The organism is Pseudoalteromonas distincta, assembly GCF_000814675.1.
Classification (GTDB): domain Bacteria; phylum Pseudomonadota; class Gammaproteobacteria; order Enterobacterales; family Alteromonadaceae; genus Pseudoalteromonas; species Pseudoalteromonas distincta.
The window spans coordinates 173,014-230,684 of record NZ_JWIG01000016.1; the positions used below are offsets into that span (position 1 = coordinate 173,014).

General features: G+C 38.6%; 47 protein-coding genes and 1 pseudogene (2 of these 48 only partly in view). 25 read left to right on the forward strand and 23 right to left on the reverse strand.

Annotation, left to right across the window (positions count from 1 at the left end; all coding sequences use genetic code 11):
- Positions 1–344 carry the 5' portion of a thiol-disulfide oxidoreductase DCC family protein gene (locus QT16_RS11360; protein WP_024594554.1) on the reverse strand. 55 nt of this gene lie to the left of the window's left edge, so 344 of the gene's 399 nt are visible here — the first part of the coding sequence; it begins with the start codon at positions 342–344; its stop codon lies off the left edge, out of view.
- 120 nt (positions 345–464) lie between these two features.
- Here QT16_RS11360 and ppc point away from each other — a divergent pair, with 120 nt between their 5' ends.
- A complete protein-coding gene (gene ppc, locus QT16_RS11365; RefSeq protein ID WP_039488469.1) occupies positions 465–3,110 on the forward strand; it encodes a phosphoenolpyruvate carboxylase in 2,646 nt (881 codons plus the stop codon).
- A 159-nt stretch (positions 3,111–3,269) separates the two neighbouring features.
- Positions 3,270–4,196, forward strand: coding sequence for a cytidine deaminase (cdd, locus tag QT16_RS11370; protein WP_039488470.1), 927 nt, complete (start codon positions 3,270–3,272; stop codon positions 4,194–4,196).
- Positions 4,197–4,290: 94 nt separating this feature from the next.
- On the opposite strand, the gene udp is transcribed toward cdd, so the two are convergent.
- Positions 4,291–5,046 (reverse strand): uridine phosphorylase, encoded by a 756-nt coding sequence (gene udp / locus QT16_RS11375; RefSeq protein ID WP_007375563.1) that lies wholly within the window; start codon positions 5,044–5,046, stop codon positions 4,291–4,293.
- Positions 5,047–5,510: 464 nt separating this feature from the next.
- Here udp and QT16_RS11380 point away from each other — a divergent pair, with 464 nt between their 5' ends.
- The 7 genes from QT16_RS11380 (at position 5,511) to QT16_RS11410 (ending at position 15,627) form a co-directional block, all read left to right on the forward strand.
- Positions 5,511–6,620: an arginase family protein gene (locus QT16_RS11380; protein WP_039488471.1), complete on the forward strand. Its 1,110-nt coding sequence runs from the start codon at positions 5,511–5,513 to the stop codon at positions 6,618–6,620.
- A 129-nt stretch (positions 6,621–6,749) separates the two neighbouring features.
- The gene (locus QT16_RS11385; protein ID WP_039488472.1) at positions 6,750–7,439 is read left to right on the forward strand and encodes a transporter substrate-binding domain-containing protein; all 690 of its coding nucleotides are present in this window, start codon (positions 6,750–6,752) and stop codon (positions 7,437–7,439) included.
- A 147-nt stretch (positions 7,440–7,586) separates the two neighbouring features.
- Positions 7,587–8,888 (forward strand): polyamine export protein PaeA, encoded by a 1,302-nt coding sequence (paeA, locus tag QT16_RS11390; RefSeq protein ID WP_039488473.1) that lies wholly within the window; start codon positions 7,587–7,589, stop codon positions 8,886–8,888.
- A 284-nt stretch (positions 8,889–9,172) separates the two neighbouring features.
- Positions 9,173–10,342 carry an efflux RND transporter periplasmic adaptor subunit gene (locus tag QT16_RS11395; protein ID WP_024594995.1) on the forward strand — a complete coding sequence of 390 codons (1,170 nt, stop codon included), beginning with the start codon at positions 9,173–9,175 and terminating at the stop codon, positions 10,340–10,342.
- Between the two features lie 12 nt (positions 10,343–10,354).
- A complete protein-coding gene (locus tag QT16_RS11400; RefSeq protein ID WP_002959029.1) occupies positions 10,355–13,489 on the forward strand; it encodes an efflux RND transporter permease subunit in 3,135 nt (1,044 codons plus the stop codon).
- On the forward strand, positions 13,486–14,904 hold the full coding sequence (locus tag QT16_RS11405) for an efflux transporter outer membrane subunit (RefSeq protein ID WP_002959030.1): 1,419 nt from the start codon (positions 13,486–13,488) through the stop codon (positions 14,902–14,904). Before QT16_RS11400 ends, QT16_RS11405 begins: the two co-directional genes overlap by 4 nt.
- A gap of 96 nt (positions 14,905–15,000) precedes the next feature.
- Complete coding sequence (locus QT16_RS11410) at positions 15,001–15,627, forward strand: TetR/AcrR family transcriptional regulator (RefSeq protein ID WP_002959031.1); 627 nt, start codon at positions 15,001–15,003, stop codon at positions 15,625–15,627.
- A gap of 59 nt (positions 15,628–15,686) precedes the next feature.
- On the opposite strand, the gene QT16_RS11415 is transcribed toward QT16_RS11410, so the two are convergent.
- The 6 genes from QT16_RS11415 to QT16_RS11440 all read right to left on the reverse strand — a co-directional run bounded on the left by QT16_RS11415 (position 15,687) and on the right by QT16_RS11440 (position 21,349).
- Complete coding sequence (locus QT16_RS11415) at positions 15,687–16,799, reverse strand: HupE/UreJ family protein (protein ID WP_039488474.1); 1,113 nt, start codon at positions 16,797–16,799, stop codon at positions 15,687–15,689.
- The gene (locus tag QT16_RS11420) at positions 16,796–17,821 is read right to left on the reverse strand and encodes a hypothetical protein (protein WP_039488475.1); all 1,026 of its coding nucleotides are present in this window, start codon (positions 17,819–17,821) and stop codon (positions 16,796–16,798) included. Before QT16_RS11420 ends, QT16_RS11415 begins: the two co-directional genes overlap by 4 nt.
- Positions 17,822–17,874: 53 nt before the next feature.
- Positions 17,875–18,384 carry a cadherin-like domain-containing protein gene (locus QT16_RS11425; RefSeq protein ID WP_002959034.1) on the reverse strand — a complete coding sequence of 170 codons (510 nt, stop codon included), beginning with the start codon at positions 18,382–18,384 and terminating at the stop codon, positions 17,875–17,877.
- A gap of 11 nt (positions 18,385–18,395) precedes the next feature.
- Positions 18,396–19,988 carry a DUF4331 domain-containing protein gene (locus tag QT16_RS11430; RefSeq protein WP_039488476.1) on the reverse strand — a complete coding sequence of 531 codons (1,593 nt, stop codon included), beginning with the start codon at positions 19,986–19,988 and terminating at the stop codon, positions 18,396–18,398.
- Between the two features lie 156 nt (positions 19,989–20,144).
- Positions 20,145–20,828 (reverse strand): anti-sigma factor, encoded by a 684-nt coding sequence (locus QT16_RS11435; protein ID WP_039488477.1) that lies wholly within the window; start codon positions 20,826–20,828, stop codon positions 20,145–20,147.
- Complete coding sequence (locus QT16_RS11440; RefSeq protein WP_024595876.1) at positions 20,825–21,349, reverse strand: sigma-70 family RNA polymerase sigma factor; 525 nt, start codon at positions 21,347–21,349, stop codon at positions 20,825–20,827. The genes QT16_RS11435 and QT16_RS11440 overlap by 4 nt, the downstream gene beginning before the upstream one ends.
- A 348-nt stretch (positions 21,350–21,697) precedes the next feature.
- Here QT16_RS11440 and QT16_RS11445 point away from each other — a divergent pair, with 348 nt between their 5' ends.
- Positions 21,698–23,317 carry a diacylglycerol kinase family protein gene (locus QT16_RS11445; protein WP_039488478.1) on the forward strand — a complete coding sequence of 540 codons (1,620 nt, stop codon included), beginning with the start codon at positions 21,698–21,700 and terminating at the stop codon, positions 23,315–23,317.
- A gap of 50 nt (positions 23,318–23,367) precedes the next feature.
- Here the strand turns inward: QT16_RS11445 and QT16_RS11450 are convergent, their stop codons facing one another.
- Positions 23,368–23,676: a VF530 family protein gene (locus tag QT16_RS11450; protein ID WP_024591820.1), complete on the reverse strand. Its 309-nt coding sequence runs from the start codon at positions 23,674–23,676 to the stop codon at positions 23,368–23,370.
- Positions 23,677–23,730: 54 nt separating this feature from the next.
- The gene (locus QT16_RS11455) at positions 23,731–24,033 is read right to left on the reverse strand and encodes a DUF1496 domain-containing protein (RefSeq protein WP_039488479.1); all 303 of its coding nucleotides are present in this window, start codon (positions 24,031–24,033) and stop codon (positions 23,731–23,733) included.
- 126 nt (positions 24,034–24,159) lie between these two features.
- Here QT16_RS11455 and QT16_RS11460 point away from each other — a divergent pair, with 126 nt between their 5' ends.
- Positions 24,160–24,393 carry a TIGR02647 family protein gene (locus QT16_RS11460; RefSeq protein WP_007375551.1) on the forward strand — a complete coding sequence of 78 codons (234 nt, stop codon included), beginning with the start codon at positions 24,160–24,162 and terminating at the stop codon, positions 24,391–24,393.
- An 11-nt stretch (positions 24,394–24,404) separates the two neighbouring features.
- Here the strand turns inward: QT16_RS11460 and maiA are convergent, their stop codons facing one another.
- Together maiA and hmgA are read right to left on the reverse strand one after the other, a co-directional pair.
- On the reverse strand, positions 24,405–25,034 hold the full coding sequence (maiA, locus tag QT16_RS11465) for a maleylacetoacetate isomerase (RefSeq protein ID WP_039488480.1): 630 nt from the start codon (positions 25,032–25,034) through the stop codon (positions 24,405–24,407).
- A 2-nt stretch (positions 25,035–25,036) separates the two neighbouring features.
- Positions 25,037–26,338: a homogentisate 1,2-dioxygenase gene (gene hmgA, locus QT16_RS11470; RefSeq protein WP_039488481.1), complete on the reverse strand. Its 1,302-nt coding sequence runs from the start codon at positions 26,336–26,338 to the stop codon at positions 25,037–25,039.
- Between the two features lie 151 nt (positions 26,339–26,489).
- Here hmgA and QT16_RS11475 point away from each other — a divergent pair, with 151 nt between their 5' ends.
- The gene (locus QT16_RS11475) at positions 26,490–26,921 is read left to right on the forward strand and encodes a MarR family winged helix-turn-helix transcriptional regulator (protein ID WP_024591817.1); all 432 of its coding nucleotides are present in this window, start codon (positions 26,490–26,492) and stop codon (positions 26,919–26,921) included.
- A 52-nt stretch (positions 26,922–26,973) separates the two neighbouring features.
- On the opposite strand, the gene QT16_RS11480 is transcribed toward QT16_RS11475, so the two are convergent.
- The 3 genes and pseudogenes from QT16_RS11480 to QT16_RS11490 form a co-directional block, all read right to left on the reverse strand.
- A complete protein-coding gene (locus tag QT16_RS11480; RefSeq protein ID WP_039488482.1) occupies positions 26,974–30,138 on the reverse strand; it encodes a TonB-dependent receptor in 3,165 nt (1,054 codons plus the stop codon).
- A 340-nt stretch (positions 30,139–30,478) separates the two neighbouring features.
- Positions 30,479–33,547 (reverse strand): annotated as a pseudogene (locus tag QT16_RS11485) (TonB-dependent receptor); the annotation flags it as partial.
- 27 nt (positions 33,548–33,574) lie between these two features.
- Complete coding sequence (locus QT16_RS11490) at positions 33,575–34,429, reverse strand: S1/P1 nuclease (RefSeq protein WP_039488483.1); 855 nt, start codon at positions 34,427–34,429, stop codon at positions 33,575–33,577.
- A gap of 251 nt (positions 34,430–34,680) precedes the next feature.
- Between QT16_RS11490 and QT16_RS11495 the strand changes: the two genes are divergently transcribed.
- Together QT16_RS11495 and QT16_RS11500 are read left to right on the forward strand one after the other, a co-directional pair.
- Positions 34,681–35,547: a type 2 periplasmic-binding domain-containing protein gene (locus QT16_RS11495; protein ID WP_082007355.1), complete on the forward strand. Its 867-nt coding sequence runs from the start codon at positions 34,681–34,683 to the stop codon at positions 35,545–35,547.
- Positions 35,540–36,484: a hypothetical protein gene (locus tag QT16_RS11500; protein ID WP_039488484.1), complete on the forward strand. Its 945-nt coding sequence runs from the start codon at positions 35,540–35,542 to the stop codon at positions 36,482–36,484. The genes QT16_RS11495 and QT16_RS11500 overlap by 8 nt, the downstream gene beginning before the upstream one ends.
- A 29-nt stretch (positions 36,485–36,513) precedes the next feature.
- Here the strand turns inward: QT16_RS11500 and ushA are convergent, their stop codons facing one another.
- Both ushA and QT16_RS11510 read right to left on the reverse strand, forming a co-directional pair.
- Positions 36,514–38,145: a bifunctional UDP-sugar hydrolase/5'-nucleotidase UshA gene (ushA, locus tag QT16_RS11505; protein WP_039488485.1), complete on the reverse strand. Its 1,632-nt coding sequence runs from the start codon at positions 38,143–38,145 to the stop codon at positions 36,514–36,516.
- Between the two features lie 87 nt (positions 38,146–38,232).
- Positions 38,233–38,418: a hypothetical protein gene (locus QT16_RS11510; RefSeq protein WP_024594581.1), complete on the reverse strand. Its 186-nt coding sequence runs from the start codon at positions 38,416–38,418 to the stop codon at positions 38,233–38,235.
- A gap of 250 nt (positions 38,419–38,668) precedes the next feature.
- Here QT16_RS11510 and QT16_RS11515 point away from each other — a divergent pair, with 250 nt between their 5' ends.
- The gene (locus tag QT16_RS11515) at positions 38,669–39,409 is read left to right on the forward strand and encodes a peptidylprolyl isomerase (protein ID WP_039488486.1); all 741 of its coding nucleotides are present in this window, start codon (positions 38,669–38,671) and stop codon (positions 39,407–39,409) included.
- A 67-nt stretch (positions 39,410–39,476) separates the two neighbouring features.
- Here QT16_RS11515 and QT16_RS11520 read toward each other — a convergent pair whose 3' ends face one another.
- Positions 39,477–39,893, reverse strand: a complete 417-nt coding sequence (locus QT16_RS11520; protein ID WP_002959052.1) for an MAPEG family protein — start codon at positions 39,891–39,893, stop codon at positions 39,477–39,479.
- 239 nt (positions 39,894–40,132) lie between these two features.
- Between QT16_RS11520 and QT16_RS11525 the strand changes: the two genes are divergently transcribed.
- On the forward strand, positions 40,133–43,015 hold the full coding sequence (locus tag QT16_RS11525) for an insulinase family protein (RefSeq protein WP_039488487.1): 2,883 nt from the start codon (positions 40,133–40,135) through the stop codon (positions 43,013–43,015).
- 71 nt (positions 43,016–43,086) lie between these two features.
- Here the strand turns inward: QT16_RS11525 and QT16_RS11530 are convergent, their stop codons facing one another.
- From QT16_RS11530 to QT16_RS11545, 4 genes are all read right to left on the reverse strand, one after another.
- The gene (locus QT16_RS11530) at positions 43,087–44,469 is read right to left on the reverse strand and encodes a Na+/H+ antiporter NhaC family protein (RefSeq protein ID WP_024604188.1); all 1,383 of its coding nucleotides are present in this window, start codon (positions 44,467–44,469) and stop codon (positions 43,087–43,089) included.
- Positions 44,470–44,932: 463 nt separating this feature from the next.
- Positions 44,933–45,541, reverse strand: coding sequence for a PqiC family protein (locus QT16_RS11535; RefSeq protein ID WP_039488488.1), 609 nt, complete (start codon positions 45,539–45,541; stop codon positions 44,933–44,935).
- Positions 45,541–47,196 carry an intermembrane transport protein PqiB gene (pqiB, locus tag QT16_RS11540; protein ID WP_002959056.1) on the reverse strand — a complete coding sequence of 552 codons (1,656 nt, stop codon included), beginning with the start codon at positions 47,194–47,196 and terminating at the stop codon, positions 45,541–45,543. Before pqiB ends, QT16_RS11535 begins: the two co-directional genes overlap by 1 nt.
- Positions 47,193–48,359 carry a paraquat-inducible protein A gene (locus tag QT16_RS11545; protein ID WP_231619691.1) on the reverse strand — a complete coding sequence of 389 codons (1,167 nt, stop codon included), beginning with the start codon at positions 48,357–48,359 and terminating at the stop codon, positions 47,193–47,195. The genes pqiB and QT16_RS11545 overlap by 4 nt, the downstream gene beginning before the upstream one ends.
- A gap of 164 nt (positions 48,360–48,523) precedes the next feature.
- Between QT16_RS11545 and QT16_RS11550 the strand changes: the two genes are divergently transcribed.
- Positions 48,524–49,270, forward strand: a complete 747-nt coding sequence (locus QT16_RS11550) for a substrate-binding periplasmic protein (RefSeq protein ID WP_052201212.1) — start codon at positions 48,524–48,526, stop codon at positions 49,268–49,270.
- Here QT16_RS11550 and QT16_RS11555 read toward each other — a convergent pair.
- Complete coding sequence (locus QT16_RS11555; protein ID WP_039488489.1) at positions 49,259–50,074, reverse strand: thioesterase family protein; 816 nt, start codon at positions 50,072–50,074, stop codon at positions 49,259–49,261. The two genes, QT16_RS11550 and QT16_RS11555, sit on opposite strands and share 12 nt — an antisense overlap.
- Before the next feature lie 241 nt (positions 50,075–50,315).
- Between QT16_RS11555 and dnaK the strand changes: the two genes are divergently transcribed.
- From dnaK to QT16_RS11595, 8 genes are all read left to right on the forward strand, one after another.
- On the forward strand, positions 50,316–52,232 hold the full coding sequence (dnaK, locus tag QT16_RS11560; RefSeq protein WP_002959064.1) for a molecular chaperone DnaK: 1,917 nt from the start codon (positions 50,316–50,318) through the stop codon (positions 52,230–52,232).
- A gap of 202 nt (positions 52,233–52,434) precedes the next feature.
- Positions 52,435–53,574: a molecular chaperone DnaJ gene (gene dnaJ, locus QT16_RS11565; RefSeq protein ID WP_002959065.1), complete on the forward strand. Its 1,140-nt coding sequence runs from the start codon at positions 52,435–52,437 to the stop codon at positions 53,572–53,574.
- A 97-nt stretch (positions 53,575–53,671) separates the two neighbouring features.
- Positions 53,672–54,133, forward strand: coding sequence for a Cys-tRNA(Pro) deacylase (ybaK, locus tag QT16_RS11570; protein ID WP_024595562.1), 462 nt, complete (start codon positions 53,672–53,674; stop codon positions 54,131–54,133).
- Between the two features lie 150 nt (positions 54,134–54,283).
- Positions 54,284–54,688 (forward strand): DUF1761 domain-containing protein, encoded by a 405-nt coding sequence (locus QT16_RS11575; RefSeq protein WP_002959069.1) that lies wholly within the window; start codon positions 54,284–54,286, stop codon positions 54,686–54,688.
- 92 nt (positions 54,689–54,780) lie between these two features.
- Positions 54,781–55,149, forward strand: coding sequence for a response regulator (locus QT16_RS11580; protein WP_039488490.1), 369 nt, complete (start codon positions 54,781–54,783; stop codon positions 55,147–55,149).
- 304 nt (positions 55,150–55,453) lie between these two features.
- Positions 55,454–55,705, forward strand: a complete 252-nt coding sequence (locus QT16_RS11585; RefSeq protein ID WP_002959073.1) for a hypothetical protein — start codon at positions 55,454–55,456, stop codon at positions 55,703–55,705.
- Positions 55,706–55,866: 161 nt separating this feature from the next.
- Positions 55,867–56,130 carry a CBU_0592 family membrane protein gene (locus tag QT16_RS11590; RefSeq protein WP_024595558.1) on the forward strand — a complete coding sequence of 88 codons (264 nt, stop codon included), beginning with the start codon at positions 55,867–55,869 and terminating at the stop codon, positions 56,128–56,130.
- 190 nt (positions 56,131–56,320) lie between these two features.
- On the forward strand, positions 56,321–57,671 hold the 5' portion of the coding sequence (locus QT16_RS11595) for a sensor histidine kinase (RefSeq protein ID WP_039488491.1). It continues 380 nt past the right edge of the window; only the first 1,351 of its 1,731 coding nucleotides appear in the window; its start codon is at positions 56,321–56,323; its stop codon lies beyond the right edge, outside the window.

The following is a 57,671-nucleotide window of genomic DNA, read 5'->3' on the forward strand; positions in this document are numbered from 1 at the left end:
GGCATTAAAAAGCGACTGATGGGGTGCCTATACTTAGCAAATAACAGGTATCCGCAGTCAGCGAAAAAGCGAATTATTGGCAAGCGAAAAATTTTCAACCAGCTATGTTTACCCACTATTTTCCATGCTTCGTACGTTACATCAAGCCCGTAAATCATTTCACCTGATTGCTTTTGGGCTTGCAGGTAGTTCATTGCTTTGTCTTTATCAATATACGAGTAGCGTTCACTAAAGTCGCTCGCGTTAAGATCTTCAAGCGTAATTAGATTTTTAGAGTCTGCGTGTTTTAGTTGCTGCATTTCGGTGCTGCAAAGAGGGCAGTTTCCATCGTAAAAAATGATCATGTAATTGCTTTGTGATTATTTTATATATACTTTTTTACGACAAGACATTGCAAATGGATCTATTAAATATCTCTTCATGATGATATTAATAGTGTCCTACGAAACAAAGGAGAATGAGAAATGAGTGAACAATATGCCGCCTTGCGAGGTAATGTAAATTTACTTGGGCAATTACTAGGACAAACTATTAAGGATGCTCAAGGCCAAGCTATTTTAGATAAAGTAGAAGAAATTCGGGCTTTATCTAAATCATCTCGCAGTGGTAATGAAGACGACAGACAAGCGCTAATAGACGTTTTACATGCGCTTAGTGATGAAGAGCTTTTGCCGGTTGCCCGTTCATTTAATCATTTTTTAAACCTTGCTAATGTAGCAGAACAATTTCATACCGTTTCGCGTTTTAATGACGTTGGCCTTGGTCAACAAAACCCTCTCACTCAAACATTAAAAACGTTAGTTACAAAAGCAGAACAAGGCCAGCTAGATAGTAATCATTTGGCCGAAACACTCTCAAAACTCCACATAAACTTAGTATTAACCGCCCACCCAACCGAGGTGACGCGCCGTACTATTATTAACAAACATGTTGAACTAAGTGATTGCTTAGCGTCATTAGAGCGAAAAGATAACTTACCGCTAGAGCGAGACGCTATTTTAAATCGTATTGAACAGCTTATTAGCCAGGCTTGGCATACCGACGACATTCGTCGCTCTCGCCCAACGCCAGTTGATGAAGCTAAATGGGGTTATGCGGTAATCGAAAACAGTCTTTGGCACGCTGTTCCGCGCTTTTTACGTGAATTTTCAGCCAATGTGAAAGAGCAATTAAGTTTAGAGCTACCAAAAGATTACAGCCCGATTGAGTTCACATCTTGGATGGGTGGAGACCGTGATGGAAATCCATTTGTAACATCGCAGGTTACAGCAGAGGTGCTTGACCACGGTCGTTGGATGGCGCTTAACTTATATATTCAAGATTTAAAAACGTTATGCGCTGAACTCTCTATGTCAGATGCCAGTGATGAGCTTGTTGAGCTTGCAGGTCAAGACTTTGAACCATACAGAGCGGTGATCAAAAAGCTTAAAAACCAAGTTGCAGAGACCGTGGCTCACCTGGGCGCTAAAATTAAAAATAAGCGTAGCGATTCACAAGATTTAATTACTGATATTAATCAGCTTAAGCACCCTGTAGAGGTCTGCTACCGCTCGTTATTAAAGTGTAATATGAAAGTAGTTGCTGATGGCTTATTGCTTGATTTACTGTACCGTATTAATAGCTTTGGCTTGCGTTTAGCTAAACTCGATGTGCGCCAAGATTCGTCTCGTCACAGCGATGTTTTTTCTGAGCTGACTCGTTATTTAGGTTTAGGCGACTACAACCAATGGCAAGAGCAAGATAAACAAGCTTTTTTACTTACTGAACTTAACTCTCGCAGACCGCTTATTCCAAAACATTGGCAACCAAGCCCTGATGTTCAAGAAGTGCTAGACACCTTTGATGTTATTGCTAAGCAAGACGAACAAACATTTGGCTTGTATATTATTTCGATGGCGCGAACAGCATCAGACATTTTAGCAGTACAATTATTGCTAAAAGAAAGCGGCTGTAGCTTTGATTTACCAGTAGCACCCTTGTTTGAAACACTCGATGATTTAAACGCAGGCAGTGATGTAATTACTACATTACTTGATAATGTTTGGTATCGCGGGCACATTAAAAACACCCAAAATGTAATGATTGGTTACTCTGATTCTGCTAAAGATGCCGGCATGATGGCAGCAGGTTGGGCGCAGTACGAAGCAATGGATAAATTAGTACAACTTGCTGATGAGCGTGGTATTGAACTTATTTTATTCCACGGACGTGGTGGCACAGTAGGGCGTGGTGGCGCACCTGCTGCACAAGCGCTGCATTCACAACCGCCAGGCTCTTTAAAAGGTGGTTTGCGTGTAACCGAGCAAGGCGAGATGATTCGCTTTAAATTTGGTTTACCTGATGTAGCACTGCAAAGCTTAAATATTTACGCAGGTGCAGTACTACAAAGTAACTTATTACCGCCGCCGGAACCAAAACCGCAGTGGCGCGAAGTAATGAAGCTAATAAGTGAGGAGTCGTGTGAACACTACCGTAATGTAGTTCGCCACGATGAAAACTTTGTACCTTACTTTAGAATGGCAACGCCTGAGCTTGAGCTGTCTAAGTTGCCGCTTGGCTCGCGTCCAGCAAAACGTAATCCTAATGGTGGCGTTGAAAGCCTGCGTGCTATTCCATGGATTTTTGCGTGGAGCCAAAACCGTTTAATGCTTCCTGCATGGTTAGGTGCGTTAACTGGCTTAAAAGCTGCGCTTAATAAGTACGGCGCAGAAACACTCAACGAAATGAGCCTACAGTGGCCGTTCTTTAGATCGCGCCTAGAAATGCTAGAAATGGTATTTAGTAAAGCCGATTGCTGGTTGAGTGAGCATTACGATAATGCGCTGGTGGAAGATATGTACAAACCATTGGGTGTAACACTTCGTAAAGAGCTTCAAGAAGCCATTAGCTTGGTGCAATCACTTAGCCCACAAAAAAGCCTACTCGCCGAACAACCTTGGATTAAGGAGTCGATTAGTTTACGTAATCCGTACACCGATCCACTTAACCTATTACAAGTTGAGCTTTTACGCCGTGCTCGCTCAGAGGAAAAACGAAATGAAGGTGACATTGATAATGCGTTAATGATCACGATGACAGGTATAGCAGCAGGTATGCGTAATACCGGCTAACGTGCTATTTGTTAGGTATACCAATTAATTATTTTGTTAGGTATACCAGTTAAAATTAAAGGGAGCACGCGATGTGCTCCCTTTTTTTGCGTTAAATAGGCTGGTATTTAACACCCTAACCTTTTAAACTACTTAGCCATTGAATAATTAAAAAATATTATGGCTTCAGCAACTTTTACTGTACAGCAAGATACAGCACTTACAAATTCGCACTTCACATTAAGCGTAGCGCAAACAGCGTCATTACGTAGTCAATTAAAATCACAACGTGGCATATTAAATTCTAATAATATTAAAGTATTATGCGCGCAACTCAATGTGTCTGATGATGTATTACTACAAGGTTTAGTACCTTTAGCTTCTGAGTATGCCGTTGCGCCAGTGTCAGGTTTTCATGTAGGCGCAATTGTTAAAGCACTTGATGAAAAGGGTGAGGTAAACTTTTACTTTGGTGCAAATGTAGAGTTTGATCATCAAGCATTGAGTTTAGTGGTTCATGCAGAGCAATCGGCTATAAATAACGCATGGTTAAACGGCGCTAAAAAAATAGTTAAAATTGCGATTAGCGATGCGCCTTGTGGGTATTGTCGCCAGTTTATGAACGAACTCGCTGATGCGAAAGAGTTTGATATTTTACTTCCTGATCAGCAATTTAAACTTGCTGAATTACTGCCGCATTCATTTGGACCTACCGATTTAGGTAACGAATTTAGCTTGTTTAACCCAAAACCACAGCAAGGTAATTTTAGCTTTGATGGCCTTGATGAAACCCTTGCGCGTTTTGCACTTAATGCGTACGTGCCTTACAGCCAAAACTTTAGCGCCGTAAAAATAAGTACATTTAGTGATGGTGATTTTTACGGAAGTTACGCCGAAAATGCAGCTTACAGTCCAAGTTTATCGCCACTACAAAGTGCACTAAGTCAGTTCTTTTTAGCTGGGCTTAGCTTTAACGAAAGTACGGTGAAGGGAATAACATTGCTCGAAACAGCGGGTCGTGAAAACCAGTCGCAAGTGGCAAAAGCTGTACTTGCCAGTTTTACGCATTTACCAGCACTTAAAGTAATTAGCGCACCACTTAAATAGTGGCTTGCATACAATAAAGCACAGCCGGAGCTGTGCTTTATTAAAGCGAGCCATTCTATCGAATTAACTCACTCACTGACTGCTATAACCTGTATTAATCAAGTAATACTTTAGCTGCTTCTAATACTACTGCTACAGATTTACGCTCAATTTCACCGTGGTCTACATTTGGTATTTCTTGGCGAGTACGGTTAACAAGTACGCCTGCTACACATGCTGCTTGTAATCCAAGGGCTGCACACATAGTAAATAATGTTGCCGATTCCATTTCGTAGTTCATCACGCCCAATTTTTGCCACTCTTCGCAGCTACCTTGTAGTGATTTAGGAACGTAACCAGAGTGCGTATCGTAACGCTCTTGCCCTGGGTAGAATGTATCGCTTGATGCAGTAATACCAATATGAAAATCGATATTTAGGTTTTTACATGCTTGTACCATAGCTTGTGTTGCATAAAAGTCAGATACAGCAGGGTAGCTAAGTGGTGCAAAATGTTGGCTAGCTCCATCTAAACGTACAGACGCTTGGCTAATTAAAATTTCGCCTTCGTTAATGTGTGGCTGAATTGCACCGGTTGTACCAATACGTAAAAATTTACGCACGCCAAGTTGTGCTAATTCTTCTACTGCAATCGACGTAGATGGACCACCAATACCTGTAGAACATATAACCACAGAGTGGCCGTTTAATTGACCTAAATAAACATGAAACTCGCGAGTTTGAGCAAGGCAGGTTGGGTTGTCTAGGAATTGTGAAATACGTGCTGCACGATCTGGATCGCCCGGTACAATCGCAAGTTTTGCACCTTTAAGATCGTCAATACATAGTCCTAAGTGAAATACCTTTTCCATAGCTAAGCCTTTTATAATAATTTGTTGTCAATCTAGCATGATTGCTAGAAACATTTATCAAGTACAGGACGATTGTCCGTTTTATCTTAACTCTTCCAATAAAGCCTTAATAATTTTAAGGGCTAATTTGATTTATTCACCAACTATGAATATTCACTCAAGTACTTATATACGTAGCCTTGTTACGCTGTTGACATGTTCAAGCAGACATAATAAGTATCACTCAAGCGCGTAACTACGATTAAATGAATGATTACAAATTTTCATTAATATCAAATAAATTCAATGGCTTAAATTTGTAGTGAACATGTAAAAACTAACGTGTTTACTTATATTAAGCACTGACTTATTTAGCAAAGTGGCATTTATTTGAAGTTTAGGCATTTTTAGTGATTTTGCATAACTAATCAAAAGTAATCAAAACTAATTAGCTACGTACAGAATAAAAACCAAAGGAGTTTATTATGAGCACACAATTTGAAGCATTTAAAAACAAAGTTGAGCACTGTTTGTGCGCACCGGGTGATGGCGTATACACAGTAAATACTGCAAAAGAGCGCAAAGCCGCACTGCGTAATAAACTTTATGGACAAACTGAAAACGTTGATAATTTGTGGCGCGAGTCTTTAAACGAATTACCAAACTCACCACATAAAGCCGTTATGTTAGGTATTAGTTCAGACTGTGGCGGTGGGATATTACGCGGCGCAAACTGGGGGCCGTTGTTTGTGCGCTCAGCATTAATTGATCAGCAACCTCAGTGTCATTCGTTTGATTTGGGTGATGTACGTGTGATCCCACATTTACTTCATGACAAATACCTAAATGATGCAACCATTTCTAATTGCCAAAAAGCCTTATATGGTGATGAAGATAACGACTATTACGTAAGCCCATTATCAATCACTGAGGATGTATGCGACAGTTTTTACGCAACGTTTAAAGATAAAGGATTATTTGGTATTGGTGGCGATCACTCAATTAGTTACCCACTTACTAAAGCGTACTTAAAAGCAAAACGTGATCAAGGTAAGCGCACGGCTATTATTCACTTTGACGCGCATACCGATTTACTTGTGGAGCGCTTAGGTATTGATTTATGTTTTGGCTCGTGGTGTACACATATACTAGAGTTTTTACCGGCGCCGCATCATTTAATACAATTTGGTATACGCTCAAGTGGCAAGCCTAAAGCGCATTGGGAAAATACTTTTGGTGTTAAACAGCACTGGGCACATGAAATCATTGAACGCGGCGCAGCAGCGGTTGCTGCCGACGCTATTGCACAGTTAAAAGCCGATAACGTTGATGAAATATACGTAAGCTTTGATATTGATGCACTTGATGCTGAATTTGCATCCGCCACAGGTACACCAGAGCATCACGGTTTAACGCCTCAGCATGCGCTTGATATTTTATCAGCCATTGCGGATGAGTTTCCTATTACAGGTGCAGATATGATGGAGATAGCGCCATTTACCGACAGCTCTTTAGTTGGTCAATCAAGCTCAGAAACGACGCTTAGAGAAGGCGCTAAAATTTCAGCCTTTTTAATTAGTGCAATGAACAAGTAAGCTGTAGAAGCTATAGATACTAGCACTATCAGCGTATAAGTGTGCATTACATGACTAAAAACTAGCAGTTCATAAAGCCTCAGCTATATTTATTAAATACATATAATGAGTTAGTTGAGGCCTCGCTAGATGAAATTGTTGATCTTTTTATTGTTCATTAGCTGTATTAAAGTTGATGCAGCTGAAATTACAATAGTAACGGAAGTATTTCCGGACTTTCAGTATATTAATGAAGATAACAAACTCGTTGGCCGCTCTGTCGATAAAGTTCATAAAGCGCTAGAAGGTACAGGTATAAACTACACTATGTTGGCGCATAGTTGGGCCATATCCTACAATGCAGCGCTACGCGATAAAAACACCTGTATATTTTCGATTGTTCGATTACCTAATAGAGAAAGTAAGTTTAACTGGGTAGGCGAACTGGAAAGCTTTGACTCTGCCATTTATGGTCTAAAGTCCAGAGGTATAAAGTTAAACACTCTCAATGATGCTAAAAAATACAAAATAGCAGTACTGCGTGATAACTTTAGTCATCATTATTTGCTTGAAAGGGGCTTTAGTGAAAGCAAGCATTTATTACTCATAGATAGCCTAGATAAAATAGATAAACTCATAAGCACTCGTCACCATATACTTGATTTTGTTATCCTCAACAAAAAGCAATTTAACTATCGAGTTAAAACAGAACCTAAGCTTGAGTTACTAGAACCATTACTTGATTTAAATACAACTCAGTCTCCGTTATTTTTTGCCTGTAATATAAATATGGATCCGGCTTTAGTTTCTCAATTAAAAGTCGCCTTTAATAAAATTTAAGCACTTTAAACTCACTGTTTTACCTCTTAAATAATTGAAAATTAATAGCTTAAATATATTTCGTAAATATAAATTGCTGCGTTTAAAAAACCGATTATAATCCAGCTGCTTTTTGTTTAAAAAAGCGCTAACTTATTGGAGCGTTAAATGGGTGATTTAATCGGGATTAGCTTATTGATCTTGATCAGTGCGTTGTTTGCTATGTCAGAAATAGCAATTGCAGCGTCGCGTAAAATAAAACTGCGGGTAATGGCAGATGAAGGAAATATAAAAGCAGCAGCGGTATTAAAGCTACAAGAAAATCCAGGGGCTTTTTTTGCCATGATCCAAATTGCACTCAACGCGATTGCGATATTGGGTGGTATTGTGGGTGAGCAGGCTTTATCGCCTTATGTTGAAAGTGTTTTAGTGCTTTTTTATCAAGGTGCACACTTAGAAAAAATTAGCTTTTTATTCTCATTTTTTACTATTACATCTCTGTTTATCTTGTTCGCCGATTTAATGCCAAAACGTTTAGCGATGATCATGCCAGAAGCTGTCGCTGTTAGAGTCGTTACAATAATGCGCTGGGTAACCTTTGCCTTAACTCCGCTAGTGATGTTTTTTAATGGGGTAACGAACTTTGTGCTGCGCTTATTTAAAGTGCCTGCTGAGCGAGAAGACAACGTTACAACTGAGGACATTGTTGCCATGATGGAAGCGGGTGCTGCATATGGTAGTTTGCAAAAGCAAGAGTATGAACTCATTGGTAATGTGTTTGACCTAGAAGCGCGGTTTTTATCAAGCGTAATGACGCCACGCGACCAAATTGTCTATTTTGATTTAAACGAATCTAGCCATAATATTGCGACCAAAATTATTGACCACCCTCATAATCACTTTTTAGTGGTGTCAGGAAATTTAGATAAATTGCATGGCTCTGTTGAATCTAAAGATATTTTACGACAAGTACTAAAAGGCGAAGCCGCCAATATAAACGATGAGCTGATTGATAAAGATGTTTTTTACTTACCGGAAACATTAAGCCTATCAGAAGCTTTAAATGCGTTTAAAAGCGCAGCAAAGCCATTTGCTGTTGTCGTAAACGAATATGCGCTTTCGGTAGGTATTGTAACGGTAAAAGACTTAATGAAAGGGTTTATGGGTGATTTAATTACTCATCAAGGTGATGAATTAATTATAGAGCGCGATAAAAATTCATGGCTTGTAGATGGGTTAACTCCAATTACCGATTTAGCAAAGGTACTTGATATAGAAGAATTTCCTGATCAGATGCACTATGAAACTGTCGCTGGATTTTTAATTTACAGTATGAAGCGAATCCCTAAACGTGCAGAGCATTTAACTTTTTCAGGCTTTAAGTTTGAAGTTGTTGATGTAGAGGGAATTAGGGTAGAGCAGTTGTTAGTTTCAAGAGTTATTAATCCACAGAACGACAACCCCCTTTAAAAAGTAAGATAGTCGTTTATATAAATAGCCAAGCTGTTTTTGCTTGGCTTTTTTGTGCCTATTTAAAAGCTCTGTGCTTAAAATGAGTGATTATTTCAACCTGTTTAATTGCTTTATTTTCAAACAGCTCTGATTCTATTTTCATCAAATTAACATTAAATGCTACCTAAGGCGTATATTGTACTCAATAGTGTAAGTTTGTGTAAATTTCTCCTTATTAAGATTCATTATCAGCGCATTTTAATTTAGAATGATCGTTCACTCTAAACTAAAAGGTATTTAACATGCAGCGTTCCCGCATCGCTTTATTTGTATTGTCAGCCCTCGTCGGTTCTGTTGCTTTAACTGGTTGTGATCAGGCTGCTGAGCAGTCACAAGCTTCAGCTCCTAAAGCTGTCCCAGTGGGTGTAATTACAGTAAAAAGCCAAGCGCTTACTCTCAAAAAAGAACTTCCTGGTCGTATTAGTGCATTTCAAATTGCTGAAATTCGTCCACAAGTAAGTGGTATTGTGCAATCTCGTTTATTTGTTGAAGGTAATGAGGTTAAACAAGGCCAAGCACTGTATCAAATAGACCCTGCTACATTTGAAGCAGACTTAGCAGCAAGTGAAGCAAGCGTAGCGCGCGCAGAGGCAAGCATTGCCAGCTCTAAATCAAAAGCATCGCGTTATAAAGAGCTTTTAAAAATTAAAGCCGTGAGCCAACAAGATTTTGATGAAGCAGATGCCGCATACAAGCAAGCTAATGCTGAATTATTAACAGCTAAAGCGCAGTTAAAATCAGCGCAAATTAATCTCGATTACAGCCACGTCTCTTCTCCTATTAGTGGTCAAATTAGTAAATCAAGTGTAACAGTGGGTGCACTTGTAAGTGCCAATCAAAGTACAGCACTTGCTACAGTAACTCAGTTAGATCCAATTTATATCGATTTAACACAATCAAGTAATGAGCTTACCCAACTTAAAAAAGCAATATCATCAGGTGCTCTAACTGTCGATTCGGCTAGTCAAACTGACGTTGAACTTATTATGGAAGATGGCTCTATTTATCCTCATAAAGGCACATTACAGTTTTCTGAAGTGACAGTTGATCCAAGTACTGGCTCAGTAACACTGCGTGCTAAATTTTCAAACCCAGAAAAATTATTACTGCCTGGCATGTATGCCCGAGCTTCTATTGTGGAAGGTGTTAAAGCGGGTGCTATTTTAGCTCCGCAACGTGGCGTTAGCCGTAATTCAAAAGGCGAACCAACAGCAATGGTTGTCAGTAAAGACAACACAGTAGAAAGCCGCGTATTGAAAGTAGATAGAACTATTGGTTCTGATTGGCTTGTTACTGATGGCCTAAGTGATGGCGATAAGTTAATAGTAGAAGGTTTACAAAAAATCCGCCCTGGTGCACCTGTGAACCCATCTGAAATTCAATCGTCTGCTAAAGCCGATCAAGCGCAATAACGGAGAGTTTTAATGTCACGATTTTTTATCGATAGACCGATATTTGCTTGGGTACTCGCTATTGTAGTGATGCTTGCAGGTATTTTGGCGATTAGGAGTTTACCTATTTCGCAGTATCCTTCAATTGCACCACCTGCAGTGAGTATTACTGCAACGTACCCTGGTGCATCTGCACGAACACTTGAAGATACGGTTACGCAAGTTATTGAGCAAAAAATGAAAGGGCTTGATGGCTTGCTTTATATGTCATCTACGTCTGAGTCGAGTGGTTCTGCTACACTTACACTTTCGTTTAGTGCTGAAACTGACCCTGATATTGCACAAGTTCAAGTGCAAAATAAACTAGCGACAGCAACTCCACTATTACCAGAAGCCGTACAAAGGCAAGGTGTGGTAGTTGCAAAATCAGCGCGTAACTTTTTAATGGTTTATGCTTTTGTGTCTAAAGATGGCAGCATGACCAATATTGATATTGGCGATTATGTTTCATCGAACGTGCAAGACATTGTCTCGCGTGTTGAAGGCGTAGGTGAAGTACAGCTGTTTGGTTCTCAGTACGCGATGCGTATTTGGTTAGACCCTGCAAAGTTACAAAATTATAAGCTTACACCTGCTGATATTAGTGCATCAATTAGTGCGCAAAATGCACAAGTATCTGCCGGTCAACTTGGCGGTATGCCTGCCGTTGATGGTCAACAACTTAATGCAACAGTAACGGCGCAAAGTCGATTACAAACGCCAGAGCAATTTAAACAAATATTAGTTAAAACCAATCCAGATGGCTCTTTTGTGCGTCTAGAGGACGTTGCGAAAGTAGAGCTTGGCGGTGAAAGCTACCGCGTTGTTGCTCGTTACGATGGGCAACCTGCATCAGGTTTAGGTATTAAATTAGCCAGTGGCGCTAACGCACTTGATACCGCAGAGGGCGTTAAAAAAGCAATTGAAGAGCTAAAACCGTTTTTCCCTGAAGGGTTAGATGCCGTAATACCTTACGATACAACACCGTTCGTATCGTTATCTATCGAAAAAGTTATTCATACATTAATTGAAGCTGTTGTACTGGTTTTTGTAGTTATGTATTTGTTCCTACAAAACTTTAGGGCAACACTTATTCCAACTATTGCCGTACCTGTGGTTTTACTAGGTACATTTGGTATTTTATACACCTTTGGTTATTCAATAAATACGCTGACAATGTTTGCGATGGTACTTGCCATAGGCTTATTGGTAGATGATGCAATTGTTGTTGTAGAAAATGTTGAGCGTTTAATGACCGAGGAAAAACTCTCGGCACTTGAAGCTACACGTAAATCTATGGATGAAATTAAAGGCGCGCTGGTAGGTATTGCTATGGTGCTTTCTGCGGTATTTATTCCAATGGCATTCTTTAGTGGCTCTACCGGTATAATTTATCGTCAGTTTTCTATAACACTCGTATCGGCGATGGGGTTATCTGTTTTGGTGGCTCTTATTTTAACGCCAGCATTGTGTGCAACGCTTTTAAAACCAAGCCATGTACATACCAATGACACGTTGTTTGGCCGATTTTTTACAGGCTTTAACCGTGGTTTTGATAAAACAAATTCAGGTGCACAAAGCTTTGTAGGTCGCATGCTTACTCACTCTAAACGTTACTTACTTATTTATGGCGTGATTGTGGGCGGTATGGTTTATGTATTTTCAAGCTTGCCAACGGCATTTTTGCCTGACGAAGACCAAGGTATTTTGTTTAACCAAGTGTCATTACCAGCGGGTTCTACAACACAACAAACACTTGAGGTTGTTAAAAAGGTAGAAAACCACTTTTTAAACGATCAATCTGAAGCAGTAAACGGTATTTTTACCGTGACTGGTTTTAGTTTTGCAGGTTCTGGCCAAAACTCAGCAATTGCCTTTGTAAATCTTAAACATTGGGATGAGCGTCAGCGTGACGAGTTATCTGTTCAAGGTGTTGCAGGTAAAGCGATGGGCTACTTTTCAACGATAAAAGAAGCATTTGTTTTTGCCTTTCCGCCACCTGCAATTGTTGAACTGGGAACTGCTAATGGCTTCAATATTTTCTTACAAGACCGTGTAGGCCTTGGCCATGACGCACTTTTAGCTGCACGAAATCAGTTATTAGGTTTAGCAAGCCAAAGTCCAATTTTAGCGGGCGTGCGTCCAAATGGACAAGAAGATATGCCAGAGCTACAACTTGATACAGACCTTGCAAAAGCCGAAGCGCTTGGCGTGTCGCAAAACGATATTAATAGTACACTTTCGACAGCATGGGGTAGTAGTTATGTAAATGACTTTATTGACCGTGGTCGAGTGAAAAAAGTGTATATGCAAGGTGATGCACAATCTCGCATGGTGCCTGAGGATCTAAATAAGTGGTATGTGCGCAATGATAATGGCGATATGGTGCCGTTTTCAGCGTTTGCTAGTGCCTACTGGACGTATGGTTCGCCGCGTTTAGAGCGTTACAATGGTTTTTCAGCAATGGAAATTCAAGGTAGTGCAGCGCCGGGTTACAGTACAGGCCAAGCAATGGATGAAATGGAGCGTTTAGTTAAACAATTACCAAATGGTATTTCGTCTGAGTGGACCGGTATTTCATTCCAAGAGCGCTCTAGTAGCGGTCAAGCACCTCTACTATATGGCCTATCGCTGCTGTTTGTATTTTTATGTTTAGCCGCGCTTTATGAAAGTTGGTCGGTACCGTTTGCGGTAATGATGATTGTGCCACTGGGTATATTTGGTGCAATTATGGCAGCGCTTGGCGGTGGCTTATCTAACGATATTTACTTGCAGGTAGGCTTGTTGACCACCATTGGTTTGGCATCTAAAAATGCGATACTGATTGTAGAGTTTGCGATTCATAAAATGGAAGAAGGGCTTGGCTTAGTTGATGCGGCTATTGCTGCTGTTCGCCTTCGTTTGCGTCCAATACTTATGACTTCGATGGCCTTTATTTGTGGTGTTTTACCGCTTGCTATTGCCTCAAGCGCGGGTTCTGGTGCGCAAAATGCGTTAGGTATTTCGATTATTGGCGGCACACTTGCATCATCAATATTAGTTGTTGTTTTTGTACCGTTATTCTTTGTGTTAGTGCGCCGTGTATTTCCTGGCAAAGCTAAAGAGACAACGAAGGAGAGCGCAGAATGAGCATTAAAACATTCAGCCTAAGTGCAATTGCTTTATTGGTGCTAAGTGGTTGCCAATTAGCGCCAGAGCAAAAAGACCTTGCTCTACCAGTATCTGATGCTTATGCATCAGGTACTGGGCAAAGCGCTGCGCAGCAATTAAATTGGCAGCAGTTTTTTAATGACGAAAAACTACAAACGTTAATTAGTCAAAGCCTTGAGCATAACAAAGACATGCAAATTGCAGTGCTTAATGTGCAGCGTGTGCGTGGTTTATATCAAATTGAAGACTCTGCTTTGTATCCATCCCTTGATTTAAATGCCTCAGGTACGCGCCAGCGTTTACCGGCTGACTTATCAGGTACTGGCGATGCAGCTATTAGCTCGCAATACAGTGCAACAGTGGGTATTACCTCTTACGAGTTAGATATTTGGGGCAAAGTACGCAATCAATCAGCGCAAGCACTGCAAAACTTATACTCTACAGAGCTTAGCCAATACAGCACGCAGGTGTCTTTAATTTCAGAGTTGGCAAATGCGTGGCTAAATTATGCAACTGATTTGCAACTGCTAGAGCTTGCAAAAGAAACGCTTACCTCTCAGCAAGAGTCATTATCGCTTACGCAAAAAAGCTTTGATTTAGGTGCGACGTCTTCAATTACCCTTGAGCAGCTTAAAAGCACAGTTGCTACGGCAAAAGTAGACATAGCAACGTACAAACGTTTGCTAAAGCGTGATAAAAGTGCCTTAGATTTATTAGTAGGTAAATCTGTTTCAGCTGATTTACTGCCTAATAAAGACCTGACTAACTTGATCAGTATGCCAGAAGTACCCGTTGGTTTACCGTCTGATCTGCTATCGCAGCGCCCTGATATTAAAGCCGCTGAGCATTTAATGCTTGCTGCAAATGCCAATATTGGTATTGCTCGTGCGGCGTTTTATCCAAGCATTAGCTTAACAGCCAATGCGGGGTCTGCTTCAAGTGACTTAAGTGGCTTGTTTGATTCAGGCTCGGGTACATGGAGTTTTGTGCCGACAATTAGCTTACCTATTTTCAATATGGGACGTAACCAAGCAAATCTTGATGTAGCAAAAGCAGATCAAGAAATTGCGGTAGCAACGTATCAGCAAAAAATTCAAAATGCGTTTCGCGAAGTTGCCGATGCACTTGCTGATAGAGAAGGTTACCAAGAGCAATTAAGTGCCCTTGATATGCTTATAAGTAGTCGACAAATCACGTTTGATTTATCAAAAATGCGTTACGAAAAAGGCGCAGATAGCTACTTGCAAGTACTTGATGCTCAGCGTACGTGGTACGGCGCGCAGCAGCAGTTAATTGCGGGTCAGCAAGCGTATCTTGCGAGTCAAATTAACTTGTACAAAGCGCTTGGTGGCGGATGGAATGTAGCCAGTGAAACAACTCAGGAAGAGAAATAATATTTGCGGCTTTTAAAGCCGCATTACATATTTATATGGCGAGACTATTTATAGCTCTTGCTTTACTGAGTTTATGACTTGGTAGTGGAGTTGAACATGAAGCCTAAAGCAAAAAGGCAAACAGATCCCGCGATAGCACTTGCTAGGCGTGAGCAAATTTTAACAGCTGCTGCAGAGTGTTTTCGCCGTAAAGGTTACCACGGTGCAGGTATGGCAGAAATATCTAAAACGGCAGGGATGAGTGCAGGCCATATTTATAATTACTTTGAAAGCAAAGAGGCGATTATAGAAAGCATTATTGAAAAAGACATGGAAGAAATGTTCTCTATCTTTCAAAAGTTTGAAGATCACCCTGGTGATGTTTTGGCGGCTCTTTTAGATGGCTTAAATATTGGCGTGCAAAGACACATGGATACAGGCTCGTGTGTTATCGATTTAGATATGATGGCAGAAGCGGGTCGTAATATTAAAGTTGCTACTCTTTTGCGTGAAACCGATATTCAAGCAAGAGGGCGCATGAGGCAGCTTTTAACAAGCGAGCGAAGTGCGCTCAAAGACATTGATGAGCGTGAACTTGAAAGCCGAATTAATGTTATTTTTTCGATGATGGCAGGGTTATTACTTAGAAAGTTACTTTACCCTGAGCTAACCGAAGAAACGGTACTCATAGCGCTTCGCCCTGCGATGAAAACATTACTGATGCCATTTGATAAAGCGCAGTAACGCTAAAAATAAATAAAAAAGCTAGCCAATATTTTGGCTAGCTTTTTTATTTATACTATTTAAAAACGCTCGATTGACCACTGAAGTGCAACAATTGCGATAGCAACGGAGCCCATTGGCATTACCCACTTTTTATACCAAGTGTAGTGTCGTACATAAATGAGTATTGGTAAGGCTATCAGTAATATACTAAGTTGACCGATTTCGACGCCTAAATTAAACGCCAATATACTGAGCAGTTGATAGTCGCTCGACAGGCCAAGCTCGCCAAGTACGCTCGCAAATCCCATCCCATGTAGTAAACCAAAAGCAAAAGTAAGCCAACCTAAACGAAGTATCAGCGGCCACACATTATTTAATGCTGCAAATAAAACCGATATAGCAATTCCAAGCTCTACCCAGCGACTATTTGGTGAGACTAAGTTCATAGCGGTGGCGGTAAGCGTAATAGAGTGCGCAAGCGTAAACGCGGTTACTATCCATGCTGTGTGTTTAATAATGTGTTTTTTAGAGCTAATACCTTGCCATGCTTTATCGCTGCGTTTTAAAACACAGGTAAGTAACAAAGCGATTAAAAATAAAATATGATCAATACCAATCCAAATATGTAAAACACCCTGGTACACGTATTGATTAAAGGTACTTAAATAACTTGTTTGCTCAAAGCTGAACGTTTGTTGTGCCTCATTGATATTAAATACACGAGATACACCGTTAATATTTACGATGGATTTATGGTTAGCATCAGTTTTAAAAAAAGCGGAATAGGAAAGGGTGATTGCTTCATTATCATCACAGCTAAACTGCAGCGGAATCACTAAATATGGTTGGTTAAAATGGTTATCTAGCTGATAGATACCTTCACTTTTTAAAGGGCATATTTGCGCGCTTTGCGTGATATTTAAATTTTCTTTAATGAAGTTATTTATTGAGCTGCGTTTTGCTTTTATTTCTGTCCACGAAATTTGGCCGTTTTTATCTAAATCCAGAGGCACTGCGTGCTCTAAGTCGGCAATATTTATTTGCCAGGTACCCGTGTATAGATTTTTGTTGGTGTCGTTATTGTGCTCGCTATTTAAGGTTATATAACTTGTACTTAGTTGATGGGCAAAGCTGTAAGTTGAAAAAATGCACAGCATTAAAGTGAGTATAAATAGATAAGGCGTTTTCATAGTGTATCTCGTTGCATCGCTTTTGCTTGAATAAGTAATTGCTCATCGGTGCTCATTTTAGCCTGCTGGCAATTAATATGAGCCCAGTAAAGTGCTTTTTCGCGATTTGGTTGTACATCAAGGTAATATTTAGCTAAGTCACTTGCATGAAAAGAATCTTTACGAAGCTCTCGTAGCGTAACTCTTTGCGCCATTGTATTTTGCCATTTTTTATCGCGTTTATTCAGTTTTTTTTCTGCGATTGAAAGTCTTAGCAAAATAGCATCTTCTAAATTGCCTTTATCAGGAAGCAGTACGCTTAATGTATTTAATACTTGTTGTGGTTGGTTTAGAGCAATTTGAATATCGGCCCATAAAACAATTAGGCTCACAGGGGCTTGAACTAAATCTACACTTTGTAAGTGAGACAATGCTTGTTTGTAGTTATTTAAACGATAGCTCATTTCACTTAAAACATGGTTTGTAGCTAGGCTAGTTTGATTATTATTTATAATTTTTACTAATGCTTGGTAGCTGTCTAAAACGCTTTCATGTTGGCTTTGTACATCAAGTACACAGGTGCTAGCAGTAATAGTGCTTACGTGCCCAATTAAAGCGACGCAGTGCTTTTTTGCTTGTGCAAACTTACCTTGAGTCATAAATATATTGGCTAGCAATAAATGGCTATTACTATGCTGTGGCTCTTTAATCAAAACGTTGTTAGCAATATCAATAGCTTCGTTGAAAAGGTGCTCTTTTTGTAAAACGCGAGCATATAAGTAACCAATTTTAGATGAGGGTGTTTGTTTATATAGCTGGGCTAAACGGGTTTTAAGTAGCCCCTGTAAACGCTCTGCTTGGCCTACATATTGGCTGTTAGTGACTAATGTATTTATTTCCTCAACAGACAGAGAAGCACTAAGCGTTGAATTACTGTTAGCAATAACTGCATCATTTTTTGGGGTAAAAGGCGCAGCGCTTAATGCAAAGGTCGTTAGGCATAAAGTAATAAATGCGACGGACTTAAAAATTGATAAATGCATTATAAATATCCTTTGAAAAAAGCCATCCATGGCCTGTCAGCTTAATTACTTGGTTAGTTACCGTTTGTTGAAATTAATCCATCAACATCAGTATCGGTGTTTGTAAACACCCGACCGTTAACAGTTAACGGCTCTGCATTTAGCGCTTGATTAAATGCATCGGTTGCAAATTGAGCAAAGTCGACTTGTAGTGCGTCAATTGCAATGTTTACTGTTGCAGTTACTTGCGAATTAACGCCATCACTTACACCAAACATAAAACTATCTGAACCTGTCACTTCTTTATTTGGTGTATAGGTAAAGTTACCATCGCTATTAACGGTAACAGTTCCAAGAGCTGGCTCACTTGTTAATGAGTAAGTAAGCGAGTCGCCATCATTGTCGGTTGCGCTAAGCATATCGGTAATGCTTACCTCAGTTTGTGTAGTTAGCATTGCATCACTTGCGGTAGGCGCTGTGTTTACAACCGGTGTAGGTTGTTTTTTATCATCATCGCTACTACATGCTCCCAATGTTAATGCACTGAGGAGAACACAAATATGGGTAGTTTTTAAATTACGCATTATTTTACTCCTTATTTAGAGCCAGCAAGTGGTGTTGCAAGGTATGGGAATGATGAATTCATCATTGTTGCATCAATAGGCGCGCCGTCTGTAAATGGCACTGTGCCTGTATTAGCATCCTCTGGTGCACAAAGTCCTAAATCAGTGTCTTCACCATTTACTGGGATAGGATGACATAAACGACCCATCACAACACGAAGTGCAATATCAACCACATCATCACCCGGGCGACGACCATTTGGGAAGCCGGCTAAATCATTACCCGCTACACCAAATGCAGATTGATCAGCTTGCGCTGTTGCTGCAATGCCTGTATTTAAACGTAGCATTTCTGAAGGTGTTACAGTTGCTTGCTGATTAACGCCTGCAAAACCTGTTAAAAATGCAGTGATTAAATCAGTACGCGGGAAGTTTGTGGGTGCCAGTGTTTCTAAGTTTGCGCCTAGGGTCGTATTAACAGCATCTTTAAATAAAATGTTTAATAACTCAGGTAGTGCTGGATGAGATACATAATCTAAAAATTGTGCATCATCTTTAGGGTGAGCAGTGGAGAATGTGTCTTTGTCTTTAATGCCAATTACAAGCTCGTTTACAAGCGGGCTACCCAAGCGTGAAACTTGTGTTAAAGCACCACCATTAACGCCATTATTAGCAAATTTAGCATTAGGATTTAATACGCGAGCTTGAGGTAGGCTTGCTGTTGTCCATGAACCTATTACGCCGTTACCTTCACCAACAATACAGCTTTTAGGTATTTCGATAGCGATTGATGTTACGTTTTTATCTGCAAGGTCGTCGTTATCAGCTGATTGTGTTATACCACCAGGAAAACCACCGCCGTCACCAGCACCTGGGGCGCTATCACCCTCTACAGGTACATAGTTAACTAAATCAAATGTTTTACCTAGGTTAACTACAAATGGGTCTTTACGTTGCCCTACAAAAACTTGTGCCATGCTTTCACATTTAGGAATTGAAACCTGATACACAAATTGGTCAGCGTAAGTTTGGTAATCGCTCATTGAACCAAATGTTTTATTGCCCACATAATCAAGTGGTTTAGAAAATGTGCTGGAGTTTGATGCAGTGTTATTTAATAGCGTTGTTTCGCCAGTACGCTGCGCGCCGCTTATCATGCTTACTGTGTATGATTCGCTAAAATTTACAGCGCTGTTATCACCTGCAGATACACCGCCTACATTTTTAAGCGGTACAGACACGGTGCGTTGATTACCTTCAGGTCCAACAGTTAATTGCACACCTTGATTATCATTAGGAAGCATGCTTTTAAAGTTAAACGCAAATGTAATATCTTCAACAGCATCGCCGTCGTTATCTATATGAATGCTGTAGGTAGCATCTGGGTCCATTGCAAAGTAATTAGGACCGCCGTAGGCATCTTGCAGCGGGATGTAATTAGCAATTAATGTGACGTAATCATCACGACCTTGCTCGTAACTATTAAATACATAAAAATCGGTAGAATCTAAAGTCGGGAAACGGCTTATATTTGGCGCTTCTCTGTGGCTAGATGCTTCACTTGGTGCACTTACAAACGTACTACATATTACTACTGCGAGTATTGATGGAGTTAAAGCTTTCATGACTTTGTCCTTTAGTTTTGATTGAAGTCATAGCTAATAACGGGGCGAGATTTAAATTGGATGCAAAAAAGTTAAATTATTTTATTTTTTGTTAAAAAGTTAGAGAGTAGGTTGGCTGCTTTAAGTAAACAGCCAACTTTAGTCATGAAAGTAGGGTTATAAAAGTACCAGCTCTGTGGTGTAAAGCACTTCAGTGGGAGAGCCATTTGGTGAGCCACCAATAGGCTCTAAACTCACTGCTAACAATGCGATATCACTTGCGTTAAAGCGATTATCTTTAAATAATATTTTACTGCCTTGCTTGGGCAGTAAACCCAATGAAATAGGTGCATCTTGACCTTTTAAAATCATCCACAGCTCATAATCTTTATTAGTTTGAGCAACCAATTGGCTGCTAGCTTTAATTGAGAGCCCTTGCTCGCTTACATCAATAAACCACAATGATTGTTTATCTTGATTTTGAACCAAAGCAATTTGCTGAGTTTGCATAACATTGGTACTAGGCTGAATAACCAAAAAGGCTAAAACAATGCATGCGGCAGTTGCCACAAAAGACCAGGTACGCCAAATTGAAGGCTTGGTATGTATGACTGTTTTACTTGTTTGTGGTCTGTGTTCAATACGCTGTAGTATATTTACCCATACATCGTCACGTGGCGTTTGCGGTGTAATAGCACTCGCTAAGTTGTTTAGGTTTTGCTCCCACATATTTGTTGCTTCACGTGCTTGATTTGAGTTAAGTAACAGACGCTGAAAACGCTTTCGGGCAAGCCCTCTAAGTGTGCCAAGCACGTACTGACCAGCAAGCGCGTCTAATAGTTCGGGTTTATTATAATTCATAATGTTAAACACCTTTGTAGCTGCATAAGCCCACGCCTGATCCAGCTTTTAACTGTACCTAATGGCGTTTCTATATGATCCACTAACTCGCTATGACTCAGCCCCTTATAATAAGCTAAGTGAATAGCTTGTTTTTGTTGCGGCTCAAGCTGTTCGATACAATTGACCAGTTTCGTTTCTTCATCGTAATTAACGTCGATACTTTCATTTTCATATTCGTCATCGCCTAACGACTGTTCTTTTCGTACTTTGTGATAGCGAAGTGAGTCAAGACTTCTGTATCTGACTATACTTATCATCCAACTAATAACGGTGCCTTTAGAGGCGTTATATTCAGATGCGTTATGCCAAATTTTTATAAAAGCGTCTTGTAGTGCCTCTTCCGCATAAGCTCTGTTAGTGAGCATATTTAAGCTAATAGCAAAAAGTTTGCCGCTAGTTTGTTGATATAAACTTGAGAAAGCATTTTTGTCTCCTTGTGCTGTTGCGCACAAAAGAGGGAGTAAATCATCGTTATCCATAGGGGTCCTGTTTTTCTTATTATCATTGAGTAAACGGTTGAGGGTGTGATTTGGATGCAAAAAATTTAATTGCCTTTTAGATTAGCTGCTTTATACGTTAGTACAAGTAATAACCGATCAGTGTTTGAAATTTAGACGTGTAAGTATAATTTATTCACATGTTTGTAAAAAATGCACAAAGAGCGGTCTGTAGTAGATTTTAGTTTATTAATTACTATATATATCAATGGCCTATTGTTCGCGTTTGAATTTTAAATGGCATTTATATGGCGTGATATTTGCAAAAGACTACTTAAAGCCGTTTAAATTAAGATTATAAATCGGCATTATTTTCACAAAGGAGAGACTATGTGGGCTGCAATTAGTTATTTACTATTGGCACTACTGCTTATTTTTATTGGTTGGGAAGTGAACTCTGTCTATTTTGCTATTGTTTTTTATTGGACTGCGCTGTCACTTTTATTAGTGAGTACCGCGTATATTTTTAATACAGCAAAAATATTTAGAAAGCGTGAAAATGGGGTGATCCCATTTTATATACGGTGGGCGTTTGTGCCATTTTTATTCGGTGTGCAAATTTATAATGCCTGGTCACGTAAGCGCGATAAAGTGCCGCCCATTCAACAAATAAACGAAAACCTATTTTTAGCTTGCCGATTATTTCCCTCAGATATAGACACATTAAAAGATAACGGGATTACGGCGATTTTAGATGTTACGTGTGAATTCGACGGACTCGAGTGGAGTTCAACACAAGAGAATATTAATTATTTAAACATTCCGGTGCTCGATCATAGTATTCCTACCCATTCTCAGTTAAATCAGGCTATTAATTGGATACATCACCATGTTAAAGAAAACCATCGCGTAGTCGTTCATTGTGCTTTAGGGCGTGGGCGCTCTGTTTTTGTCATGGCGGCTTATTTACTGAGCCAAAACAAAAATGCAGATGTGCATGAAGTACTTGCACAAATAAAAGAAACCCGCGAAACCGCAAATTTAAATAAGCATCAACTTCGCCATTTAGCTAAGCGACATAAAAAAGGCGAATTACTGATTAAAAACAAAGCCGTTTTAATTGCAAACCCTGTATCTGGTACACGATTATGGGAAGAAAAAGAGCACTTAATTGTTGCGCGGCTATCGGACTATTACGATCTGAAAGTACTCACTACTACAAAAGAAGTTAACGGTATTGAGCTGGCTAAACAGGAAATTGCGCAAAAGCCGGATATTATTATCGCATGCGGGGGAGATGGTACGGTGGCCGAAGTTGCAAGCGTACTTGTAAATACACAATGTAAACTAGGCATCATCCCTATGGGGACTGCAAACGCCCTTGCGCATGTATTGATGGGTATTACCTCTAAATTTATTCCTGTTGAACAGGCTTGTGACTTAATTATAGATGGTCAAACAAGCATAATAGATACTGCTTATTGTAATAATGAATTAGTACTACTGCTCGCGGGTATTGGTTTTGAGCAATCAATGATAGAAAAAGCAGATAGAGAGTCGAAAAATAAATCGGGGCAACTTGCCTATTTAAATGGTTTTTTTGAAGCGTTTGGCGAGCAAAAATCGCAGTTACTTAAAGTAAAACTCGATGATAATGAGCCAAAAGAAATATGTACTAATAGTTTTATTGTGGCCAATGCTGCGCCTTTTACAACGTTATTGGCTCAAGGTGGCGGGCAACCTGATCATAGTGACGGGCTACTCGATATAAATTGGTTAACACCAAATAATGAAGATTCAACCACAGTACTAAGTATTGCAGAGCTGATGTTTAGTAGCTTAACGCAAACACATTTAGCTATAAACTCTCATCATACAAATGCCAAAAGAGTAGAGGTTACAGGCGAAGGAGAGCTTAAGTACGTGCTAGATGGTGAAGTTAAAACCGCTCAAAAACTGGTTATTACTATTGAGCCGGCTTCATTAAATGTGATTTGCAAAGAGCAATAAATCGCGTTAGTTATAATCAAAAAAGGAGCTAAATTAGCTCCTTTTTTTCATCATTTTTTAATTGATGGCCAAACAAACCCTGTTGTATCCGGCGCTTGAGAAGATGTTTCTCTTGGTGCACTTTTTGGTCTACGAATAGGCTTATTATTTATAGTGTGAATATAAAGTGCTTCCACTTTATCGCGAGCCCAAGGCGTTTTACGCAAAAACTTTAAACTCGATTTAATGCTGGGTTGATCAGTAAAACATTTAATTTTTACTTGCTCGCCAAGTGTTCTCCAGCCAAGTCGCTGTTCTAACTCAACAAGTATTTGTTCTAATGTTACCCCATGTAAAGGGTTTTTAGGTTGATTATTCATAGCCATACTACTTATTTAAACTGCATGCATTGTAGCTTAAATCAGCTTTTAGCGCTAATTCACAGTGATTGTTTTAGGATCTGTTGGGTAAATAGCATTACCTTGCTTATCTATTTTAAGCCAAATGAGTTGGCTGTTACTGTGTTGGGGTGTTTTAGCACCACACAAAAGTGTAAAAGAATGAACTTGTATTAATGCCCCTTCGCTATAGCGTTTGTTGTCGTACCAACAGTTAACTTCTTCATTTACAAACTGGTTTGCATCAATAATTGAATGGGTTTTTAGCGTTGTTGCTTCACTAAGTATTGAATACGATAAGCTGCTAAAACAAAAACATAGAATTAAAAAGTTACGCATTAGAGGCCTTTAAATAGGGAGGGTTAAAAATAATACATTAAGCTAAAAAACGTGCTAGTGTAAAGTACACAAAGTGATTTTAAGTATAAACTTAGTTATTCACAGAACAATAAAAAGGTGCACACAATGCAATTTAATCAAACAATGATCGAAGAATTCACACTATTAGCAAAGTTTCCTCGCGACAGTAAAATGCAGGGTATTAAATTACATTCAGACGCAGAGCCAAGCTTACTTAGCGCAGCGCAACGTTTATTTGAAAAAGGGATTATAGATAGCCCAGATGGCGGATATTTAACTGATCTGGGCTTAGATTTAATTGAGCACGTTACGGTTATTCATAGCGCGCTACAAAGTTAATCTAAATTAGCTTAATTTGCATCGGGTTGATTTTGCGGTGCAGCGTCATTAAATGCAGCTAATTTATTACAATGTTCGTAAATGGCTGCAATTTTTGGATAAGCGCCCATATCTACGTTAAAACGAATTGCATTAAATACTTGCGGCACTAAACAAATGTCAGCAAGTGTTGGTTGGTTACCAAAGCAGTAGTCATTATTTTCGTTTAGCATCAGTTCTATTTTTTCAAAACCAACTTCTATCCAATGTCGATACCATTTATTTTTAGCCTCGTCATCAACACCTAATTCGTTTGATAAATACTTCAGCACGCGTAAATTATTAACAGGATGAATATCGCAAGCAATGGCAAAGCTTAAGTTTCTTATTTGCGACTTTTGCCACGCAGTCCCTGTAATCAATGGCGATTGCGGATAAGTTTCATCAAGCCACTCAAGTATTGCAAGTGATTGTGCTAAAACACCATCATCGGTTTCAAGTGCAGGTAGTAAGCCTTGCGGATTAGTCGCTAAGTATTCTTCCCCAAGCTGCTCCGATTTTAAAAGGTTAACAATAGCAAGTTCATGATCGATTGCTTTTAAGTTAAGCGCTATACGCACTCTATAAGCCGCTGATGAGCGAAAGTAGCTGTATAATTTCATAATTAATCCTGTGAACCTGTAAATTGTTTTTTAATAGTACGCCAGCAATCGGTGTAATTTGGTTGGCGCTCTTTACCTTCTAATGCATATTTTGTCGGTGAAATTATATAGCGCGACTCAAACATAAAGGCCAATGTGTTTTCATATTTTTGTGGTGTAAGCTCGGCGTTTGAGGCTTTTTCAAATACGTCGGCTTCAGGTCCATGTGGCGACATACAATTGTGTAAACTTGCGCCACCAGGTACAAAACCATGCTCTTTTGCATCATACACACCTTCAATCAAACCCATAAATTCACTCATAATATTGCGGTGATAATACGGCGGGCGAAATGTATTTTCGGCTACCATCCAACGCGGTGGAAATATCACAAAATCGACATTTGCCATACCCTCAGTAGCAGAAGGAGAGGTTAGTACAGTGAATATAGAAGGATCGGGGTGATCAAAGCTCACTGTATTCATTACATTGAAACGCGATAAGTCGTATTTATAGGGCGCACTATTACCCGTCCATGCAACCACATCAAAAGGAGAGTGCTTAATTTCACAGCTAAATAAATTACCGTTAAATTTAGAAACAAGCTCAAAGTCACCCTCTTTATCTTCAAAGGCTGCTACAGGGTATTGAAAGTCTCTGTCGTTGGCATAACCGTTTGCACCAACAGGTCCTCGCTCTGCAAGCTCTAACGCATGGCCATAATTTTCACAAATATAACCACGGGCTGTATTATCAATTAAGTCAACTGAGAACTTAATTCCTCTGGGAATTACAGCAATTTCACCTGGTTTAATGCTTAACTTACCGCACTCGGTGTGAATTAATAACTCACCATGCTGAGGGACAAATAACATTTCGCCATCGGCATTGCAAAAGTAACGCCCTTGCATTGACTGATTAGCGACATATACATGAATGCCAATACCAGATTGCCCATTAGCACTGCCATTAGCAGCCATCGTTACTAAGCCATCAATAAAATCAGTAGGCTGTGAAGGCATATCAATAGGGTTCCAACGTAGCATTGTTGGTGGTGTTACGGCTTCAGTGATTGGGGCTGTTCTTATTAGGCCGTTATCAATTGCTTGGTAATCACCTTGCACTACAGACGGACGAAGGCGGTAAAACCAAGTGCGACGATTTGAAGCGCGAGGAGCCGTAAATGCAGTCGAACTAAATTGCTCAGTGTATAAATCGTATTTAACTTTTTGTGGGCTAAATTGTCCTATTGGCAGTGCACCGGGTAGCGCTTGTGTTTCAAATTCATTACCAAAACCGGTCATATAACTTAATTGTGTCGCCATTACTGACTCCTGTGAGAGGGGGTTGGTTTAATATTATTTTTATTTCAGTTAAGATACTCTCAAGTGAGACTAATATCAAATGTGCAACTACGCATCCGTGTAAATATTAATGAACACCAAAGTAAGCCTTATAAATCTGGGATAACTAAAAATGAAAATTGATTTAGCAACGTTTTTACCTTATCAATTAACGAATGTAGCAACACGTGTAAGTAATGACTTTGCCGAGGTTTATCAAACTAAATACGGTTTAAATATTCCCCAGTGGCGAATACTTGCTAATTTAGCGCAGTATGGTCAGAGCAACGCAAAGGATTTATGCACGCAAGCAAATATGGACAAGTCGACAGTGTCGCGTGCGGTAAAAGTTTTAATAGATAAAGGTTTAGTGAAAAGTGAGTTAAATGCACAAGATAAACGCGCGGCCTTACTTGTACTGAGCAAAGCAGGGCAAAACTTATATGAGCAAATAGCACCCGATGCACTGAATTGGGAAAAACAATTACTGAATACTTTAACCAACGAAGAATACGAAGTGTTAGTGGGTATTTTTGAAAAGTTAAATAACAAATTAAAGGCATAAAAAAGCCCACCAAAGTGGGCTTTTAAAAGATGTTTTAGGTTACAGTTCTAAATTAGAAAGTGTAACGAACACCTACTTTAATTTTGTAAGTTGAATCTTCCGCTTCAAAAGTAAAGTCATCATTTATAGGGTTACCAATGATGTATTTACCAGTTGCTTGGTCAATATCCATCTCAACAACATCTCTTGAGTTGTTATTCTGGCGATAAACCTTACCTTTAGATGAATCAATTAAGTTTAATAAGTTATCTATAACGAAATAAAACTCGCCACGATGATCATCTGCAAAACCAGGGATTTCTTGTGATACGTACAAATCCATTGTAGTCACCCAAGGTGTTTTTCCTTGGCTTCTATCAGCGAAACCACCAGCAGAACCTGAAAGCCCTAGACTGTCAAAATGAGCTAAAACTTCAGCTTCGGTAACACCATCAGCATAAATCACATTTGGATCATTTGCTGTTGGAACATAAGGTAAATAGTTGCCGCCATATGTTGTGCCACCAGAAGGTTGAATCAAGTCTTGGTTAAAGAAACGTCCACCAGTTAGGTTCTCTAAACTTACTAGCTGGCTATAAGCTGAACCAGAATTACGCTCAATAAATAAGTTAAACTTGGTTTTATAATTTTCAATTAATTCAGCTGTATACCCTAGATTGATTACAAATCTGTGCTCAGTTTCATAAGGTGAAACACCAACTTGGGTTTCTTGATGGTCTCCAAAATGGCCATAACGGTAATTACTACGTGCTGTTGATGAACTCCCAGGGTTACCATCAGTAATATCTTGGTTTGTATAAGACGCATCAAACTTGAAGCCGTTATCCCAAGACTTAGATATACCAGTACTTAAGATAACAGATCTGCCATCGTCATCAGCATTTGTCAACATTATCTCAAGGTCAGATGTATTATAGAAAGGTAATGCGCCGTCGATCGTGCTACCAACTACAGAATCGTTGTCTAATATAGCAGCATTAATCCATTCAGCGCTATTTTCCTTTTTAGTATAAATAGCTGTAGTTGTCCAAGCAAAACCTTCACCAAGGTATGGAATATCTAAATTAACATCACTGTTTAACATGAATGTCCACTGTGAAGGGATTTCAAAATCAGGATCAATGAAGTTTGACGGAGAGCCTTCCGTACCTGAATCTACTGCCGCTATGGCTGCATCAATAGGATTATTTAATGCATTAGTAGGTATAGAGATGTCACGGTCTGAATAAGACTGACTACTAATACCATCGTTCGAGTAAGAGTTAGATATCCAAACGTTAGGGTTGCCACCAGCATAGCGACCAGCACTACCTCTTATGGTTACATCTTCATTGAGTGTATAAGTAAAACCAACGCGAGGTAGTATTATATCTACGCCATCTAGGTTGTTTGTATTATCGAAACCAGTACGAGTTTCTAACCCAGCGTTGTAAATCGGTTTATCGTCAGAGCCCAAACGCTCATAACGTAAGCCAGCAGACAATATTAAGTCGTCACTGTAATCCCATGTATCATTTACATACAGAGCGATATCATTTCGCGAGAACTTAGCAATTACAGCTGCCGGATTATTACCAGTACCATTACTATAGCTATATTCAGATGCTATTTGGTCATTAAAATCTTGTAAACTATTAAATGAGATAACACCTTTTGAACCAGGTAAAAATTGATTCTCAATATCTAGTACATCATATTTGATACCAAACTCTATAGTGTGTTCATCTAAAAGATATGTACCATCGAACTTAACTGTGAACAAGTCGTTTTCTAGAGTGTTGGAATGACGGAATTCATCAGAGCCAAATGCAATAGCACCTTCTTCACCATCACCATCTACATCAAGGTTTTCAATGGTAATATCGCCTAGATTAGATGAATTACCAAGAGATATAGCACCAGTTTCAACTGACTTTTGAGTTACGCTAATTTGCGTTGAGAATTCGTCAGTCCAATCTGAATATAAAGTTGAACTGAAGTTGTCTAATTTTTGAGCGTTGTTGTACCACTGGGTACTCAATCTTAATTCTGTATTACCATTAGTCATGTTACGAGTGCTATTACCTTCACTGTGCATATATACGAAATTAGCACGATGGTAATCATTGATATTCCAATCAATTTTTGCAATGTACTTTTCATCATTTAACTGAGGTTGTACATCTGATTCACCAATATCACTAATACCATAAACATCATTAGCTATAGCTCTAACTGCCTCTAAATCGGCAGTAGTTACAGTTGTTTTATTTGTTCCAACATTTGAACCAGCTACGCCATATTCTAATTGTTGCGGTGATTCAAATTTTTCGTAAGCAGCAAAAATAAATAACTTATCTTTAATTATTGGGGCACCAAAAGATGCGCCATAATTTTTTTCTTCAAAATCTAATTCAAGCTTTTCACCAGAAGCATCTTTTGGAGAACCAGCCCAATCGCTGCTTAATTTTTCATAAAAAACACTGCCGTGCAGTTCATTCGTGCCTGATTTGAATACGGCATCTACATTACCACCAGTAAATCCACTTGATTTTGCATTAATTGGAGCAACAGAGACTGAAACTTGATCTAGTGCATCTAGAGGGAAAGGGTTACGCTGAGTAGGGTAGCCATTGCCATTTAGGCCAAAATCATCATTTAGTGGGATACCGTCAATAGTTATTGAATTTGTGCGAGGATTAGACCCAGCGATCGTCATCGAACTCTCGCTACCAGGCTGAATAACTACTAAAGGATTGTTTTTAACAATATCTTTTATATCACGACCTATACTAGGTGTCGTAGTTATTGCTTCTTGTCCAAAGTAAGAGTCATTTGCAGATGAATTGAATAGAACTGGGGAGCCAGTTACAACAATAGATTCCATGCTGTTACTAGATAGTTGTTTATCTAGCTGTCTAGTTTCGCCAAGTGAAAGATAAACATCTTCAATTTGAACATCTCGGTAAACATCAGAATCAATAATTATTTTGTAAGGACCACCTACACGAAGGCCTGTGGCATTGTATGTACCTGTATCGTTTGTTGTTACTACTCTGCGGGTACCTGTTGGTTCATGAACTAATATTAGCTTAGTATTTGCTGCAGGATTACCGTTAGGGCCAGATATTTGCCCTTTAACTGATGACGTTGTGTCACTAGCGAATACGCCACCACTCACACCAACACATGCTGCGATAGCAAGTGAAAGAGCTGTTTTGCGAAGTTGAGTTTTCATTTAATTTTCCCGTGTAGTTATTAATTAAATTTTTATATTTTTATATTAATTTTGTAAAATAAACAGTTGAAGTTCATTTATTCAAAATCCGTTACTAGTGTACCTTATTTATTCGTTACAAATAAAATACAACTGCAATATATTTTTAATAAATAGTATTATTTTTGTCTATTTGAGTGTTTTTTTGAGCAATAACTCTATATCAGGGTATATATTACGTGGGGTTTATGACAAACATGTGAAACTATCGGGGGGAAAATAAAAAAACCCATTACAAATTTGTAATGGGTTTATTGTAACTAACAAATAACTTAACAAGTTATTGATGCAGTTTTAAGGCTTAAAACTTGTAGCTAATACCAACTTTAGCCTGCCAAGCTGATGACGATGAATTGATTTGCGAGTAATTACGTACATCCGCACCGTTATATGCTGAATCGATAATATAACGACCTTCTTTATCTAAACCACCAAAATCATAAATAGTTTGGTTTGCATAGCTTAAACGTTTCTCTATACCCCAGTCACTGTTAAGTAAATTGGCAAAGTTATCAATCATGAAGTAAACTTCACCACTGTGGCCTTGTGCAAAGCCAGGGATTTCTTGTTTGATGCTCACATCCATGGTCGTTACCCAAGGCTGAGTCGCTGTGTTTTTACCAAGTATTTGGCCTCGTTCAGATATACCTGCTTTATTTAACAGCTGCTCTAACTGATTCCAATTCATTCCTGATTCACCCCAGTTTACGAGAGAATCATCAGCTCCTGTTGGAATATAAGGTAAGTATGCGCTGTTTTTGTATAACGTACTAGTATCGCCTAAATCGTCATCTTGATACATATCCATAGTATAACTAAATGGACGACCTGAGCGACGTTCAAAGTAAACATTAAATTTGGTTGCGTAGCCTGAGAAGAATTCAGTATTGTAACCTAAATTAATTTTAAAACTGTGTTCTACTTCGTAAGAGCCTCGTGCAGCAAGGTCTTCATTACGGTTAACGGTAACATTATGCTTGTAGTTACCTTCAGCTTGCGATGCTGAACCAATAGAAGATTCAGTTACGTCTTGATGTGCATAACTAAAAGAGGTAAATAAGCCGTTGTCCCACTCTTTAGCTAGACCTGTTGAAATAATAATTGAACGACCATCTTCAGATGAGTTAGTCATTACGATATCAGCATTATCAAAGTTGTCGTAAATAGTTTGGTTAATAACTCGTTCACCATCTGCCGCCAATCCAACTGGTTGAATCGAAGCGTTGTGCCACACGGCTTCATTTTCTTTTTTATGATAAGCGATTTCTGCTTGCCACTTAAAACCGTTGCCCAATAATTCAGAGTCGAATTCGTATTCAAAACCAATTTGAGTACGAATGCTTGAAGGCAATTTAAAATTAGGGTCTATAAAAGCAACGCTACCGCTGCCTTTCTCTAATGAGTTTTTAATTTCATCTGGGACTTGAGTAATATCAGCTTGGTTATTAGCATAATATTCATTAATAACGGTTGAAGGGGCTGTAACTTCTGTAATACCATCGGCTTGGAAGGAGTTGTTATACCATACGTTTGGAATACCACCTTGGAAGCGACCAATACCACCACTTATTGTAAGTGCCTCTGTAGCATAATATTTAAAGCCGATACGCGGTAAAATAATATCTATACCATCAAGGTTCTCTTGATTGGTAAAGCCATAAGTATTAGCAAAGTTTTCATTAAGCGTTGGTTTGTCATCTGATGATAAGCGCTCGTAACGAATGCCAGCAGTCATTTCTAAGTCATCGCCAATGTAAAACTTATCTTCAATATAAAGCGCTAGCTGGTTACGCGTTACATCATAAGCTTTATCAGATGAATTATTAGTATAGGCATTTTTGTACTCAAAAGCGTATGGGTAGTTACCATTTTCATCTTTTTTCGAGTCTTTAGCTTCAAAACTTACCATGCGGTTTTCAAAATCATCTAAGCTTTTAAACTGCCACGACCCTAATGAATCTTCGGCAAATAGGTTATAAAGTTTTAATGACTCGTACTGTGCACCAAAGTTAATTTCATGCTCATCCATTAAATAGGTTGCATCAAATGTAAGCGTTAGGTTTTTAGTTTCAGATACGTTAGCGTGGCGGGTGCTGTCTGTGCCAAAAGCAAATTGAGCGCCTGTACCGCGACCATTTATTTCTTCTTCATAGACACTAACACTGCCTATATCTGAACGGGTATTGCTATTTGAAGTTACATCTTTATATGCAATGCCGACCTCAGTAGAGAAGTTGTCACTCCAATCTGAGTATAATTTAGTTGAAAAATTATTAAACTTAGTAACATAAGCATAAGTGTTAGATCGCATAACAACAGAGTTACCACCGCTGCTGCTATTGCGCTCGTCTTGGTCGTCTTGCCACTGGTACGTGAAATCTAGGCGATGTTCATCGCTAGCATTCCAGCTTAGTTTTACTAATAAGCTTTCGTTGGTATCTTCAGGCGCGCCGGCTAATGAATCGGTCAAGCCGTATTCATTATTTAAAATAGAAATAAAACGGTTATAGTTAGCTTCAGAAGTATTAAATTCGTTAGCAGCACCAGAGCCGTCAAAGCCGTAATCTAGATCTTGTTCGCTTGACCATTTAGAATAGTTTACAAAATAAAACAGCTCGTCTTCAAGAATAGCGCCACCTACGTTAAAACCATAACGCTTTTCTGACTGGATAGGCTCGACATTATAAAAAGAATAAGTTTTATGACCTGTTAATGGGTCAAACTCATCTTCTTCACTAATACTTTTTACGTCACCAGCAATCTCTGGAGTAGAGATTTCATAAAAGCCAGAGAACTTAAACTCATTTGTACCAGATTTTGTTACTGCATTAATAGTACCGCCACCAAAGTTACCTTTAGAAGCTGAGAAAGGAGATACATCAACAGAAACTTGTTCAATAGCATCAAGTGCTACAGGAGGCTGAGAAGTAGGGTAGCCACCAAAGTTCAAGCCAAAGTCATCATTTTGACCAATACCGTCAACTGTTAAACCGTTGGTACGAGGGTTACTACCTGCAAACGTTAGCTCGCCATTACCATTAATACTGGCAAGTGGGTTTAAGCGCGCAATATCTTTAATGTCGCGGTTAAAGCTTGGCATATTTTCAATAGTATCAGAACCAAATGAGCTGCTTGAGCCACCAGATTGCTGAACGATTTTATAACCAGACACTTCAATTTTTTCAATGTTTAGCGGAGCAAGCTGCGAACTTAAGCGGTATGTTTCACCCAGATTTAGATAGATATTTTCAACAGTTGTATCATTAAACTTATCAGAATCGATGATAACCATGTAAGGACCACCTACACGTAAGCCATTAGCGATAAACGTACCACTTTCGTTTGTAGTTAGCTCGCTAATAGTTCCCGTGTGTAGGTTATATAAATTTAATACTGTTTATTTGTCAGTCGTCATTTTTAGTGCCGTTTCTAACTCTTTTGCAGAAGGGTCAAATAAGGCGTTTAATAGTCCAGCTAGTCGAATACCCGCTTGTTGTAGGCGTGTTTTTACAATTGGAGTGTTGTTATAAATGTAGCTGTACCCAACTTCGTCGTTGGTGTACTTATAAATTTTTGTTGCTAAATTGTGTGATTCTTCAACCCAAGTTTTAGGTGAGCTTTGTAAATACTCAGCAATTAATTCGCTGTTATTTGTATCAATAAATTGAGCGTATTCAGTAAACGACAAGTTCTCGTTCTCAACTAACTTTGTATCCCAAAGGCTGTGAAGATTTGTTTCTTCGTTAAAAAAAGAAACCTTAATACGGTTACCACCTCTGTCTTCACCTCGACCGGCATGAAAAGGTTGATGACTGTCACCTACTAAATGCACTAAAAAACGCAAACTGAACTGTTTAGCATCTAAGGTGCTATTTTTATCAGTGAGCGTTTGCATTGAATAGTGAATGCCCTCGAGGATATTACTTACAGATTCTTTGTTTTTAGTATGATCGTGATTGAAGCTGAAAGATTTTCCTGGGGCTGCGTTAATGTAATGCCAACGAGATGATTTCTTTTGCCAAAAGTCGCCAGGAGCAGAGCGCATTTCATCAGGCCACGTTGATATTTGCGCAAGTGACTCACCATCTAAATAAGGTTTAATTGCTGCTTTAGTTGTTTCGCTTATATGAGATTGTGCAATCTGCCCTACAATACGGTGGCCATTTTGACCCCAAGCGTGTGAGTTAGTGCTTGTGAATATCGCACTAATCAAAAGCGCAGAAGATATCGAGTACTTTATATTGTTATGCATTAAAACTTCCTAAATGAATATTTCATGGGGTTGCTATAAGCTAATGCGGTCAATTGTCCTCATTTTTAATGTTGATAGAAAGGACTTATTAAAATTCATATTTTCTTATTCGATTGCCTTTAAAATCAATGCCTTAAATTTAATGGGTAAAATTACTTGTTGTAATAGGTAAGCGAAATTGTTCAAATACACTATATCGTCTATTTTTGGGTGGCATTGCTTTGAATTATAAAAATATTGTGTTGCACAAAATGTTAATTGTTACATTTTTGTTTCTATTGTTGGTCGTTACGTGGGTTTGCGGTCAAGTTAGTGTATACAATGATGATTTACATTTTCCGGTTATGATCGAAACCTCAACAGAGTGTCAAACAACTGCTACAAGTAATAAAGGCCAATTAATTGTTTTTACACAATCAAAAAAAATAGCCAAGTTATTAACACAAAAGTTATGCTCTGATAACGTAGTAGCTAAGCAATATGGCTCGGTAAAAGGGTATTGGGGATATAGAACGGCAGATAGCTTTGAGTTTGTTGGTAAAGGAATTGCTGACCTAATTTTGGCTAAAAGCAATATTATGGCTGCATTTAAAGCGGAGTCGACCTATAACTACCAACCCGTAGTTGGTTTTTCTAACTACACGGCTTTTTTTATATCTTCTAAAGAAAAACCTCGAATTACTAAACAATATTTTTTAGATAAACGCATAGGTTTGCTTGATTATCCTACCAGCCGATCAGGGCATATTTTACCAAAGCAAATGTTTAAAGAACTGGATATAAATTTAGCTAATTTGAAAATCACTTATGCTAGTTCTCATAACGAATTACGCGATTTACTCGCCGACGGAAAAGTAGATATTATTGCTTCGTTTTGGAAAGAGAGTGACGAAAAACGTTTTTCAAAAAATTATATTACGGCTTTGAGTAATAATATTACTGGAACAAGATGGTATTTAAAAATGCAGCAAAATAATACTGATTTATTATGTGCAGTACAGGCAAATTTGCTTGATATGTCTAAAGATCAAAGTTTGCATTATTATCAAAATGCACAATCGTTTTGGAGTTGCGGTACTAGCTCAGTAAACTTAAAAGAGGAAGTTAGTGATGAGTAAATATAAACAACTGCTTGTTTTACTATGCTTATTTTTAACTTTATCTTCTGTGTTTTATATTTCTGTAATTCAAAAAAGCCAGCAAGTAACTAAACAAAAAATAACGCAGATAGAAAGGCAAATTGCACTCGACTTACCATTACTTGATTTATCAAATGAATTGCTAAAGCATTCGGGGAATAAAGATGCGGTTAATAGCTACATTAAAACCTTAAATAGCTACATTAATATGAGTGGGCTTAAAGTTGTTGCTATTGCACCAAAAGGCGAAATGCTAGCACCTGTAAACTTACACCAAATAACACGTAGTTTGAGCACTAATAACGGACCTGTATTAGTTGTATTTAACGTTCAGCAAACCCACTTTACATTAAGCCATTTTATTTACTATTTTATATTTTTAGTATTAAGTGTGTTGATTAGTTTTTGGGTAAAGTTTGCGTTTATTAAACAAAGTAATAAGCAGTTTAATAATGCACAACATCAGTCAATTACAGAGCCTACGCCGCTGATGCTTATAGTTGATCTTAACGATAAAACACTATCAAGTAGTTGTAATGCAGAGCAAAAAGTGGGTTTAGCCAATAAGCCATTATGCTTTTATTTAGCACTTGTAGAGTATTGTACAAATAACGATGATGTAGCGCTTAGTCATAATAAAGATGTACCAGAGGAGCTTCTAGAGCTCGCTAACAAGTATTTTTATAGGTTGGTCGAACTTGGTCATACGGTTAGAAAAAGACCTAATTTTAATAATAGCCTAGAAAAAACCTTGAGTGAGATACGTGCGGCGTTAGATGAAGTACTTAGTGAGTGTCCTGAAGAAAAAGAGTTATATTACCCACCTAAAGCCTATGGAGAAGGCTCTCGTTCTCGTTTGCATAGTTATGGGCTGGCAAATATTAAAAAAGGTAATATTGAAATAAGAGGAAAGTAACTAGATTACTTTCCTCTTATTCTTAGAGGTTATTTAGGGGTAAATTCAGCCGCTTTAAGAGGGCTATTTTTTGAAATAAAGTCTTGAAGTGCTTTAGCATCTGTTTCGTCTGTACTTACAAAGCCTTTTTTATTTGTAAGTGCAGGATAACCATCACCGCCTGATGCGTTATAGCTATTTAGACTCATTCTGTATGTTTTATTTTTATTAAGCGGTTCGCCATTGATCAAAACATTAACCAACTGATTATTTTTACGCTCAAACGATATTTTATGGTATTGCAAATAAGCACCAGCATCCGGCGGGAAGCTCGTTACTGTATTTAAGTAATCCCATAAATCACTGCCTTGCCAATCCATGTAAGTAATGCGGTTTTTAAAAGGATGTACTTTTAAAATATCTTTATAGCTTACTTTACCAGCCTCTATTGAGCTGCGAATACCACCGCCACTTATTAATCCAAAGTCTGCATTTACTACATCCATTTGAGCTTGAATAATTACACGTGCAAGGTTTGTTTGTTGGTAACGAACTTTGTTTCTGTCACCTTCTAAGCGAGCATCTACTTCACCAATGGTACCTTCAATTTGTTTAGCGCCTTTAGCTTGGTATACCGCTAAATAAGATTCAAGTTTAGGGTCTGGTTTAATGTACTCGTTTGCTAATACTGCTTTAGTAGAGCCATCAGCTTGAACTTTATCTACATACAAATTAACAGGCATGAGTTTGTAGTCTAGTAACGTTAATTTTCCGTTTTCAAGCTTAAACTCAGCTTTACCAACATACTTACCCCATTCATGGGCTTGCATAATGTAAGTACCGTTTTGCTGGTCTGGCTTACAGGCAAGGCCAGGTTTAAAGTTATCGTCATTTACATTTGTATCACTCATACACACAGGTTCTTGTGAGTGACCGCCAATGATCATATCAAGTGTGTTTGCAGGAAGTGAGCGAGCAAGTGTTACATCACCTGGTGCATTAATGCCAAAGCTAGCATCAACATAATGACCCATATGAGTCAGCGCAATGGTAATGTCAGGGTTGTACTTAGCTTTTATTTCTTTAGCTAGTTTTGCGGTAACGTCAACAGGGTCTTTAAACTCTAAGTGCCCAATATACTGAGGGTTACCAATTTTAGCTGTGTCTGTTGTTGTTAATCCAATGACAGCAATAGTTAAGCCGTTTTTTTTGAATATTTTATAGCTATCAAACGCATGTTCGCCTGATTCTTTTTCAAATATATTGGCTGATAGAAAAGGAAAGTCCACCCATTTTTGCTGTTGCTTCAAAACATCAATAGGGTTATCGAATTCGTGATTACCTAATGCCATTGCATCATAACCAATCAGCGACATACCTTTAAAGTCAGGTTCTGCTTTTTGTAAATCTGACTCAGGAATACCGGTATTAATGTCACCACCAGAGAGAAGTAAAACGGCATGACCTTGCTTTTGGGCGTCATTACGTAAAGAGTCAATTAACGTTTTGCGAGCGGCCATACCGTATTCGCCTTTTTCGTTTTGCCAAAAACGGCCGTGATTATCATTAGTATGAAGAACAGTTAAATATTCAGTAGGAGTACTGTTAGAGGTTGATTCAGGAGCAGGAGATGTGCATCCAAGTACACTAAAAATAATCGAAAATAAAATAATTATACGCATAAAATACCTATGGATTAAGGTCTACTTAATTTATCAAGCGGGTAGTTTAAACTAGTTTTATGCTAAAAAAACGTACTTATTGACATTTTATTTAGAAGGTACAGTTAATCGATTCGTGGCGGCACTTTCGCGACGCTTTAACTCTGCATCCGCATATTCCCGCTTAGTATGGTTTATACCTACCATCCACGTTAAAAAGCTCGCCGGTAGTTTTGTGTATGGTTCACCTTTGTGTAAACCAAAGTCGCAAATTGTTTGTTTAGTGTGTGGCATTGTTAGATCCTGTTGTTTGTGTTTTTTTAAGGTAACAAATAAGTGACCACACTTTTAAGATGATTTAATTTTAAATAGTTAGATTTATATAGCAAAAAAGAATATAAATAATGGCATATGTAATTAATTTGTTATCAACACGGTCTTAATTGTATCAACTCACACTTTAGAATCGATTTTAGTCGCCGATGGCATTAATGTGTTAACGCATTAACTAATTATTTAAAAAATATAACAACAGGAATAAAACATGAAAAAACTTTTACTTGGCTCAGCACTTGCTGCAGCAAGTTTTACAAGCACCGCTACTATAGTTGAAATGAACACGAGCCAAGGTGTCATAGAGATTAACCTGTTTGATCAACAAACCCCCAAAACAGTCGCAAATTTTTTAAGTTACGTTCAAGACGATTCATATAACGAAACAGTAATTCACCGCTCTGTTAGTAACTTTGTTATTCAAGGTGGTGGATTTACATTTTCTGATTCGCTAGATGCAATTACTACAAAGCCTGCTGTAGAAAATGAGCCCGTTTTTTCTAATGTTAAGGGCACCATTGCGATGGCTAAATTATCGGGTGATGCTAATAGCGCAACAAGTCAGTGGTTTTTTAATATTACAGACAATAGTGCAGCACTTGATACGCAAAACGGTGGTTTTACTGTGTTTGGACAAATTACTGCAGCAAGCCAATCAACGTTAGATAAAATTGCAGCGTTAGTACACTGTGGTGAAACACCCGTGGTTGATATTACTGCCGAGCAATGTGCAAGTACTGATGTAACAATTAGTAGTGCTAACTTAGTGACTATTCAAAATGTGGCGGTAATGGATGATGATCCTAATTCAGCAGCAGGCCTTACTGTTACTGAAAATACGTTAATTGATTCTGACACATCAACAGATTCTAGTAGCAGTTCTGGCGGCGGGTTAATTTGGCTTTTAGGTGCTTTTTTACTTGCGGTACCTCGTTTAAAACGTGCTAAATAATTAAAATTAACGGTAATGTGGATGGCCTAAACCAGCCGTCCACATTACTATTATTAAACTTTGCTGTTTAAAATAGTACTCGCCAAACCATTGCTAGCCAAATTGAAAACACACAAATACAACCCAGTAAAAACACTTTAAAACGTGCGCGTACGTTATTTTCACCTAAATGAATAACACTGTGCACAATACGTGTTGCTACAAATAAACAGGCCAGTATTGCCACAAGTGTACTGGCGCTATTTAGTTGCAGTGCAAGTAAACACCCCGCGTAAAAAAGCACAGGTATTTCAAACTGATTTGAAAAATTTCTATCTGCAACCCTAATAGTGTCGCCAGCCTTATCTAACTGCATTGTTTTAAAATCACTTAAATCTAGTTGTTTGTTTTTAGCTGCGGCAAAGCGCCTTTTACCCATAATGAGCATGACAACCAGTGAAAGCGTAACTTGTGCAAACATGGCAAGTATGATGATTTTTTCCATTGTTTTTCCTTATTATTATTTAGAATTTGCGTATTTTTTGATATTGAATGATTTTTAATCTCGCAAGGTTGGCAGACTCCCAACTAATATCCGATTATGAAGACATTTTTCACAATGTGTTACACAAAATAGCGTTATTTTGTAGAAAGTTATTAATTGAAAATGTTAGTTTAGCTTAACTATATTGCTTTGAATTGGCGCACGCTATTTTGCGCAATACTTTTTAATGGAAAACAAAAATGAAAAAGATTATTGGTTTTAGTGCTATCGCACTTGCAGTTTTAAGTGGTTGTTCAAATACGGCTTCGGTTTCAGTGGCGCCTCAGGCCTCTTTACTATCAGATACGTTAGTCGTTAGTCCTAACGATAACCGTGAATATAAAACACTTAAGCTGGCAAACGACATTGAAGTAATTTTAGTGTCAGATCCAGGTGCTGAAAAATCAGCAGCGGCACTAAGCGTTGGTGTTGGTTTACTGAACGACCCAATGTCGCAACAAGGTATGGCGCATTATTTAGAGCACATGCTGTTTTTAGGCACAGATCGCTACCCAGACACAAAAGGGTATTCTGATTTTATGACCAAAAATGGTGGCGCGCACAATGCTTACACGTGGCTCGATATTACTAATTACATGTTTAAAATTAATAACGACGCGTTTGATGAAGGGCTAGACCGTTTTGCTGACTTTTTCAAAGCGCCTAAGTTATACCCAGAATACACAGACAAAGAAAAAAATGCAGTGAATGCAGAGTGGTCAATGCGCCGCGAAATGGACTTTTTTGGACAATTTAAACTCGCGCGTAAAATGATGGGCGATCACCCAGCTAATCGCTTTTTAATTGGTAACCTAGAGACCCTTGGCGATAAAGAAAACAGTTCACTTCATAAAGAAACAGTTGATTTTTATAATAAATATTACTCTTCAAATATTATGAAAGTTGCGCTTATTTCTAATTTACCTATTGCTGAAATGGAGCAAAAAGCGCAAAAATACTTTGCTGACATAAAAAATAAAAATATCGAAAAACCAACAGTGACTGCAAAACTTGATTTTGATAACGCTGGCGGAAAACGCGTGTTTTATGCACCAAATGAAGATGTAAAACAGCTGCAACTTGATTTCACCATTGCTAATAATAATAGCGAATTTGCACTTAAACCAAACCGATTTGTAGCGTATTTACTAAGTAATGAAATGCCGGGCAGCCCAGCGCAACTTCTTCGTGATAAAGGGTGGGTGTCTCAGCTTTCTGCTTCAGCTGCACCAAATCAATATGGCAACTACGGTTCGTTAAATGTAAATGTAGAACTTACCGATGAAGGCATGAAAAATCGTGATGAAATAGTTGCAACTATCATGCAGTACATCGACCTAATTAAAAAAGAAGGCGTTGATAGCAAGTACTTCAACGAAATTCGTACTTCCCTTAATAACCAGTTTAAGTTTTTAGAAAAAGGTGATGAGTTTAATTATGTAAGCTCGCTTACGCAAAGCATGCAAGACTATCCGTTAAATCACGCTATTAATGCACCTTATTATTATGCAAAGTTTGACGCTGACGCTGTAAACAATGTACTTGAGCAGTTAAATGCCGACACCCTTCGTATTTGGTATGTATCGCAGCAAGAAGAGACAGACTCACAACTACACTTTTACGACGGTAAATACCGCATCAGTGACATTAGCGATGATGAAATCGCCAGCTGGAAAAAACCAAGCGAATTTAAGTTAGCACTACCAACAGTAAACAATTTATTGCCTGAAAATTTTGCAATAAAAACTCAAGCATTTAAAGAGCAAAAACACCCAGAACTTGCTTACGATAAAAATGGTGTAAAAGTATGGCGCCAAGCAAGTCAAAAATTTGCAGAGCAGCCAAAAGGGCTTGTTGAAGTTTATATAAATACTCAACCAGGTTTGAACGATATCAAAGCAGAAGTCCTTTATTCTGTTTGGGCTGATTTATATAATATTCAACAAAGTCAGTTAAGTACCGAAGCAGCAATCGCCGGTATGAGTGTAAGCTTAGCACCGAGTAATGGCCTTGTTTTATCTATGAGTGGTTTTACAGATAAGCAAGATGTATTGCTTAAACAAGCTTTAACCGGGTTAAAAGCTGATGAAACAGCACAAGCATTTAGCCAAGCGGTAGATCGTTTTAAACGTAATTTACTAAACCAACAAAAGCAGTTTCCGTATGCACAAGCATTTGGCGAGTATTCAAAACTAACCCGTACAGGTGGCTTTGATACAGATGCGCTTATAAAAGCCGCTGACTCACTGAGTGTTGCCGACTTAGCACAATTAAAAACAGCTACGTTTGCACAAAACGATTTACGCGTATTTAGTTACGGTAATTACGATCAGCAAGATATTGACGCGATTGCACAAGAGTTAAGTGCAACATTACCAAGTAATCATAAGCGCAGTGAATTTGCACGAAGCAAAGCGTGGTTGCCACAACCGGGCGAAACACTGGTACTGCAAAAAGATATCGATGTAGCCGATGTAGCGGTGGTTGATATGACCGTTCACCCTGTTGCGGGTTACAAACAAAAAGCAGAAGCAGCTGTATTACAAAGCCACTTTAGAACTGTTGCGTTTGATAAAATGCGTACTGAGGAGCAACTTGCATACGCAGTAGGTGCGTTAGCTCGCCCAATTGAAGATTACTCAGCAATTGGTTTGTATATTCAAACACCGGTTAAAGGACCAAAAGAAATACAAGCTCGTTTTGATAAGTTTAAAAAAGAATACGCAGTTGAACTTGATAACATGAGCGAAGAAACGTTTGAGCAGCTGAAAAACTCTACCCTTGTATCACTTAAAGAGCAGCCTAAAAACTTAAGTGACGAAATGAGCCCACTTATAAACGATTGGTACCGTGAAAACTTTACCTTTGATTCTAAGCAAAAGCTGATTGATGAAGTTGAAAAAGTAACGCTTGCAGATATAAAAGACTACTACAAGCAAACAATGCTTAACTCTAATGCTGCACGTTTAAATGTGCAATTACGCGGGACTAAGTTTATAGAAAGTGACTTTGCCGATTTACCAAATCAAACTAAAATCACAACGCTTGATGCCTATTACAATGGTATTAAATTACAAAAATAAGCTTTATTTATGTAGCTAAAAATAAACCCCAATGTATTACTACATTGGGGTTTATTATTTATTCAGCTAATTTAAGCCATTATTAAAAAGCCTATAACAGCTAATGCCGCAGCAATTAGCGTGTAAGGCAATTGTGTAACGGCATGGCTCATTAAATTACAACCAGAGCCTTGCGCTGCGAGTACGGTTGAATCTGAGTAAAAACACGCTTGGCTACCAAAAGAGGAAGCCGATAATAGCGCACCAATGACCAGTGGTATGTTTGCATCAACCGCATTTGCCAGTGGCATAACAATGGGAATTGATACAGCAAAAATACCCCAGCTAGACCCTGTTGCAAACGCTAAAATAGCCATTGAAATAAATACCACGGCTGGTAAATATGCAGCGGTCATATAAGGGCTTAAGCTGCCAATAACAAACTGAGGCAAACCAATTAAGTCGCATACATCTTTAAATATAAACGCAGCTATAACAGTACCAATCGCGGGGATCATACTTTTAAAGCCATCAAGCATGCGTTCAATCATTTCACTTACGCTCATTAATTTTTGTAGAGCATAAAACGGGAGAGTGACCGCCATTGTTGCTAATAAGCCTTTGTATACGTCTATTTCAAAGTAAACAGTAAATGCAACCAGTAAAATAATCGGCACCAAAAAGTTACGTAATTTACCTTTAGGATCAGCATCTTCAAAGTTTTCTTCTACGGCTTTTACCGCATATTCATCCGCTGTTTGAACGTCATTGTATTGAGCTGGGTCGACTTGAGCTTGCTCAATTTGTGCCATTTGCTCTGCTTTTTTCATTGGACCAATCGCAGGAATAATACCCAGCACAACAAGTAAAACAACAAGCACTGCAAACCACGCATAAAACATATACGGTATGGCTTGGATATAAACTGCAATCCCTTTGCCTTCTTCTGCAATACCGTTATCTACGAGTAAGCCACCAAAAAAAACCGCCCAAGTAGATAAAGGGACAAGTACACAAATTGGTGCAGCAGTAGAGTCTACAACATAGGCAAGCATCTCACGGCTCACTTTAAATTTATCGGTAATGCGTTTCATGGTTTCACCCACGGTAAGCGCATTTAAGTAGTCATCAATAAAAATAACTACACCCAAACAAAAGGTCATAAACAAAGATGAACGCTTACCTTTAGTGTATTTAAGGGCTAACTTTCCAAAAGCCGATGCGCCACCTGTGCGCACTAATAGCGCGATTAAAGCGCCAAAGCCACCACATACAAGTATTAGCCAGCCGATGGTTTCGTCTGTCATCACTTTTAGCGATGTACTCGCAAAGTTAGTAAGTACTTGTGCAGGATCGGCGATAACTAAACCAACTAAAGCACCAATAAGTAAAGATAAAATAGGGCGGCGTAATACAACAGCCAATACAACTACCACCAACGGTGGCAGTAAACTTAACGCAGAAGGTTCAAGCATTTAAGTATTCACAAAATTAAAAGCATGTATAAAAATTAAAATAGTATTAATTTTTAAACTGCTTATACAAAAACAAAGAAGGTGATAAGTTTGTTGTTAAATCATCTTCCAAGTCACTGCTTTTGTACGCGAGGGAGGGACACATAAACAGTTATGTTAAATAGCGGCTTAAGTGAAACGCGTTGGCTTTGGCGCCAGACGGTGCAAGGAGTGCAAACCGCTATTGTTGTGCCTGTAAAAACATCGGCGCAAAAATAATCCGCTTTTTAATTTCAGTCAACAAAAATTTACATGTTTGATAAAATTTTATTAGAGGTGGTTTAATAGAGTGCTTTGTAGCGTTAATTCCTTGATGTAAAGAGATGCCATTCATCAACTTAAAAAATTATTGAAGAAGCAGCAAAAAGTAAGATTCGACGGTAATTGATGATAAAACCGCCGTGATTATATTGTCACTGAATGATTAAAGTCTTGCTTGTTCTATTTGTTTTGCAACATTTAGGTTTATATTTAGCCATGTTGCTTCAAGCGTTGAAACTAAACCGTCGTATCCATCATCATCGATAGGCACTAGGTTTGAAAAATTATGAATACTTATAAGACGTCGGCCTGTTTCAGGGTGTGTGTAATATAAACGCCAAAGCCCAGAAATATCAGCGTTACCTTGCATATCGCCATTAAAGTGGTGAATTTCGTATTCAAGCTCATAAAACGTTTGTTGATCAAGTTCAGTAATGACCGGTAAGCCTTTTATTACCATCCAGTTGGGCATAGCATTAAAAAGTGTTTGCTGGGCTGTTGCAGTAAGCATTACATCCGGCGATTCGCCCCACAGGTTGTAATTTGCAGCATGAATTTGGTTGCTATCTATTTTCATCGCAATGCCCAAATTATTTAAAGCGCCTCTAAGTACAACAGTTTGTATTCTTAGTTGCGCATCTGTATCTGCAACGTTTCGAGACGATGCACCTATAGGCTGCTCAAACTGGTAATACTGTGTCGCAGTTTGTATTGATGAACTACAACCTGCCAATAGTAATAATAAACTTGCAGTTAAAAATAACGATTTCATTATTGCTTCCTTGGTTTTGGATCTGCTGGTAATGATTTATCAAAAATTAGCATATTAGGTTGCTCGTTTAATCCGCGAGTTAGAGGCTGTAGGCCCTCACTTAAACGTTTAAACTCTTTTAATGTTTGCTGTATTTGATGATGAAGTTCAGAACCGGCTTGGTAACTGGCCATGGTTTTATCAAATTGGCGCATAGTGACTTCAAACTGCTCCATGCTTTTTGTCATCTTTTCGAAATTACGGTTAAAGTCGCCAGGTAAGTTTTGTGTATCTTTTTGGCTTAGCAGCTCTCGCATTTCATTAGCAAGCGCTCGGTAGTCGGTAAATGTAGCTTGCATTTGTGCCAAGCTATCTTCAACTTTTAAGTTATTTACCTTATTAAGTACGTCAGAAACTTGATCTGCTAATACAGTTATACCGCTAGAAATACTCGGAAAAACATCATACTGCACAAGTTTACCTAGGTGTGCTTCTGGCGCGTCGGGGTATATATCAAAATCTACATACACAGCACCCGTTAATAAATTACCAGGCTTTAACGAGGCGCGCATACCACTTTCAATCCAGCCCTTTAAACTGCCTTGCCAATACTCTTTTGCTGAAGCACTGTCATGATACAAGCGTCCGTATTCTACTTTTATAAGCACTGGAACCGCCGTATTATGGTTTCTAAAGTGGGCAGGTTTACCGTCAATAATTACATTGGCAGGGGTTTCAACAACAGTACCTACACGCATACCTCTGTATTCGACAGGTGCACCTGTGCGTAGTCCTCGAACTGATTGTTCAAATTCAATTAGGTAGTAATCAAAATCATAAAAGCGCTCTTCTAACGCCTCTTTATAGCTTTGGCTTAATGAAAAGCTATGCCCATCTTGTGCTATTTCACCCGGGGCCTGTTGTTCAGGTAAACCAACCGAAATACCGCCTTTTAATAGTTTACTCAAAGAGCCCGTATTAATATTGATACCATCGGCAGATAGGTCAATTTCAATTCCTGCGTTCACCCAAAAAATAGAGTTCATGGTGATCAGATTTTGATAAGGGGCTTTAATAAATACGCCGTACTTCATTGCTTGGTTTTCCCAATCAAAAGTGGCGGTTTCTATTTGCCCTATTTTATAATTTTTGAAGAATATACCGGTGCTTACATCAAGTACTTCAGCGTTGTAACTCATTAATTTAAAACGACCACCTTTCACATCTTTACCAATGAGGGCGGGTTCATCTTGTAACTTAAAACGCTCTTTTAGTTCTTTACTTTCACCGGGTGAAAACTCTAAATATACACCAGACAATAACGTACTCATCCCGCTAATACCTGTTTCATCAATGCGTGGTTTCACGACCCAAATTTTGGCATCGTCAGTCAGTAGCTCGTTGTAATTTTTATCTATTTGCGCGCGAGCAATTACGCTGTCTTGCGTGTCGGATAGCCGAACATGATCAATTTGACCTATTTTTACACTGCGCACTTTTATTTCAGTCTTACCTGCAATAATACCTTCTGCTTGTGGCATTTCGATAAAAATAGTAGGGCCTTTATTAGCTTGGTATTGGTATAACATCCACATGCCCACTAACAGCGCAATTGCCGGAATGATCCAGATAGCGGAAATTTTCGGTTCTTTTGTTATTTCGGCGGTTTCGGTCATGCTTTGTTCTCTGATTTTTTGTTTTTAGGGGAATCCCACAATAAGCGTGGGTCAAAGGCATGGGCAGCCATCATTTGGCATATTACCATAACTGTAAAAAATACAATGCCTAATCCTGGCGTTACTGACATTAAATTACCCAGTTGAACTAAGGCCACTAAAATAGCAACCACGAATACATCTATCATCGACCATTTACCAATAAACTCAGTCAGTTGATAAATTCGGGTGTAACTTTTTGTATGTTTATTGGCAGGCCTTGTAACCATAAAGCATAAAAAGCTCAATACAAATGCCTTAGCAAGCGGTACAACCACACTGGCTAAAAATATAATAGCGGCAATAGGGTAGGAGCCACTGTTCCAAAGAGTAATAACACCACCAATTAAAGTTGAAGGGGATTCATCCCCAAGGCTAGTGGTGTGCATAATAGGTAAAACATTAGCTGGAATATAACAAACAACAGAAGTAATTAGCCAAGCTGCTGCTTTTTGTACGCTATAAGGGTTTCTGACGTGTGTTTTTGTATGGCAACGCTGGCAAATATTACCGGTACATAGTTGATGACACACATGGCAGGCTTTAATATTTTCATCTATTGCACGTTTAGCATGCTCTGCGCCTTCGAGTACTTTTACAGGCTTTATTTGAGCCCATAAGCGTGGGCGATTTAAGTGAACAAGTGCAGCTATGTATAAAATAACAAACCCCACATAAGCCCAAAAACTCGTGCCGAAGCTAATATCAGCCAGCGACATGATTTTAACCATACTAACAAGTACGCCAATTAAAAATATTTCCGACATAATCCAAGGCTCTAACGCCAAAGTGAACTTTAGTAGTCGCCTTGCAATGCTCTCTGGTAATGCTTTTAAAAGCCCAAGATGCAAAGGAATTAAAATAAGAAGCAAACCCATGGGCAGGGCAATAATGCTCAAATCAATAAATAAGCCAAGCAGCTCACTATCATAATTAAACAAAATTCGAGCCGCGTCGGGTAGTGTAATAGTTTGAGTTATACCGCTACTACTAAATGAAATAAAAGGGTAAAACATACTGCTGAGCAGCATTAATAGTGCGCTAAAGCTTAGTGCAACTATGCGACTGTCGTGATTAACATCGGCTTCGCAAAGTTTATGGTGACAATGTGGGCATATCGCCATTTGTTTTGCGATTATGCGAGGTATATCTATGATCAGATCACAACAGGGGCAGACAGTTTGCAATTTAATACCAAGCAAGAAGAATATTTCTTCAATTTTGCTATATTTAATACATTAATACAACGCGTTCTGCCATCAAGCTGCTCGTTATATAAAGGAAGCGTGTGAAATATTATTTGTACTGCATATTAATGTGGCTCTTTATTTGTTCGCAAAATGCTGTGGCTATTAATAAAGAGCGAGAAGTAATTATCGCCGCGAGCGCATCAATTCCGCCCTATGTTTTTGCAAAAACAGACTCGGGTATACACCTAGGTTTAATCAAAGCCGCGTTAAAGGCTAATGGATTTGCCAATATTAATGTGCAATATATGTCGAATAAACGCGCTGAGCATCAATTGCACAATAAAGGAGTAGATATACTTTTAAATTATGCAGGAGGAAGTAGTGCTGGTATTTATCCAAGTGAACCGGTACTTAGTTATGAAAATGTAGCCATTACACTCAAGCGAAATAAATATAATATTGATGAAATAGAAGGCATGTTTAATAAAAACGTCCTTGCTTTTCAAAATGCAACTGCATATCTGCCTTCTATATTTAAAAGTAATGTTAAACACTTTAGCTCATATCAAGAGGTTATTAATCAAAAAGCGCAAGTAGATAAGCTGTTAAAAGGTTGGGTGGATGTAATTGTGTTAGATAAGCGTATTTTTTACTATTACTACAATCAACATAAATCACCCGAAGCTGTGCAAATTTACACTTTATTTCCAAAAGCAGAGCGACCTGCTTATTTTAATAACTTCTCTTTAGCTACTGAGTTTGATATTGGTTTGGCGCTCATCAAGCAAAACGGTACTTATAAAAGAATTGTTGATGAAGGCCAAACCCATTCATCAATCAAATAACGCCACTGTTTGACGTGTAAGCGCTATTAGCTCACCGGATTGTGACCATATACAGCCATCTTCTAAACCATAGCCATCTTTTGAATGATGAGTGATTGCTTCAAAGCCAAGCCATTCGCCAGGTGATAAGTTTGGCTCTTGTACAAACTCTAAATACCATGACATGCTACTAGCTGGAGCGGGTTTTTTAAACATTTGTAATAACGTAGGTGGCCATGCATCTGTTAATGCAATTACATGCGCTTCTGTTATTTGCTCTGGGGTGTGCTTAAAGCGCATCCAGCCCCCTAAGTGAGAAGTTTCTGCGCTGCTAAATGGCATGGCACCTTGTTGAGGGCATAAATCAACATGTTGAAAAAATTCAGGCATCTGGCCTTTAATAAAAGGTAGAGTATGGCGCTCGTCTACCGGTTTTAACCCTAAAGACTTTGAAACAGGCACATTTACACCCGACTCTCTACTTTTAGCAAAACACGCTTGTACAATTACACACACTTGTTCATTTTGAATCGCTTTGGCGAGTACCTGTGTGCTGCTTTTACCTTGTCGTAATATTTCTACCGATAACGAAAAAGGAGTATCAGCTAGTAATGGCCCTACAAAATTTGTACTGAGTGAGAGTAGGCGACGATCATTAGATACTTTTCCTCTGATAGCTTGATACAACAGTGCGGCTGAGAGACCACCAAAAGCAGTTCTGCCTTGGCACCAGTTTTCTGGAAATTGCATTGTGCTAGTTAATTGTTCGGTATTGTCTAAACTTCCAATTTTTGCAGCTTGGAGAAGTAATTGTTCAAAATGCATGAAGATGTCCTTTTATAGTGCGATTTAATAAATTTATAACACAACCAAACTAGTCAGACCAGTAATTAAAAACGTCTCTGGCGGTGCAAAAATCACCATTCCTTACAATTATTAGGGTTATTTTGTAAATAAATCACAAAAAATGGATTTTTTTTCATTTTTACAGTTGAAATAAGTTTGGCGCATCCCTATTTACTATGTCATCGAACGTATTAACGAATATTGAAGTTGGAGAAGTTTCATGGGTAAAATTATTGGAATCGATTTAGGTACTACAAACTCTTGTGTTGCAGTACTTGATGGTGGCAAAGCACGTGTTATTGAAAACGCGGAAGGCGATCGCACAACCCCGTCTATTATTGCTTACACGCAAGACGGCGAAACATTAGTAGGTCAATCTGCTAAGCGTCAAGCGGTTACTAACCCGACAAACACATTATTTGCAATCAAGCGTTTAATTGGTCGTCGTTTTGAAGACGAAGAAGTACAACGCGATATCGGCATCATGCCGTTTAAAATCATCAAAGCTGATAACGGCGATGCATGGGTAGAAGCGGGTGGCGAAAAACGCGCTGCACCACAAATTTCTGCTGAAGTACTGAAAAAAATGAAGAAAACGGCAGAGGACTTCTTAGGTGAAGAAGTAACTGAAGCTGTAATCACAGTACCTGCATACTTTAACGATTCACAACGTCAAGCAACAAAAGATGCTGGTCGTATTGCGGGTCTTGAAGTTAAACGTATTATCAATGAGCCAACTGCTGCGGCACTTGCTTACGGTATGGATAAAAACCGTGGCGAAAACATCGTTGCAGTATATGACTTAGGTGGCGGTACTTTTGATTTATCAATCATTGAAATTGATGAAGTTGAAGGCGAGCACACTTTTGAAGTACTTGCTACAAACGGTGATACTCACTTAGGTGGTGAAGATTTCGATAACCGTGTAATCAACTACCTGGTAGCTGAATTCAAGAAAGATCAAGGTTTAGATTTAAAAACTGATCCTCTTGCAATGCAACGTGTTAAAGAAGCTGCTGAAAAAGCAAAAATTGAACTGTCATCTGCACAATCAACTGAAGTAAACCTTCCGTATGTAACTGCTGATGCATCTGGTCCTAAGCACATGAACGTGAAACTAACACGTGCTAAGCTTGAATCACTAGTTGAAGATTTAGTAACTAAATCTCTAGAGCCACTTAAACGTGCACTTGCTGATGCTGATTTATCAGTAAGCGACATCAACGATATTATTCTTGTTGGTGGCCAAACACGTATGCCTTTAGTACAAAAAACAGTTGCTGATTTCTTCGGTAAAGAACCACGTAAAGACGTAAACCCTGATGAAGCAGTTGCAGTAGGCGCAGCGATTCAAGGTGGGGTACTTGCTGGTGACGTTAAAGATGTACTATTACTAGACGTTTCTCCATTATCTCTAGGTATTGAGACAATGGGCTCAGTAATGACTGCATTAATTGAGAAAAACACGACGATTCCTACTAAGAAATCGCAAACATTCTCAACAGCTGAAGATAACCAATCTGCTGTAACAATTCACGTGTTACAAGGTGAGCGTAAACGTTCAAGCGACAATAAATCTCTAGGTCAATTTAACCTAGAAGGTATTCGTCCAGCACAACGTGGTACACCGCAAATCGAAGTAACATTCGATGTTGATGCCGATGGTATCTTACATGTATCTGCGAAAGATAAAGATACAGGTAAAGAGCAAAAAATCACAATTCAAGCATCTTCAGGCTTAAGCGATGAAGAAGTTGAAAAAATGGTTCGTGATGCAGAAGCACATGCTGAAGACGATAAAAAGTTTGAAGAACTTGTAGCTGCTCGTAACCAAGCTGATGCTCTAGTACACGGTACTCGTAAGCAAATTGAAGAAGCTGGCGATGCATTACCAAGCGAAGACAAAGAAGCGATTGAAGCGGCTGTTGTAGATTTAGAAGCTGCTATTAAGAGCGACAACAAAGAAGAGATTGAAGCTAAAACTCAAGCTCTTGCTGAAAAGTCTCAAAAACTAATGGAAATTGCACAAGCGAAAGCACAGCAAGGTTCAGCAGATGCAGGCGAGCAACAGCAATCAGCTAAGCAAGACGACGACGTTGTTGATGCAGAGTTCGAAGAAGTGAAAGACGACAAGTAATTGTTGCTAACGCTTCTCGCTAGCCAAAAACACTTAACTCAATCGAGTGTTTAGGTTAGGATGAACAATTGAGGCGCGCGAGCAATAGCTTGTCGCGCCTTTTGCATGTATTTAAGGTTTAAAAATTCAATGATAAATCGATGCGATTTATCGGTTTATCCAGCAGCTCACGCTGCAAACAGAAAAGAGTAGTGTGATAGATATGTCAAAACGCGATTATTACGAAGCCCTCGGCGTAAGCAAAGATGCGAGTGAGCGAGACATAAAAAAAGCGTATAAACGCTTAGCGATGAAATATCATCCAGATCGTACCGCAGGCGATAAAGAGCTTGAAACTAAATTTAAAGAAGTTAAAGAAGCTTACGAGATTTTAACTGATCCTCAAAAACGCCAAATGTATGACCAACATGGTCACGCGGCATTTGAGCAAGGCGGTGGTGGTGGTCATGGCGGCTTTGGTGGCGGTCATGGCGATTTTGGTGATGTATTTGGTGACGTATTTGGCGATATTTTTGGTGGCGGCGGTGGTCGACGTCAATCTCGTCAACAACGTGGTTCTGACTTACGTTACAACATGGACTTGAGCTTAGAAGAAGCGGTTCGTGGTAAAGAAGTTGAAATTAAAGTACCAACATGGGTGGGTTGTGAGCCGTGTGATGGCAGTGGTGCTAAAGCAGGTTCTAAGCCTAAAACATGTACTACATGTCATGGTGCTGGCCAAGTACAAATGCGCCAAGGTTTCTTTGCTGTTCAGCAAACGTGTCCAACGTGTCAGGGACAAGGTCAGATTATTTCAGACCCTTGTAACAAATGTCATGGTCAGGGCCGCGTAGAAAAAACTAAAACGCTTTCAGTTAAAATTCCAGCTGGCGTTGATACAGGAGACCGTATCCGCTTAACTGGTGAAGGTGAAGCCGGAATGCACGGCGCGCCATCTGGCGACTTGTACGTGCAAGTATCTGTTCGCGAACATGAAATATTTGTACGTGAAGCAAATAATTTATACTGTGAAGTACCAATTAGCTTTACAACAGCAGGTCTTGGTGGCGAAATTCAGGTGCCTACACTTGATGGTCGTGCAAAACTTAAAATACCTTCTGAAACGCAAACGGGCAAAATGTTCCGTATGCGTGGCAAAGGCGTTAAGTCTGTTCGAAGTGGTGCCCAAGGCGATCTAATTTGTAAGGTAGTAATCGAAACGCCAGTTAATCTTAACGAGCGTCAACGTGAACTACTGCAAGAGTTAGATGAAAGTATGGGTACAGATAGCTCGAAAAATCGTCCTAAAGAGCAAGGCTTTTTTGACGGTGTTAAAAAGTTTTTTGATGATTTAACTAAGTAAATTTAAATTATTAATAATGAAACGGCGCTTTTTAGCGTCGTTTTTTTTGCTTTAAATTTTATTTTTGTTACTGTTAAAAAAAACACGATTAAATAGTATGACCCCAGCAATCGAATTACTTAAAAAACAAAAAATCCCCTTTGAAGTACTCAGTTACGAACACGATGCAGGTAATAGTCAATATGGGCTTGAAGCTGTTGAAAAGTTAAATTTAGATAGCGCCCAAGTATATAAAACCCTCGTTCTTGAAACACACGAAAGGCAGCTAATTGTTGCTGTTACTCCTGTGTCGCAACAAGTTAACTTAAAACAGTTAGCAAAATTATGTGGTGCCAAAAAAGTAGCCATGGCTGCCCCGCAAAAAGTTCAAGCTAGCACTGGTTATATTTTAGGTGGAGTAAGTCCACTTGGGCAAAAAAAACGCTTAGCTACGTTTATTCATAGTAGTGCTTCACTTTTTGATACTATTTATGTGAGCGCCGGAAAGCGAGGTTTAGAAATCGCACTCTCCCCAACTAATTTAGCGGCGTTAACTAGCGCTAAATTTGGCGATTTATAGCCTTTATTTTTAAAATTACTCTCCATAAAGGCAATTAACTCAAGTTAAGCAATTTGCTCAATACCTTATTTGTAACTACATTGAGAGTATCTTTATACCGTTAATATTTAATACCAAACGGTATTACACATTTTGTATACGGCTGTTTGTATGAACCTTTTAGATGTAGATTATTTTGCAATACTGGTGGCTGCACTGTCTTCTTTTATGCTTGGCGGCATATGGTACTCAAAAGCACTCTTTAAAAACGCTTGGCTAGAAAGTATTGGCTTAACTGACCTTGATTTACAATCAGCCAATCCTAAGTTGATATTTGGCGGCAGCTTCTTTTTAGTATTTATAGCGGCTTTAATGTTGTCTCTATTTTTAGGTAAAGACGCAAGCTTAGTTGAGTGTATAGGAACAGGCTTTGTAATCGGCTTTTTTTGGATCAGTAGTTCACTAGGATTAAGTTATATATTTGAGCAACGCCCTTTAAAGCTATTTTTAATTAATGGGAGTTACTGTATTTTACAGTTTTCGTTAATGGGGCTTATTTTAGGTATTTGGCCGTAAGGGTTGAGTAGCCGTTAATGCCCGGTTTGATTCTTACCTGAGAGTAGAGTAGGTTTATATAATCGTATTTACATGATCTGGTAGCAGTATTAATGAAAATATTAGTTGTTGATGATATGCCGCTCATGCGTCATGTTTTAATTAATATGCTAAGAAAGTTGGAGTATTGCAATATCGTTGAAGCTACAGATGGATTACAAGCTTTGGCTTTATTACGTGATCAGCATTTCGATTTGGTTATAACAGATCTTCATATGCCAAAAATGGATGGTGTTGATTTACTCACAAACATTCGAAAAGACACAGCCCTTGCTGATATTCCTGTGTTGATGGTTACCTGTGAGGATAGTACAGATAAAGTTAAGCAAGTTATTGCAGCTAAAGTATCGGGGTTTATAATCAAACCTTTTAATATGAATGTATTATCATCTCAATTAAACCGCTTCTTTTTCAAAGATTAGGTTATATTTTTCATCATCATTAAATTATTATGAGCTCACTTTAATAATCATACCGCGTAAAAATTCTAAAACCCAGTGGTCACCTTTATCTACCTAATACCAATGAGCAATAAACTTAATCATTTTGTGAGGCTAAATGTGTCGCTCCCTGCGAAAAAAAATTCTCATTTAGAACAGTTAAATAGCGAATTTTTTGCCTAGCTATCAACACGTTTTTCTATCCTCAAATAGATCACTTAATTAAACGAATTGCTATAAACTGGTATCATAAAGAATAATTTTTTATATAGTACTGAAGGACTTAATGGCAAAACCTAATAAAAAAGGCCCCACTAAAACGGTCGATATTTTTTGCTCTGCTTGTAAAGCTTCCTTATTTAAGTATCGAAAAGGAGGCAAAGGAGCATTAGTTAAGTGTTTTAAAGAGCGTATTAGTCAAGACTTTACACACGAGCCCTGTATTTGCCCTAATTGCAGTCGGCCTTTTGCCCGAGAAGCGATTATTCGTGGTGCACCTGCCTATAAAATAATTGGTGGCAAAGTAACTTTTAAATAATTCAGATACAGTAAAATTTCTTCATACGGACATATGGCCTTGTTAGAATTTATCATATTGATAGAATCGCTCGGTTTGCTGTTTCAATGAATGAAAAAATACCCTCCCCATGGATCGGGCCAGTTTATTGGGTTATTTAAAAATGGATAAAGGATAGTTTCGTGATAGCACTCTTATTTGACATCATAGGTATGACAGGTACTTTTTTAGTAGTTGGTTCATTTTTCTTACTGCAGCTAGGAAAAACGTCCCCATCTAGCCTAACGTATAATATGATGAATTTAACAGGGGCGATTTTGTTGTTAATTAGCCTTTGCTATAACTTTAATTTAGCTAGCTTTGTGATAGAAATATTTTGGATAGCTGCTTCATTAATTGGTTTATACAAATACCTAAAAAACAGATCAGCTTTAGCTACAAATTAATAACGTATTAATTTTGTTCTAAACCTTAAACACTGCAAGCACACCTGTTTGCGGTGTTTTTTGTTTTTAGGACTAGATTTAATTAACAAGTATAATTAAATTCATTTGTTAACAAAAAGTTTATATCCCTGCCTCATATAAGTCGTTACACTAGCGACCTTAAATTTTTAGGCTATTTCTCGGGTAGGCCATGTTTACGTTTTCTAAAAAAATAATTACAGTATGTATATTATTAGTATTAATTTTGGTTGTTACATTTTGGGTAGGCCGCGCTCACGATATTGAAAAAGCAACAGCTCAAGCGCAGCGTCAGGTTACTCAATTAAATAATTACATTGATACTGAACTCGCTCGTTTTTCGGCTATTCCCCAGCTACTTACTTATAATCAGTTAATGATTGAATTTGCAAACGGCGACCAAGCCCATTACAACGCTATAAATAACTACTTAGCTGATATACAACAAGCCAGTGGTGCATCAGATATATTTGTACTTAATGCCCAGGGCGCAGTTACGGCAAGTAGTAACTGGCAAGCCGATTACACATTTTTAGGCAGTAACTTTGCCTTTAGACCTTACTTTAAGCGTGCATTTGCAGGTGAAAAAGTGGCCTACTTTGCACTAGGTATGCGTTCAAAAGAGCGTGGTATTTATTTTTCGCAGGCTGTTTATCACGACAACAAAGCGGTTGGTGTTGTTGTATTAAAAGTGAATGTAAGCAAATTTGAAAACGACAGAGAGCTTTTAAATACATCTAAAGGTAGCCATTTTTATTTAGAGCTTAGTGATAATGTAATTGCGATGTCTGATATGCAAACATGGCGTTTAAATAGCTTCAGCGAGTTTGATATAACAAAGCGACGTAATATAAAATTACGCCGTGCCTATTTAGATCATCAACCTGTATATATTAAGCAATTTCAATATAAGAGCCAGGGTATTTCGCATTTTAAAATTAATAAAAACCTCTATGTGAGTGCGACAAAACCATTGCGTTACTTTAGTGCACATATGAACGTACTTGTTGATATAACAAAAGTAAATTCAGCTCAATTAATACGCTTGTTTTGGGCATTTAGCATTTATGCTTTAGTTATGATTGTTGGTTATAGTTTACTTGCTCGTTTTGCGGGTTATAAAAAGCTCGTTTACTCTAGGCATAGTCTTGAGCAAAAAGTGATTGAGCGCACACAAGAGCTCGAGAAAACGCAAGTTGCATTAGTTCAATCAGCAAAACTTGCAACAATTGGGCAGTTAAGCGCAGGTATTAATCACGAAATAAACCAGCCCCTTAGCGCTATGAATACATACCTAGCAAGCGCCAAGCGTTTACTCGCTAAGCAAAATTACACCGCACTTGGCGAAAGCATAACGGTGATTGAGGGGCTTGTAGGTCGCGTACACAAAATAGTGGGGCAGCTAAAACATTTTAGCAAACCATCACAAACTCAATTAAGGCCTTATCCGTTAGCTGGTTTATTAAATAACGCCTTAATGATTGCCAGCTCACAACTAAAGCAAGATAACGTACACGTAGAGC

Coding starts and splice junctions, on each gene's coding strand:
- ppc (WP_039488469.1), top strand. CDS start 465: ATGAGTGAACAATATGCCGCCTTGCGAGGTAATGTAAATTTACTTGGG.
- cdd (WP_039488470.1), top strand. CDS start 3,270: ATGGCTTCAGCAACTTTTACTGTACAGCAAGATACAGCACTTACAAAT.
- udp (WP_007375563.1), bottom strand. CDS start 5,046: ATGGAAAAGGTATTTCACTTAGGACTATGTATTGACGATCTTAAAGGT.
- QT16_RS11380 (WP_039488471.1), top strand. CDS start 5,511: ATGAGCACACAATTTGAAGCATTTAAAAACAAAGTTGAGCACTGTTTG.
- QT16_RS11385 (WP_039488472.1), top strand. CDS start 6,750: ATGAAATTGTTGATCTTTTTATTGTTCATTAGCTGTATTAAAGTTGAT.
- paeA (WP_039488473.1), top strand. CDS start 7,587: ATGGGTGATTTAATCGGGATTAGCTTATTGATCTTGATCAGTGCGTTG.
- QT16_RS11395 (WP_024594995.1), top strand. CDS start 9,173: ATGCAGCGTTCCCGCATCGCTTTATTTGTATTGTCAGCCCTCGTCGGT.
- QT16_RS11400 (WP_002959029.1), top strand. CDS start 10,355: ATGTCACGATTTTTTATCGATAGACCGATATTTGCTTGGGTACTCGCT.
- QT16_RS11405 (WP_002959030.1), top strand. CDS start 13,486: ATGAGCATTAAAACATTCAGCCTAAGTGCAATTGCTTTATTGGTGCTA.
- QT16_RS11410 (WP_002959031.1), top strand. CDS start 15,001: ATGAAGCCTAAAGCAAAAAGGCAAACAGATCCCGCGATAGCACTTGCT.
- QT16_RS11415 (WP_039488474.1), bottom strand. CDS start 16,799: ATGAAAACGCCTTATCTATTTATACTCACTTTAATGCTGTGCATTTTT.
- QT16_RS11420 (WP_039488475.1), bottom strand. CDS start 17,821: ATGCATTTATCAATTTTTAAGTCCGTCGCATTTATTACTTTATGCCTA.
- QT16_RS11425 (WP_002959034.1), bottom strand. CDS start 18,384: ATGCGTAATTTAAAAACTACCCATATTTGTGTTCTCCTCAGTGCATTA.
- QT16_RS11430 (WP_039488476.1), bottom strand. CDS start 19,988: ATGAAAGCTTTAACTCCATCAATACTCGCAGTAGTAATATGTAGTACG.
- QT16_RS11435 (WP_039488477.1), bottom strand. CDS start 20,828: ATGAATTATAATAAACCCGAACTATTAGACGCGCTTGCTGGTCAGTAC.
- QT16_RS11440 (WP_024595876.1), bottom strand. CDS start 21,349: ATGGATAACGATGATTTACTCCCTCTTTTGTGCGCAACAGCACAAGGA.
- QT16_RS11445 (WP_039488478.1), top strand. CDS start 21,698: ATGTGGGCTGCAATTAGTTATTTACTATTGGCACTACTGCTTATTTTT.
- QT16_RS11450 (WP_024591820.1), bottom strand. CDS start 23,676: ATGAATAATCAACCTAAAAACCCTTTACATGGGGTAACATTAGAACAA.
- QT16_RS11455 (WP_039488479.1), bottom strand. CDS start 24,033: ATGCGTAACTTTTTAATTCTATGTTTTTGTTTTAGCAGCTTATCGTAT.
- QT16_RS11460 (WP_007375551.1), top strand. CDS start 24,160: ATGCAATTTAATCAAACAATGATCGAAGAATTCACACTATTAGCAAAG.
- maiA (WP_039488480.1), bottom strand. CDS start 25,034: ATGAAATTATACAGCTACTTTCGCTCATCAGCGGCTTATAGAGTGCGT.
- hmgA (WP_039488481.1), bottom strand. CDS start 26,338: ATGGCGACACAATTAAGTTATATGACCGGTTTTGGTAATGAATTTGAA.
- QT16_RS11475 (WP_024591817.1), top strand. CDS start 26,490: ATGAAAATTGATTTAGCAACGTTTTTACCTTATCAATTAACGAATGTA.
- QT16_RS11480 (WP_039488482.1), bottom strand. CDS start 30,138: ATGAAAACTCAACTTCGCAAAACAGCTCTTTCACTTGCTATCGCAGCA.
- QT16_RS11490 (WP_039488483.1), bottom strand. CDS start 34,429: ATGCATAACAATATAAAGTACTCGATATCTTCTGCGCTTTTGATTAGT.
- QT16_RS11495 (WP_082007355.1), top strand. CDS start 34,681: ATGTTAATTGTTACATTTTTGTTTCTATTGTTGGTCGTTACGTGGGTT.
- QT16_RS11500 (WP_039488484.1), top strand. CDS start 35,540: ATGAGTAAATATAAACAACTGCTTGTTTTACTATGCTTATTTTTAACT.
- ushA (WP_039488485.1), bottom strand. CDS start 38,145: ATGCGTATAATTATTTTATTTTCGATTATTTTTAGTGTACTTGGATGC.
- QT16_RS11510 (WP_024594581.1), bottom strand. CDS start 38,418: ATGCCACACACTAAACAAACAATTTGCGACTTTGGTTTACACAAAGGT.
- QT16_RS11515 (WP_039488486.1), top strand. CDS start 38,669: ATGAAAAAACTTTTACTTGGCTCAGCACTTGCTGCAGCAAGTTTTACA.
- QT16_RS11520 (WP_002959052.1), bottom strand. CDS start 39,893: ATGGAAAAAATCATCATACTTGCCATGTTTGCACAAGTTACGCTTTCA.
- QT16_RS11525 (WP_039488487.1), top strand. CDS start 40,133: ATGAAAAAGATTATTGGTTTTAGTGCTATCGCACTTGCAGTTTTAAGT.
- QT16_RS11530 (WP_024604188.1), bottom strand. CDS start 44,469: ATGCTTGAACCTTCTGCGTTAAGTTTACTGCCACCGTTGGTGGTAGTT.
- QT16_RS11535 (WP_039488488.1), bottom strand. CDS start 45,541: ATGAAATCGTTATTTTTAACTGCAAGTTTATTATTACTATTGGCAGGT.
- pqiB (WP_002959056.1), bottom strand. CDS start 47,196: ATGACCGAAACCGCCGAAATAACAAAAGAACCGAAAATTTCCGCTATC.
- QT16_RS11545 (WP_231619691.1), bottom strand. CDS start 48,359: ATGGCGATATGCCCACATTGTCACCATAAACTTTGCGAAGCCGATGTT.
- QT16_RS11555 (WP_039488489.1), bottom strand. CDS start 50,074: ATGCATTTTGAACAATTACTTCTCCAAGCTGCAAAAATTGGAAGTTTA.
- dnaK (WP_002959064.1), top strand. CDS start 50,316: ATGGGTAAAATTATTGGAATCGATTTAGGTACTACAAACTCTTGTGTT.
- dnaJ (WP_002959065.1), top strand. CDS start 52,435: ATGTCAAAACGCGATTATTACGAAGCCCTCGGCGTAAGCAAAGATGCG.
- ybaK (WP_024595562.1), top strand. CDS start 53,672: ATGACCCCAGCAATCGAATTACTTAAAAAACAAAAAATCCCCTTTGAA.
- QT16_RS11575 (WP_002959069.1), top strand. CDS start 54,284: ATGAACCTTTTAGATGTAGATTATTTTGCAATACTGGTGGCTGCACTG.
- QT16_RS11580 (WP_039488490.1), top strand. CDS start 54,781: ATGAAAATATTAGTTGTTGATGATATGCCGCTCATGCGTCATGTTTTA.
- QT16_RS11585 (WP_002959073.1), top strand. CDS start 55,454: ATGGCAAAACCTAATAAAAAAGGCCCCACTAAAACGGTCGATATTTTT.